The sequence below is a fragment of the Streptomyces sp. NPDC046977 genome, from assembly GCF_040644455.1.
In the GTDB taxonomy this organism is placed as follows: Bacteria; Actinomycetota; Actinomycetes; order Streptomycetales; family Streptomycetaceae; genus Actinacidiphila.
Genome location: NZ_JBEYWO010000007.1, coordinates 173,015 through 230,685 on the forward strand (window position 1 = coordinate 173,015; position 57,671 = coordinate 230,685).

Consider the following 57,671-nt stretch of genomic DNA (forward strand, 5'->3'; position numbering starts at 1 on the left):
TTCCAGAGGCATCTCCACTCACAGGCACGGGCACCGGGCCGGCTTGAGTCCGAAACCCGACACCTCGGCAACCGCAATTCGGAGGCCAAAGCCGCGAAGTACCGGAAGTGCCTCGCCAACTGATAGCTGGTAGACGCCACCCCCCCTGTGACGAATCGGGTTGAGTCCCTGGAAGTGGTGTAGCGGGTTGGACCTGATCCGAGGGTTGTTCCGGCGTCTGGGTTGGTGCCCGGATAGACAAACGGCCACCGACTGATCTTCGAAGTGCCGAAGCCTCGACGGAGACTCTGCCGGGACCTGTGCTGCTCGGGTGGGGCGGCCAGCGCGGTGTGGTGATCACCTCGCCGTCAATAAGGACGATGGACACCAGAGTTGCTTGACCAGCGCCCCGCGTTGCGTATGGAACTTGGCGACGATGTTCACTTCAAGGTAGTGGAGTCGGCGCGAACTCTCTTGGTAACGGAGATCATCTTCGCTAAGGTTTCCCTCGGCTCCGGCACCGAGCTGTCGACAACACGGGGCTCGGCTGCAAGATGTCAATCAGAACGTTCCGGTCGACCCCAGGGAAACGGCTGGCATCGTGAACCCTGCTACCGGACGCGTCCGATCAAGTATCGAGCGCAGGACATTATCCTGCTGCGGGGTAGAAGAAGGCGATGCGCCCGGCGTGGCTCCACAGCACGCTCTCGCCACACCACCGGCGTCGTGGGGCTCCTCGCCGTCCGGGCGCCGGGCACCGCCTGGGCGACGGCGGCTACTACTGCGACGCCCCCAGAACCCCGCTCTATGCCGCACTCGCCGAAACCGAACAACTGGACAAAAGCCTGTTCACCGGCCCGGACATCCCCATCCTCAGTGGCATGGACGTACAGTACGAGCTCAGCTGGCGCAAAGCGAACCGCACCCCCATCGTCGCCATCACCGACGGAGCGGCCATCGACGAGATCAGCCCAGAACTCATGGATGCCGCCGCACGTCCCCGCGCGGCCGAGATCGGCCTGCAGGACCGCCAAGCCGCAGCTGCAGAAGTGCGCGCGCCACGTCACCCCCCTGCCCGCCTGCGGGTGACAACCCTTCAGCAGCCGAAAAGACTGAGGTCCGGGCACGGCCGCAGCTGCATCGGCCGGCGCAACGAGGCGGACCGTTGGGAGAAGGACATGGCAGTCAGGACGCACCTCCGGTTTCGCCTCACAGGAACCGTGGCGATCGTCGCCCTGGGCCTGATCGCCTGCCAGGCCGCGGAGCACGGGACAGCGGACCCGATGCACGCCCACACCGCCCGCAAGGGCGCGGCCGCGCCGTTCACCCGGGAGATGGACGCGGGCATGCAGGTCATGATGAAGGCGATGGCGGGCTCGGCCAGGACCGGTGACCCCGACCACGACTTCGCGGCGATGATGGTGGCGCACCACCAAGGGGCCATCGCCATGGCCAAGGCGGTCCTGGAGCACGGCAAGGACCCTGTTCTCCGGCGGCTGGCGCAGGAGATCATCGTCACGCAGCAGCAGGAGATCGGCGTGATGAAGAGCCGGTTGTCGGCCAAGCCCGCGGCACAGCGGAACGCCTCGCCCTCCATCGCGCAGCCAGGCAAGGAGGAACCTCGGCCGCGGTCGGATGCCGCGGGTCCGCTGCTGCCGATATCGAGCCAGGACCGCGTCTACACCTCCGATCAGACGTCCAACACCGTCTCGGTGATCGACCCCGTCGCCAATCGTCTGCTCGGGGTGATCCGTCTGGGTGATCCGGTGCCTGGTTCGCTCAGCCCGTTGTACAAGAAGCAACTGCTCGTGCACGGGGGCGGCTTCTCTCCCGACCACCGCACTTTGGCCACGGTGTCCATCGGGTCCAACTCGGTCACGTTGATCGACACCGCGACGAACAAGGTGAAGGGCGTGGTGTACGTCGGCCGCTCGCCGCACGAGGCGTTCTTCACCCCCGACGGCAAGGAGCTGTGGGCCACGGTGCGTGGCGAGAACTACGTGTCGGTGATCGACCCGGTGCGGATGCGGGAGAAACGCCGTGTCACGACGGCCAGCGGGCCGGGCATGGTGCTGTTCCGGCCGGACGGCAAGTACGCCTTCGTGCCCTCCAGCTTCACCCCGGAAGTCGATGTCATCGACACCCGCACGTACCGGGTGGTGGCCCGGGTGCCGCAGGCCAGCCCGTTCTCCCCGAACCTGGCGGTGAGCCGGGACGGCACCGAGGTGTGGTTCACCCTCAAGGACAGCGGAAAGACACAGGTGATGAGCGCGCGGCCGCCGTTCCGCATCCTGGCCACGATCGACAGCGGGCCCATCAGCAACCACGTCACCCTCGTCGACAACAGTGCCGGCAAGTTCGCCTACGTCACCGTGGGCGGCGAGAACGTCATCAAGGTCTACCGTCGCGGAACCAGACCGGCCCTGGTCACCACTATCCCCACCGGGGACCTGCCGCACGGAATCTGGGTCTCCGGCGACGGCACACGCGTCTACGTGGGGTTGGAGAACCAGGACGCGGTCGTGGCCGTCGACACGCTCGAGAACAGGGTGATCGCGACGATCCCCGTGGGTCAGCAGCCCCAGCAGTTGCTCTACGTGCCGCGTGCCGTCCCGCACGGCAAGGGGACAGCCAACCTGCAGCCGTTGGGGGTCGCGGGCAAGGCGGGCCACCTCACACTGTCCGCTCCGAAGGGCATGGGCGGGCACGCGCACGCGACCGTCTCGGTCAACGCGCTGGGCGCCCTGGACCTCTTGCAGGTCGCGGCGACAGGCCTGAAGCCCGGAAAGAACTACATGCTGTGGCTCACCGAGCACCGCACCGCGCCCTTCGGTCGCAAGCAGGCGCTCACCATGTTCACCACCAACGCCGCCGGTGCACAGATCGGCCAGGCTATCGGGCTCCTTCGCGAGGTGCTGACGCCACCGAAGTCCGCAGCTTCCGCACCCTCCCGGCGCTACCTGATCATTACCCCGGCAGACAGCGACTCTCCCGTCGCCGTTCAGGACCACTACCAGCCCATGCCCCCTGCGAAGGGACCGTCACCGGAACCCGCCCCCGCCGCGGGAGGCTCATGACCTGGGCCTCCCCTCGGGACCGCGCGGGCCGCTCACCGCGCAGGCGCTGAAACGTCCCGCCTGGGCTCGGTCTCACATTAGGTGGAGACGGGTCGTGAAGGTCGTTGATCTTGGTTCTGTCGACGATCTTGTGATTCGGACGCTTGAGCGGGTCGTGTCAGCTGTTCGCGATCATGCACGGTGTGCTCTTGTGACGTGCTCTTGGAGCTTTTCCGCACCTGTCCGCATTGCTGATCGAAGGGGTCCAGCGACGGCCGGACAAGGTGGTGCTGAGGACGCGGGCACGATCGACGACCGCCGTTTGCCGGTGCGGCCAAGGATCGACACGCGTGCACGGCCGGTATGTGCGCGAGTTGCGCGATGTCGCCGTGGGCGGGCTCGGCGTCGTGATCCAGTTATCCATACGCCGATTCCGTTGTGAGAATGCCGCCTGTTCGGTGGTGACGTTCGCGGAGCAGATTGCGGGACTGACCACCCCGCACAGTCGCCATACTCCGCTGCTGCGCGAGCTGTTGACGCAGATCGGCCTGGCCCTGGCCGGCCGGGCGGGAACCCGACCGGCGGCTGCGGTCGGCATCCGCGTGGGCAGAGATACGCTATTGCGGCTGGTCAGGGCCTTGCCTGAGCCCGATCTCGGCGAGGTGGAAGTGCTGGGCGTGGACGACTTCGCCTTCCGCAAGGGACGCCATTACGGCACGGTCCTGATCGACATGGCCACCCACCGTCCGCTTCACCTTTTCGATGGCCGCGAGGGCGGTCGTGTCCCCCGTCGTGGTGTAGCCGATCATGGTCTGTCTCCTCCGCTTCGTAGCCGCCCGGCACCTGCCCCTGCGGGCCGTGGTGCGATCACCGCTGGTCCCGGCTCGGTGAGCCCCAACAGGGCCTCCGGGGAGGATGATTCGGGCTACGACCTGGGGATTCCGCCAGCATGATCGGCTACACCACGAGAAGGGACGCCATCGCGAGGGCGAGGACTTGGCCGCCTGGCTGCGCGATCACCCCGAAGCGAAAGATCTGCCGCGATCGCTCAGCAGGATACGGGGAGGGGGCACGGATGGGGGCGCCACAGGCCGAGCAGGTCGCCGACCGCTATCACCTGTGGGCCAACCTCGGTCAGGCAGTCGAGAAGACGGTGAACGCCCATCGCGCCCGCTTGGTCGAAACGCCGCCTAAAGTTGCCGGCACCCCCGACGAGTTGGACGTGGAGCCGCAGGTGGTCCAGCCACCGCCAAAGGAGCTGAAGATCGTGACTCGGCTGCGTGAACAGCATGCAGCCGTCCACGAACTGCGGGAACAGGGACAGCAGCTGCTCCCAGCAGCCGAGGCGCTGCGCCTCGACCGCGCGCCCAGGTACTCGACCTGCATGCTGACCTCGCCGGGTGTGGTCGGCACTGGCTGGCCGTTCTCCGTGAGCCTGCGGCACAGCCGGTAGGAGCCCTGCCACACCACGGGCCAGGACGAGCACCAGGACGGGTCGATCGCCTCCAGCGCATCCCGCCGCTCCTCCGTCAACGCCCCGGCCGTGAAGCCGATAGACATGCCGGCCTCACGGCGCTGCCCGATGCCATCCGCGAGCCGGTCCGCTGGTTCTTCATCCAGACGGCGACCGGATAGCCGTTCCAGACCGCTGTGGCAGGCGGTGGCAGATGCCCGCACTGGCAGTCCTTCCCGCCAGGCGGCATCCCAGTGCGACCACAGCATTCCCAGATCACCCCACTCGGCAGCCCGCTTCGGCCCCGGGTCTTCAGTGGAATTGGTTGATCTGACCTGAGCTTGGGATTTATCCTCGCCGTGCCTGGTATTCCTTGATCGGATCGGCGCGTTTGACCGTCTTTCCGACGTCGTGACGTGTGGCCCGGTGTTTGTTTTTCGAGCCGGGAGGCTGTTCCGGGCCCGGTTTTGAACGGTTTCGGTGCCGCCGCCGGGTGAGCGGGAGGCCGTCGCACGACTTCCCCCGCTCGGGAGCCGAGGTGAAGATCCGCCGGTGGCAGTAACCCTCCAGCGAGCCCGGCGGTCTCGACAACCCCGGGCTGTGCAGGCCCTACCGTCATGCGCCCCGACGCAAAGATCACCCAACCGGGGAGCCATACTCGAACCCACGCCGACCATGACCGGTGGATCATCGTCCACTTACCGTGCAGCCCCCTGGGCTGGATCCTGCTCATTCCACGAGGAGACCGGTTGCGCATCGTACTCAGCATTGCGTGCCTTACGGCGCGAACGTACAGCCGCGAGCGCCTGACGCAGCAGTACCAACAAGGCGTCGCGGACGGAGAACTTGTCACGGGCGTCGAATGCGACGACAGGCACCCCTGAATGGATCGCCAGTGCCCAGCGAACGGCGTCGAGGTCGTGATGGAGAGAGCCATTGAAAAGGTTGACAGCGACCACAAATGGCATATTGAGACGCTCGAAGTAGTCGACCGCCGGATACCCGTCCTGAAGGCGCCTGCTGTCCACGACGATCAAGGCGCCCAGAGCGCCGCGCGCGATGTCGTTCCACATGAAGCCGAAACGGTCTTGTCCCGGCGTACCGAAGAGATACAGCTTCATTGCATTGTCGACGGTAAGGCATCCAAAATCGAGGGCCACGGTGGTGGTGGTCTTGTCAGGCGTATCAGCGGTGTCGTCGACCTTCACCGAGGCCGTCGTCATCAGCGCTTCCGTGGTGAGCGGTGTGATCTCCGAGATGCTGGCTACGGCAGTGGTCTTGCCGACCCCGAATCCGCCGGCTATCACCAGCTTCACCGGCGTCGGTGCTTTTGGTGGCAGAGTGTGGACACGACCTGCGGCTTGCGGGGGCAGTACCCTAGCGAATGGCTTCGAGTGCACGAATGATCCTTCGGAGCGTGTCCTCGCTGCTCGACGCGTCATGATCCAGGGCGTTGACAGTGAGGTAGCCGCCCTGCTGCAGGTCCCCGACCAGTACGCGTACCACATTGAGGTGGAGTGAGAGTTTCGCCGAAACCTCGGCGATCGACTGGGGTACCGCGCACAGCAGAACGATGTCGCGGTGCTCGAATCCCAGAGCGTGGCAGGCCATGAGCCCCTCGCGGGTGCTCACGATCTGCGATTCCAGATTGTGGGCACCCAAAGCGGAAACGACACGCCCGCCCGTGAGCAGAAAAGGGCGCAGCGGCCTCTCCTGGTCAGCGGCAAGCCGGGGGAGGTCCAGACGGGAGAGCGGCTCGTCTTTCGGTAGGTAAGGACGGACGAAGAATACGTCCTCCTCGGGGTCCACAGTGGTCATTGTTGTGACGAGTTCTTGAGTTCGTTGATGAGGCGCGGCGTGAGTGTCTCGCCTGCACGATTGGCAAAGAGGGTGATCTCATAAGCCAAGTTGCTCAGACTCGCGCCCTTCTCCGCCACGACGCCCAGAACGCATCCGGCGGCGATCGACGCAACCAGCAGGTACCCACCGGAATAGTCCACGATCACCTTGTCGAGCGTTCCGAGGTTGCGGGTGGTTGACGCACCGAACGCCAGGCTGGTGATACCGGAGATCACCGCGGCAAGTCGGTCCGCCGTCGCGCGGTCTCCAGCTCGGGAGGCAGCGATGAGCAGACCGTCAGAGGAAACGGCGACAGCGTCAGTGACGCCGGATGTCTGAGCAGAGAAGGCCTGCAGGAGCCAGTTGAAATTGTTCGCCTCGGAGCTGAGGCCCAGGGGCCCGGAAGGCTCATAGCCCAAACTCATCGTGTTTCTCCTGCTCAGAACGTGGTGGGTCGTTGGAGATGCGCGGCATGCGCTCGGGCAACGCCGTACTGGATGTCGTCGATCAGGGCGCGCGATGCGTCTGGGTCGTGGCGCGGGTGAGCCTGCACGGCTCCCGAGGGCTGGAGGTCCGTAGCCAGATTTGCACCTGGCACCCGCCGCACAAGTCCTTCGCCGCCAGGCGGCGGACCTGCAGACTGCTCAGCGCCCGTGCGTGAGCCACGGGGTTGTGCCCGCGACCGAGTGCCATCAGCGCCTGCGTCGACGCTGCCGAATGCGGGCCAGGGACTGATCTCCCCGAGCTCGCTGAGGGCATCGTGCAGATCGCCAAGGAAGGCATGAAGCAGATCTGCTTGCGGTGACGTCGCAAAGAGGGCAGGCGAAGTCGTCGTGGCTGTGTCGAGTCCGGATTCAGTGTGCTGACCGGATACCTGACGCGTGTGCGGGCCAATCCCCTGCACCCGTGGGAGGGCCGCCTGCAATCCGCCCTGGCGCCCGCCAAGGACACCGGATGGCGCCTCCGCGACGTCCAGTGCATACGCCTGGACCTCCTTTGGAGAGCTCTCGTGAGCCGCGCGTGCATTCGAGCCCGAACCGCCTGGGGGTGGCACCAGGTGCCGCCTCGGTACTGTGATCCATGCCGTGACACCGCCGTCCTCTCCAGCGGACAGAGAAACGTCGGCATCCGTCTGCCGGGCCAGCCGGCCGACCACAAAGAGCCCAAGCGTGTCCGTGGGCGCCAGGTCGAGACGTTCACGGCTCCGGATACGGGCGTTCTCCTCAACGAGTCGCTGCTCGCTCATCCCGACGCCATTGTCCCTGATGGCGATCAAGCAACCACCCGAGACGTGCGCGGCAGACAGCTCGACGACCGTGTCGGGTGGTGAGAAGGAGAGGGCGTTCTCCAACAGCTCAGCCATGATCGAGATGAGCGGTTGCCCAACCTCGGACGCAAGGTGCAGGTCCACGACTGAGGTCAGCACAACCCGTTGGAAGTCCTCGACCTCAGCCAGCGCCGAGCGCATCGCATGCGCGACAGGTACTGGCTTACCGAAACCGAAACGTTCCGTAGTACCTGACAGCACCACGATGTTGGCCGCGGTGCGGCGCAGACGGTTCGTGAGGTGATCCAGTCGGTAGAGGTTCTCCAGCAACGCGCGGTCGGTCTCCTCTCGCTCCAGGTCGTCAATCATTGACAGCTGCCTGCTCACGAGGTTGTGGGAGCGCCGTCCGACGCTGGCGAACATCGCGGCCACGTTCCGCTGGCTCATCTGCTGCCGTCTGACCAGGTCCAAGGCTCCGGACTGCACTCGGTCCACCGCTTCCGACAGCTGGCCGATTTCGTCGGAACGCTTCATGGCTACCTTCAGGGGGCCGGCATCCAAGGGCTCCGCCATCACGTCGTCGTCGATTCGCTGCAACTCGCGCTCTGCCGCGTCGGCAGCGCGGGCAGCCGCTTCCGTCAGCGTTCGCAGCGGAAGCGAAACCGATCGGCCGACTGTGATACTCAGAAACAACAGCGCGACAAGGACCAAGACTAGAGCGCCACCGTAGGTGACCGTGTCGAGCATTGCCTCGTGAGCCTTGGCGTTTGCGGCCTGCTCGGCGTCGCGGGCGATCGTGTGCTGCACCAGGAGCCGCAGTTCTGCCTGAATCAGGAAGGTGTTGGCTGCTTCTTCGAGGAGGCGGGCCCGGGCTTCGGGGGACAGCGACGGGGCCATCACCTCGCGCCGCACCTGAGTGCTGTACTCAAGTGCGCGCATCGCGATGGAACCGCCTGAATTGACGCGCGCCAGCTGAGCGTAACCAGGTTCCGCGACATGCTGAAAACGCTGGGCCCACAAGGACTGCAGCGCCTGCTGCTGCGTGACGACCTCAGCTGCCTGCTTCTCTGGAGATCGGACCAAACTCGCCAACAGGGCAGCATCCGCACTGTTGCCGGAAATGTCACTGCGCAGCAACGCTTCCAGAGAAGTCTGCCGCTCGGCGTCCGTCCCGCTGTCCCCTCGCGGGTGCCACAACTCCAGGGAATCGAGCAGCGCAACGACGAAGCGGTCGTAGCCACGGCTCGCCTCTAGGGGGCCGACGGAATCGGCAAGTACCTCAGACCTCAGGTCTTGCAGCTGTTCCATGTTCGTCAGCGTTTCACGGGCTTTGGGTACGTCATCGACCAGTGAACGCACATGCTCGAGTGTTATGTCGACCGTGTTCATCCCGGCGAGCAGAGTCCCGCCCGACGCGGCTGGGGCCGCGAGATGTGCCACCGCAAGTAGTTGCTCCCGCTGGAGTTGCTCCACCAGAGCACCCATGGGCCCAGCCACGTGCATCAGAGACGCAGTCTGGCCGGCCTGACGTATGACTCTCAGGCGTTGCTCTGCCAGTGGGGCAGCCAGCACCGACGCCACCACCAGTGGCACGGCTACGATCACGACGAGCTTGTGCCGTACCGCAAACCTAGGGCGCCACATCGGCCGACTCCTGCATGCTGAGGTGCGTGGGCCAATCGCCCGCAGTGCCTGCGGCAGACCGTCTCTTGAGCCTGCGATGCGCTCGACCTCTGGGTCCGGAGCCGTCGCCGGTCGCCGATGAGGCACCGCGAGGTGCGACCAGCAGCTGAGAAACGAGTACGACCAAGAGGCCGCTGAGCGGCCCACTCACGCAGATGCCGACTGCGCTGGCGCGGCTGTGCCGTGCCTCGCCTCGGGCGTCCTCAGCCATCGCCCACAGCCCATCCAAGCCGGCTTCGCTCATGGCCACCACCGCGGAGGCCCCCCGCTTCCGGGTCGCGGAGAGTGCCTCAGCGTCGGGAAGCCCGCGTGGCCCCGGAGCAAGGTCCTGGATTGGCGTCATGGCGAGCACGCTTGCGGCCACGCGATCCATACTGGCGATCAGAGAACGGCCGAGCCTGCCGTCCTGGGTCAGGTAGAGACTCTGGTGGAGCAACGCTGCGACTTCGCCAGCGACCTGCCCGAGCACTGCCTGCGCGGTACTGGCCCGGACGCGTGCTTCGGCTGAGTTCGGAGTTGCGGCAGCCAGGAAGGTGAGATCATCCATGCGGCCCGCCGCAACCAACAGCAGTGGCAGTCGCCGTGTGATGACATCTGCCAGGTAGTATCGATCATTTGCGTCGGCCAGCAACAGACCGGAGTCCTCGCTCACCGCACTGAGTAGGAGAACGGACTGTTCGACGGCCTTCGACCACGCAGCATAGGCCGCGGCACCTCGAGCGGGAGAATCACCCAGGTCGCCGATGCCTTCACGCAATGCGCTCCAACTTCGAGCCAAAGGCAGATCCGCGCTGGCCAGGCCCGTCGCCTCAACGGCACCGACAGCGTGATTGAGAGTGGAAACGTCAGGCGCCGCCCCCCGGATAACGGTGGACTCCGTAGAGGTCAGGGTGTACAGCAGCCCGGACAGGGCGCCGGCATAGGCGATGCCATGTTGTTGGCGCCGGGCCAGGTCGATGTCGTCCTCCGCCTGCGCCCAGATGCGCAGGGAGAGCAGCACCGACGGAACAAGAAAAAAAGAAACAGCGACTGCCACGGCGACGCGTCGCGCGCCCGCACGGAGCCTGAGATGTGTGAATGCCTGTGTAGGTCTCATCGACTCTGGATTTGGTGAAGAGGGGACAATACGGAATGACGGGCGACCGCTGCAGGTCACCTTTGAGACAGGCAGACTTAACTGGGCACTCCGCGGAGGCCCTGCCGTGGAACCTTCTGTCGGAGTCTCTCGACGCAGAACACTGCGAGCCTCCAATCAATTTCGAGTCTAGGAAGACAGCCGGATCTGCCGAGCGACTTCCGTCGGCAACAGCCGATACTTAAGTAGCAGACAAAGAGCTACTTTAGTCTGTAGGCGGGGTGCCAGCCGCTCGCGATCCTGTTTGCTGTAAGCATTATCGACCGATCATAGGGGAAATTTCGAGCGCAACCAATTGGTTGAACGCCGAAAGCCCGCGGAAGGCAAGCTCCTCCGCTCTTCCCCCGGCCGGCGCGTATCGCGAAATAACTCGAGTCACTACCGGACGTTTCCGTGATACTGCCCGGCCCGTCCCAGGAAATACACTTCCCCGTCTTTCTTCACGAGAGAAGAATTTTGTGCGCGCGAACGTCAGACGACTGACTTTTTCAGCCGTCGCTTTGGTGACTCTGGGTGCACTCCCAGGGTGTGGAATCGATAGCACCGAAGAGCGCATAACGATGGGCATCACGGATAAATTCACCTCCGTTGACCCTGCCGCCGGCTACGACGTCGCTTCCTGGATAGTATTCAATAACGTATTCCAATCACTACTGAGATTCCCCAAAAATAGCACCACCCCCGAGCCCGATGTTGCGAAAAGCTGCAAGTTCACTGATTCCCTAAGTCGCACCTTTGAATGCACCGTACGTCAGGGCCTACGATTCAGCAATGGAGACCTTCTCACCGCAAAAGACGTCGCTTTTTCCTTCGAACGAACGCTGAAGATCAATGACGTGAACGGCCCGGCCGTCCTTCTTGAATCCATTAACAGGATCGAAGCTCCCTCATCCGACCGAGTCGTCTTCCACCTCAAGTACTCAGACGCAACATTCCCGATGAAGATCGCATCGGGTGCAGGTTCGATCGTCAACCATCGTGAATACCCGGCGGACAGGTTGCGTACCGACGGGCGGTCGGTGGGCTCCGGCCCCTATCGCCTGGATTCATATTCCGAAGGACACGAGGCCACATTCTCCGTCAATGGACAATACCGGGGAAGTGCCGCGGTGCAGAACTCCGGGATGACCGTACGCTTCTACCACGACGAGTCGACACTCTTGAGCGCCCTACAAAACAGGGAAGTCGACCTCGCTTACCGCGGGCTTTCTCCCGCTGATGTTGCCACACTCCGCACCAGGTACAACACCGGCGATGCAGGCGTGCAGGTTGAAGAAGGCGCTGGGCCTGAAATCCAACACCTAGTATTCAACGTCTCCGACTCGACTGTCGCCAGTAGTGCCGTCCGTCAAGCGGTGGCCTATTTGATCGATCGGGACGAGATCACCGCCGGCATATATCACCACACCACGAGCGCGCTTTACTCATTGGTGCCGAAGGGCATCATCGCGCACGACAATGCGTACTTCAACCGCTACGGCCAGGGCGGCGACAAAATGAAGGCCGCGGCGGTGCTCTCCGATGCGGGTATCACCGAAAAGGTCAGCTTCACTCTTTGGGCCACACCCGTGCGTTTCGGCTCGGGAACAGTTACTGAGGCCCAGGCCATCGCGCAACAGCTCAACACCAGCGGACTCTTCGACATCGATGTCAAAATCGCCGACGCGGAAGAATACGCCGACGGCATCACCGCAGGTGATTACGCGGCCTACATCCGCGGCTGGGTCCCCGACTACCCCGATCCAGATAACTTCACTCAACCGCTGTTCGGCGCAGGGAACATACTGGGCAACAACTACAAAGACGGGAAGGTTTCGGTGCTGATCCAGCGGTCTGCTGCCCAACGCAACCGGGTCGACGCTTCTGAAGACTTCCGAAAGCTGCAGGAAATTGTCGCCGAAGATGTTCCGGTAATCCCGCTGTGGCAGAGTAACCAATGCATCGTGGCTCAACGTGACATCCAAGGCCTTGGCTCCAGTCTCGACATTTCCACCGTCTTCCGATTTTGGGAGATCCGCAAAATGGACAGGGGTTCGTGGTGGTGAAAGAATCGAATATCTGTGCACGAATCTAACCTGCCGCCGCCGTCCAGGATCCCGTTCTTCACAAAGGTGATGTCGAGCCATCAGGCCGCAATCCTCGATTACACAAAAAGCCTGGTGGGCGATCACTGCACGGCCGAAGACTAGTGCAAAAGACTTTTCTGCGAGCCTGGATGCATCTCGACCGGCTTTACATGTCATCAGGGTCCGTCATGAGCTGGCTGCGAACTGTCGCGCGAAACCTGGCAATCGACCAGAGCCGCAGGGCTGCCGTTCGCAACGAATACGTGGAAAACACTCGCGCCTATGCGGAGCGTCAGCAGGACCGGTTCGAGTGCGTATTCGAGGCGATAGAAGCCGTCAGCCTCATGCAAAACCTCTCTCGTGAGCATTGCGCCGTTCTGTTCCATACGCAACTGAACGGCAGGACAATGCGTGAGACGGCTGCGATTTTGAGGATACCGGTAGGAACTGTCAAATCGCGCAGCTCTCACGCGCTTAGCAACCTCAGAAGGCTTGCCATGGAATAGCTGGGCGGCGTCACCCTGACGAGGCCTTGAACCCCTGGGGTACAGGCAGACCTCTGGTGCGGTGCACACTTCGGACTTCGCCGCACCAGAGGCCTTCGTGTCAGCCGGCCGAGTCGACGTTCCCCGCCCCGTTACTCAGCGCCCTCAAGACCCAAACCATTGACTATTGCCGCGGCTTCTGTCCGGCTTTTCACCCGCAGCTTGGCCAGAATTCGTGACACATGTGCGCTCACAGTTTTCGTCGAGACATACAACGCTGCCGCGATCCGACCGTTGCTGTATCCGCGGGCGACAAGCTCCAGCACTTCCGTTTCGCGAGCGGTCAATCTCTGGAGCAGAGCACTCAAGGCCGGATGGCCGGCCGAAGAAGCCTCGACAGGCATGACGGGTTCGTCATGTACGTCGCCGGCAGCGAGGACGATACCGGTCCGGCGAGCAAGCAGCGCGATGTCGTCACGGAGGAGTCGGGCACCCAGCGACCGTGCTGTCTGCCATGCCTGGCTCAGGATGGGTTCCACATCCTGCGGGGGCGTGTGCACGGCCAGGGCCCGGGCTGCCCATCGACTACGAGCGATAGCCAACTCGAATGGACGCTCAAGGCCAATCAATGCCTGCATGGCCTCCTCCCAGGCTTCAGAGCCGGGTTCTCCCGTCACCAAGGCAAGTTCCGCCTCGATCATGAGCCGGTATGCCTGCCACACCTGGACTCGCGGGGGGATCGCGATCGTGTGTTCACGAATCACGCTCACGGCATGTTCGCGTTCCGGGCCGGCACCTGCCGCCGGGACGTTCGCCTCCGCCTGAGCCCCAGCAAATAGCAGCCCGAGGGAATAGCGCTCGGTGCCGGGTGGCAGGCCGCGCGACAGGGCGCCGGCAAGCTCGGATCGGGCTTCAGCCATCCGGCCCGCCTGTGCCGCGAGGTGAACGGCCACACCGGCAAGGGGAATCATCAGCTGGGGCTGAGGGTAATGATCTCCGAACGTGAGCCGTGCCGCGGACAGTTGCCGCGCCGATTCGTCAAGATCCCCGATCGCGGATGCCATGCCCGCTCTCAGCGCTGCCACCACTCCGAGAGCCTTGGGAGAACGCCCCAGCCGCTCGGCCTCACTCACGGCGTAGACGGATTCCCTCCAGAGCCCCAGGGAGAAGAGCGACACCGCCCGGTTGCAGTGCACCCGCGCTTCGGCATTGGCCAGACCAAGACTTCGGCACAACCTTGCTCCCTCCTCAGCTGCTGCTACGGCCTCCCGAGATCGCCCCATTCCCTCCAATACCGATGGAAGCATGATGCACGCACGGCCGACGACCGCGATAAATCCAGCTTCCTGCGCTCGCTGCAGGACATCCTGCAGCTCGACAACACTGTCCGTGAAACGCTCCGTCCCGGCGAGCAGCCACGCGCGAGTCACCCGGCCGTCCAGTTCCCGCGGGTAATCGCCTACATCTCGCGCGTATGCAATGGCTCGCTCGACATCGTCCCTGCTACCCGGGCCCGGCTGATGGCGTGCACCCCAAGCGGCGGTGCGGGCCAGAATCTCAGCCTGCACAGGCGACGGTGACTGTGCATGCACGACTTCCTCGGCCCGTTCAAGCTCGCGCCGACCGTCCCCGGTACCGAGCTCGTGGGCCACTTGGCTTCGTTCCACCCAGAACCAGGCACGCCGCAAAGGATCGATGTGATCTTCCGGAAGGGCAATCGCCTCTTTGCAGAGAGCCATGGCACGCTCCCGTTCGCCGCTGAGTCGTGCAGCTGCCGCCGCATCGGCCAGCAGGTCGGCGTACACAAACCCGTCCGCTCCCGTCGGGAGGGGAGTCCGGTCTGTCAAGGGGTCTCGTGGCAGGCGCAATGACCTACGCGTGTCGGACGGGATCTGATGCCACTGCTCGATCGCGTGCCCGAGAAGCCGTAGTTGCTCCACATGGGCATACCTGCTCCGGGCGCACGCGGCGGCGGCAACGTAAGCATGGAACGCTCGGGCCGGGACCTGCGCCCCGGACCAGTAGCCGGCAAGACGAGCCCTGTACTCCTCCGGCTGCACCAATGTAGGTTCGTTCTCCAGGGCCTCGGCGCAACGTCGGCTCCACAGAATGCGTTCACCGGGCAGAACCTCCGCGTGAGCCGCCTCCCTTACCAAGCTGTGCCGAAACTCGTAGCCCGCACCGTCCGGAGTAGGTTGCAGAAGCTGGCAGTCGACGGTCAGACGCACCGCCGCGAGGAGTTCCTGATCGGCCAGTTGAGCGACTTTGCGGAGAAGGTTGTGCGACATGTCTCCGCCGCTGACGGCGGCAATCCGCACAACCTCCTGTGCTGCATCCGGCAGGACGTGGAGGCGGGCCAGAAGCAGTTGACTCAGAGAGTCGCGAAGCTTGCCCTGAAGTCCGTTGCGGCAGGCGTGAACCAGTTCCTCAACGAAGAAGGCGTTGCCCTCAGACCGCTCAAAGACCCTGTCCACCTCCGCAGGGTGCGGCTTGGCGCCGAGAATGGCCGCCATTTGTGCGCTCACGTCCTCCCGCTTCAGGGGGAGCAGCTGGACCGGGATCAGATCCCGCAGCCTCGTCGCCTCGGCCAAGAAGGGGCTCAAGGGGTGGCGTCCGTGCAAGTCGTCGGAGCGGTAGGTCCCGACGATCATCAGGTGACCGGTGTCCAGTGATTTGAACAGATGCAGGAGCAATTGCCTGGTTGACGCATCGGCCCACTGCAGATCCTCCAGCACCAAGAGCAAGGGACGTTCAACAGAGACGCGATGAATCGACTGAACTGTCAGCTCGAACAGACGCGCCGCGCCATCGCTGCCCCCGGATGCTCCTTCAGCGCCCGGCGGCAGCAAGGCTCGTCCGGCTAGCGCGGTCCCGGACAACTCCCTTGCCACGTCGACCAAGGCCGCTCCGCCCTCCGGCTCCGATGCCCCGGAGGTACTGCGAAGGACCCATCGCAGTGCCTCGAGTGGTGCCGCGAAGGGGATCTCCTCCCCGCCGGTCTCCACGCAGCGACCCACAGCGACCAGGGCGCCGTAGGACCGGGCCACGCTCGCCAGTTCCTGAACCGTGCGCGACTTTCCTACGCCGGCCTCGCCGTCAACGAGCACCATTCGCGGTCTTCCCGCGACCGCATCTTCAAGAGCTTGCCTCAGTGTCGCCATCTCATCGGCGCGCCCGACGAAAAGCGGACTAACAAGTACCTGTGTCATGTGGAGCTCACATACTGGCTTCGGTGGGCATCGTTGTTGGATTCCGCAATGCTGGCCGGTTCGACAGTCGAGCGCGATGAGAAGCCACTCGCCACCTGCCACTCACTTCGCGCCGCAAGTAGACATAGCGCCTGGCTGTCGCAGAACCAACGATGCGCGACATCATCTGCGCACGTCGACCGGCGATGTCCTGCCGCGACACGTGTGGATTTCCGCCGCATCGCGGCAATGCTTCCGCTCTACGGATACTTCCTTCCAATCTGCGACATCCGTCACTCCAAGTCAAGGCGAAATTTCCCTTTCGTTGATCTTGTTCGACCTCGGCGCTGCAACTGCGCCGAGGACCCCGCAGTAGCGAGCAGCCCACCAGAGGCGGTATCCGACCCGCCTTGCCCTGCACAGGAGCAGTGCGCGTGTGACCGCCGCCGTCGGGATTGAAGCTCGGCTCGTGATGTCACCCGGGCCAGCTCCCGTCCGGGCGTGTTCGCAGCGGCGGACCGCGTGGCCGATGGCACGGTCCACGTGGCCAGGCAGGCAGAGCCTCATCGGGTCGGCATCTGGGAGAGGGCCGCATGTTCAGCAGGTGCACAGCCCGAACCCCCCCAATAATGGGCGCGAGCCGGACACAGCCACGGCAGAGCCCTCACTCGGGTCGGAGGGGAATCACACACAACAAGGCTCCTGGCTCCGCAGTCGATCAGCGCTGACCGTTCTCCGGCGTTGTGCGTTCGCGCAGGGCCTTCTCGACGGCGCTCTGCACCCGGGCCTCCTCGCGGACCTTGCGGCGCGAGCGGGCGCGGCGTACGAGGAGGAACCAGCCGACGAGGCCCGCGATCACGACGACCACGAGCACGAGCAGCGTCCACGGTACGGCCCAGCCGTGGGCCGTGGCCTGGACTTCCTTGAGGGGGGTCGTGGTGCCGGAGGCGTCGGTGAGGAGCGGGGAGAGGGTCGCCTCCGCCGTCAGGCTCACGGCCGGCGCGACGCCGTGGACGGGAACCTTCACCTTCCAGCTCTCGCCGGGGAGCAGTTCCGGCGTGGCGGCGATACCGCCGGCCCGGGCGCGCAGCCATCCGAACGGGCCCGTGACGGACACCGCCTGGCGCGCCGACAAGGTGGCGTTGCCGGTGTTGTGCACGGTGCAGGTGACGGTGGCGTCGCCCTTGCCGAACGGGTTGGCCGTGCCCGCGTAGTCGACGTGCAGGTTCTCGACCGCCAGCTGCGGCTTGAGCGCGCCGCTGACCCGCAGCTTGACCCGGATGCCCAGGCGCCGGTCCACGTTGATGCCCGCGGCGTCGTCGGACTGCTTCAGGGAGGTGAGGATGCCGCCGACGTGGTCGCCGGGCGTCGCGTTGGCGGGAACGCTGACGGTGAAGGGGATCTGCGCGGTCTTGCCGGGCTTGATCTCGACGCTGTCGCGGTCGGCGTGGACCCAGGCCCCGATGCCGACGGACTTCTTGTCCTTGGTGAGCAGGTCGAGCGGTGGTGTAGCCGTCCGCGGCGTAGAGCGCCAGGCGGAGCGGGGTCTTGCTGTGGTTGGCCACGACCATGGCGTCCTTGACCTGGCCGCCGGGGTTCACGTCGTAGCTGTAGCTGGACCGGTCGTCGCCGTACCCGTTCGCGGCCGTCCTGACCGTCCAGGTGACGTCGCCGTCGGCCGCCCGCGCGGGGCCGCCGCTCAGGCCGGTGAACGCACAGGCCAGGAGCAGGGCCAGGGCGGCGGTGCGGACGCGCGCGAGGGTCGCGGTCGTCCGGTGCGTAACGGGTGCGTACATCTCGGGAATCTCCTGCAACGGGGAGGCGGGGCGGGCACCGGACGGTGCCCACCCCGCCAGGTGGAACGGGTCCGATCAGCTGCTCAGCGCGGTGATCGTCATCGCGGGGTTCTTGCAGCCGAGGTACGCCGAGCTGCCGCTGCAGATCACGGCCGTGCACGAGCAGTCCCGCGGCTCTACGGGGCCCCGCGCGTCCACGCCGTTCTCCAGAGTGAGGGTGTCGGTTGCGGACGCCGCAGGGTGGCCCGGCTCATGTCCCTGGCCGGACTGGCCGGCCGCACCGCAGCACCATCCCCGACCCGCACGCTGCCACCCGCCCCGACCGACCTGGTCCTGCGCAACTTCCAGCCAGATCCAGCCGCAGTCGACACCCGCTCGTGCGGCGAGGCACCTACATCGCCACCGAGGAGGGCTGGCTCTCCTGGCCACCCTCATCGACATCGCCTCCCGCCGGGTCGTCGGCTGGGCCACTGCCGACCACCTGCGAACCGAACTGGTCGCCGACGCCCTACGGGCCGCCTACCGCACCCGCCGCCCGGCCGGTCCGGCTGATCTTCCACCTGGACCGCGGCTGCCGGGGCAGTCGTGCAGCGCTCCATCTGCGCGTGCGACCGTGACCACGGTCCACTCGTCAACGCCCCAGATGCGCGGCCGCAAAGGTGTCGTAGGCGGTAGCGCCGGGATAGGCAAGTACATTCTGGAACCGGCACCCCGCCACAAGCTGCGATCGTCTTTTGTGAGGGTGTCAAACAATTACGGGATGTCGAGCCAGAACGGCGATCACTCGCTGATCGACGGCGGATGCCGTATTCGAATAGCGGCGTGGACATGCCACTCGACATTCGGCTCGGCTCGCACGCACCCCTCCCTCGGTCTCGTTCAACTCCTCCCCGATGAGACGCGATTGGATGCGAAATTGCGCCCGCCACTTAGGACCCGTCCGGGCTGCCTGCATTCACTTGACGTTACGAATCATTGGCCGCATAGTTGAACCGGATACCGAAAAGTGTATTCCGCGATACGGAAAGTCGGAGGACGGCGGAGCCGTGATCCAAGCAGAGCCGTACATACGCCGAGGCTTCGCGCCTGTGCGGTGTCTTGCCTGGGCTCGCTGTCTCTCCAGGACACAGGAGGCGCGCGGAACTGCGGGTCCGCGAGCGGTAGTCAGTGGTGGCTGGACTCCTGGCGTTCTTCCTTGATTCCCAGATCGGACGATCACAGGCTTGACCGGCTGTCCGCCGGACCGTAGGACGCCGTTTGGTCGGGAATCGTTTGCTAGGCCCCGCTGCATTCGGCGGACGCATCGAGTTCCTCGCTCGCCCTCGCGGGTGATGACGGCCAAAGCCACGCCCCATCGATAACACAAACCGGCCTATCCATGAAAGTCGGACCCTAACGATTCGCTATGCATCTCTTCTCGCTCATACCCGTCACAAAACATGCCCCGGGTCGTGGGTCCCGCCTGCTCTTGGGGTCCGGTCTCGACCGTCGCGAGTGGCCGAGAGCAGGCAGCGTAAGTACCCGATCTCTGAGTACCGGGGTGGTGCCCCCGCTCCTGTTGATCGCGACGATCACCTTGGGTGCATCGTTCGCCCCATTGGCAGTCCACCTGTCTCCGCTGCTCGTCGCAGCCCCCACCTGTACGGGAGCCTATGCGCGAACCCGATTCACGGCCGGCGTCGCACTGATTGCGTCCGCGGCAGTTGTGGTCGTCGACCGAAATGATGGCCTGCTCCATTCACCACTGATGCCCATTCACATCGGCGCAGTACTGGCGGTCTCTGCCTTCGTTCTCGTCTCCAGGGCCGTACACGACCGCGACTTGAGAGAGCTCGCCCAGGTGCGTGCTGTCGCTGAGGCGGCACAGCGGGTCCTGCTCCGCCCGGTCCCAGGGGAGTTGGGCCCTCTTCGCGTCGCCTCGATGTACCGCGCCGCAACGGCACACGCTCTGGTCGGCGGCGATTTGTACGCCGCTTCCCGAACCGGTGATGCCACCCGCATTCTCATCGGCGATGTCCGCGGCAAGGGCCTGCCCGCCATCGACGACGCCTCAGCGGTCCTCAGTGCCTTCCGTGAAGCCGCTCACCGGCGATGCACCCTGCCGGAGTTGGCGGCCTCGCTGGAACGCAGCGTCCGCCGGCACCTGGGCGAACTGGCCGACCGCGACCCGCACAGCGCAGAGCGATTCACCACGGCACTGCTGATCGAACTCGCCGACGACGAAGACGAAGTCAAGACCGTCAGTTGCGGGCATCCGCCACCTCTGTTGCACCACGACGGACAGGTGAACCCACTGCCCATGGCGCAGCCAGCCCCGCCACTGGGGCTCGCCGGAGACACTCCCGACGCCTTCCACCTCGACGTTGCCGCGTTCGGTTGTGGTGACACCCTCCTGCTCTACACCGACGGCCTTGCCGAAGCCCGGAACAGCACCGGGGACTTCTTTCCCGTCCTCGACCGCGCCGCGACATGGGACTGGGGCTACCCCAGCCGCCTCTTGCACCAGGTCAGTTGCGACATAGACAGCTATGCGGGCCGGCACCTCAAGGACGACCTGGCCCTACTAGCCGTCCATCGCCCACCACGTCCGGATCGCTTCGGAGACGCACCATGACCATCCCAAACCCTGACCACCGGCCTTGCCAGCCAAGGCCTCGGTCGGCACGTCGCACACGACACGCACGGTGTTGAAGGTGCTGAGCGTCACAACCTGAAAGGACGGTGACGAGCATGACCACAGCCACGCTTTCCCCGCTCTGGCGGCCGAGCGCGATCCTGGCCCTCTACCTGGGGGTGACCTGTGCGGTACAACTAGAGGCCTCCGCTGTCGGGCTGGTGCGCTGGTCGGACTATTCCGTGCTGGCACCTCTCATAGCGGCTGCCCTCCTGCCGGTCCGCCACACCCTCGTCATCGGGGCTTCGACACTGGCGACCAGCGTGGCCATCTATGGCTTCGCCATCTCAGGAGTGTCGGACGGGGGCAGGACGGTCGTGATCTGCGCGACGGCTCTTTCCCTTGGTGCGAGCCTTGTGATCTGCCGCATCCGATGGCGCCTGAAAGCTGGGACGACCGCTTCCACCACACCTGCCGAGTGCGCTGACGAGACGTCTCGGGCTCTGGTCGGCGGCCGCCTCACGGGCAATCTGCCACAGTCCGCTGCCGTGGAACTCTCCCATTGCGACAGCAATATCGACGGCGGGCCCCAGGCCCACTGGCTCGACGCGATCCCCCTGCCCGGGGCCCGGGTGGCGCTGGTCGCCGGCAGCGTGACCGAAGACGGGGCGCCTGCCCCCGCCATGGTCGCCGAACTACGGGCCGTGGTGAGAACTCTGGCCGACATCGACGTGCAGCCGGAGGAGGTGCTGACGCATCTGCAGGACGTCCTCATTCGGTTGCGAGCCGGCAGTCGGTGCAACACGTGCGCTCCGGGTGTTGCCGCAAGTTGCCTGTACGCGGTCTACGATCCCGTCAGCGCAGACTGCGCCCTGGCATGTGCCGGGCATCCCGCGCCCGCGATCGTCACCCCCGACGGCGTGGTCACGACCGTGGACCTGCCCATCGGCGAGCCTCTGGGTACAGATCGGCCGCACGTCCAGACCGCCGAGATCCGCCTTACACCAGGCAGCGTGCTCCTTCTGCACGCCCACTCCGCCGCGACAGCCGGCAACTCCGGGGCAGAGACCGGTGAAGCCGGACTGCCTGAGCGGTTGGTGATGCACCAGTCCTCGCTCGTCGACACCTGTCATTCGGCGGTGGAAGCCCTTCTGACAGTCTGCGGTCACCGCCAGCTCGGGGTGATGGCCGCCCGCACCCGCACACTCGATGCCAGCACCGTGGCGCAGTGGGACCTCCCCGCCGACCCGGCTGCCGTCTCCGTTGCGCGACGCCATGTCACGGGCAAGCTGAGTGTGTGGGGCCTCGACGAGGCCGCCACCACCATGGCACTGATCGTCAGCGAACTGGTCACCAACGCCATCCGCCACGCACAACCGCCGGTATGTCTCCGACTGATCCGCTGCTACGCGGGGCTGACGTGCGAGGTTACCGACGGCAGCACCACCTCCCCGCACCTTCGGCGGGCTCGAACTCTCGACGAGGGTGGGCGGGGGCTGTTCATCGTCGCGCAGTTGACCCAGCGCTGGGGAACTCGCCATCACCCGCGAGGCAAGACCATCTGGGCCGAGCAGACCCATGCGGTCGGCGAATCCCCACACGAGGGTCAGTGGGTCTGTCCAACGAACGGCCCTGTCTCACATTCGGTGGTGACGGAGAGTTGCGAGGGTCGCTGATTTTCATGTGATGAATGTCAACGAGCTTGTACGGATGGTGTTTTCGGGCCTGGCTCCGCTGGTCATGGAGGATGTGACCGACGAGGGTGAGCGGATTGTGGCGCGGGCCCGGACTCCGTTGGACACTGCGCTCTGCCACGTGTGCGGGGCCTCGTCGGGACGGGTGCACGGCTATCACTGGCGGACGGTGGCCGACGTTCCGGTCGACGGGCGCCGGGTGGTGGTCCGTGTGCGGGTTCGGCGTCTGGTGTGCCCCACGCGAGGCTGCCGCCACACCTTCCGCGAACAGGTGCCCGGGGTGCTGGAGCGATACCAGCGACGCACCGCCCGCCTGACCAGGCAGGTCAAGGCCGTGGTCAAAGAGTTAGCGGGCCGAGCAGGATCACGTTTGCTGGCGATACTCGCGGTGGGCCTGTCCCGTCACACGGCCCTGCGCACCCTGCTGCGCACCCCGTTGCCCACTGGACGGACGCCTCGTGTGATCGGCGTCGACGATTTCGCCCTGCGCCGGCGGCACCGCTATGCCACCGTGGTGATCGACGCCGAGACCCATGAGCGCATCGACGTGCTGCCGGACCGCACGGCCGACACTCTGGAAGCCTGGCTGCGCGAACACCCGGGCGTCGAGGTCGTTTGCCGCGACGGCTCCACGACGTATGCCGAGGCCATCCGCCGCGCCCTACCCCACGCAGTGCAGGTCGCCGACAGGTGGCAGTGCGCCATGAGGCGCCTTGTCGTATCCCCGACTTAATCGGGAAGGATTCGGAGGGAGATTCTTGGGTCTAATGGCTTACCTAATCCGGAAACGGTGAGGGGACCGCAGCATGCCAGAAAATCGACGGCCGGGCTCAGGCATTAGAGACGGGGCGTCGGGAGACCCGCGTGACACGGTGAAAGCTGGATTGCCTGAATCCCAATCCCCAGAAGACTGAAGGTCGAGTCCGCCGGAAAATGCCTGACACCGACGCTGCGCCCTACGACGGCTTTGTGCCATGGCCGTCGCAACCTCCGGAGCGCAGAGCGATGCCCAGCGAGGGTATTCAAGGGGATGAGTGGGGCACCTAAATCACGCTAGGACGTACGACAAGGACGAACATGGGATCGCCTAAGGGAAGAGATATTCCTATGGCGACGGAGGCCCCGTAGTAGTCGCCGGAGTCACGACCGGCCAAGGAGGACGGGAAAGCCGTCCACATCGGGCGAAGGGGGCCAGGTGATCGGACACCACAGAGTCGGGAGGTATGCGTAATGCAGAGCGCCGAAACGGTGATGGGTGTCCTCCGTGAGCGCGGCAGGCGTGGCCTGCCGTGCGATGAACTGTATCGGCAGTTGTTCAATCCGCAGTTGTATCTGCTGGCCTACGGGCGTCTGTATTCCAACAAGGGAGCAATGACGCCCGGGGTCACTGGGGAGACCGTGGACGGCATGTCGCTGGGCAAGATCGAGCACGTCATCGACGCGCTGCGCCATGAGCGGTACCGGTGGAGCCCAGCCCGCAGGGTCTACATCCAGAAGGGGCGGGACAGCACGAAACTGCGCCCGCTCGGCCTGCCGCCCTGGAGCGACAAGCTCGTCGGCGAGGTGATCCGCCTGCTACTTGAGGCGTACTACGAGCCGACGTTCTCCAACTCCTCCCACGGTTTCCGTCCCCGCCGCGGCTGTCACACCGCACTACGTGATGTCGTCAACACCTGGACGGGGACCGCCTGGTTTATCGAGGGCGACATCGCCCAGTGCTTCGACAAGCTTGACCATGCGGTCATGCTCCGAATCCTGGGCGAGAAAATCCGCGACAACCGGTTCCTGCGGCTGGTGCGTAACAGGCTCAAGGCCGGCTACATGGAGGACTGGATCTGGAACGCCACGCACAGCGGAAGCCCGCAAGGCGGGGTTGTTTCACCGATCCTATCCAACATCTACCTGCACAAGATGGACGACTACATCGAGAAGGTTCTCATCCCGGAATACACCCGTGGAGGGGTCAGGAAGCCGAGCCGCGCCTTTTATCGGGTGTGGGCGGCGATGGGTCGCGCCCGCAAGCGTGGTGACCGCACCGAGGTGCGGGAACTGCGCAAGCAACTTCGCAGCATGCCCAGCATGGACACTCAAGATGCTGGTTACAGGCGGCTGAGGTATGTGCGCTATGCCGACGACACCCTGCTCGGGTTCGCCGGACCGAAGGCAGAAGCTGAGGAAATCAAGAAGAGCCTGGCACAATTCCTGCGTGACGAACTCAAACTGGAACTGTCGCCAGAAAAGACGCTCATCACACACGCCCGCACCGAGGCGGCAAGGTTCCTCGGCTACAACATCACCGTGCATCACAACGACCGCAAGGTCACCGGTGGTCGGCGCTCCGTCAATGGGGTCGTCAGACTACAGGTCCCTCGTTCGGTGGTATCTGCCAAGCAGGCCCAGTACATGAAGCGCGGCAAACCCGCGCGACGGCCCGAACTGCTGAATCAGGACGACCACGTCATTCTCAGCACCTACGGGTCCGAGTACCGCGGCATCGTCCGGTACTACCTGATGGCCGGCGACGTCTTCCGACTCGCCCGGCTGCAATGGGTCATGGAGACCTCGATGCTGATGACGCTCGCCAACAAGCACCGCTCGTCGGTGTCGAAGATGGCCCGCAAGTACGCGACCACCATCGAGACGCCGCACGGGCCACGCAAGTGCTTCGAGGCCCGCGTCGAACGCACCGGCAGGAAACCGCTGGTCGGACGGTTCGGCGGCATTCCGCTGCGACGGAACAAGAAGACGGTCATCACCGACCGTCGGTTGGCCCCCGTCAACACCAAACGCAAGGAGCTGATCACCCGGCTCCTCACCGGACGGTGTGAGTCATGCGGACACGTCGATGAGGTGGAAGTTCACCACGTCGCCAAGCTCGCGGACCTCGGAAAAACGGGAACCCGGCCGCCGTGGGCAGATCTCATGGCCGCGCGACACCGCAAAACCCCCGTGGTCTGCGCAAGTTGTCACGCGGGCATCCACGGCAAGAAGCCCGTCCCAGCACTCACGGAGTAGTCACTGGAGAGCGACGTGCGGTGAAAGTCGCATGCGTCGTTCGGGCTGGGGGCCGTGGGAAAAGGACCTGCTCAGCAAGCACCTCGCCGACGGCCCACCAGTACTCTGTGGCACAACCTGTGCGAAGCCGCCCTCAGCGAGGTGAAGGCACACAGCAACTGCTGGGCCACCGTACTGGGCGCACCCATCTACGACGGGCCACGCGCCCGAACCACCCTGGAACGGGGGCCTGGACCGAGACCGGGACGCAGTGATCGCCGCGCTCACGCTTCCATACAGCAACGGCCCCACCGAGGGCATCAACACCAAAACCAAGCGGATCGCGCGCCAGATGCACGGACGGGCAGGCTTCACCCTACTTCGCCACCGCATCCTCCTCGGATAGCAGCACGCTCCGTCACCACCGAATGTGAGACAGGGCCGTTCTTTTTACAGTCCCCTTCCACGCGGTGACGGCCTGCTCGTCGCGCTCGGCGACCCTGCGCGCGGGGACCTGCGGACTGAAGCCGAGCCGATGCATCAGCCGCGGCGCGCCAGAGACGCTGTAGGAGAGGTGGAACTTCCTGCCGATCAGCGTGGCCACCCTCGACGCGGTCCACACCTGGTCCTCCACCCAGCCGTGGGCAGCCGGGCCCTCATCGAGGTACGCGGACGGTTTCTCCAGACAGCGCGGGAACAGCCGGCAACGGGATCCGCTCGGGCCTCGGGAAGCCAGAGCCTCACGACCACCGTCCCGCCACAACTGGTGCCATTGGTAGGCCGACTTCACGCTCACCCGCAGGCGCCGGGCGACCTCCGGCGGCCTGATCTCCTGCTCGAAAAGCTCGGCCGCCTGCATCCGCACCGACTCACGGCGCAGCCGACCCGCAGCGGTCAGCCCGCCCCCATCCGCATATCTCACACACCACGGAATACAGTCACCGCCCACCGAGTCCATCAGGCACATCGTGGAAGTTCACCCCGACGAGCCGAAGTCAGTAGGCAGGCCGGTGCGGACCGCCGCGCGATAGGTGGCCGACATGTCGATGGCGACGTGACGGATACCCTTTCGCCAGGTCAGCGGTGTGGTGGCAAGCCAGGCCAGGACGTCGGCGGCGGTGCGGCCCTCGACCTGGCCAAGCAGCCCGCCAGCGCCGAGGGCGTCAACGAAGCCGGTGTGCCACCAGTCCCGCACCAGCTGCCACGTGCCGCTGTCGGGATCCTGCTCTCACTTTGTCTTGCCCCGCCGGGTCTCGTCGATGCCGAGCACGTCTACCTCGGGCAGTGGGGCGCCCGTGACCTCGCGCGCTGATGTGCGGAAGGCGTCCATCACCGTCGGCCAGGACAGATGCAGGTCGCGAGCGGCCTGGACGACCGTTGAGCCGGCGTCACGCATCCGGGGCCCAGCCGCCTGGCGCAGCCGGGTGGTGCCCCGCGCACCGGCCGGTATCTGGGCGACGCTCTCGGTGAACGACTTCCTCGAGCACTTCGGCTCGCGGCACCACCAGCGGCGCTTGCGCCGGAAGAACTCCCACTTCCGCTCCCCATAGGGCAGGTCACGCGGCCAGGTCACCGCCGGCCCCTTCACCTGGGAGCCGACGACCTCGCAGGACGGACAGGCCCGCGCCGCCTCGTCCGCCGTGATCAGGTGCACCCGACGCGTCCCGTCGGCCAATGACTCGACCCGCACGACGGACACCCCGTCGAGACCGAGCAACAACGTCGTATCGTTGCCCAAGCCCGTGGCTCCCCAATGATCCTTCTGCGTAGAGAACAGAAATGATCAACCAGGATCACGGGCGTCCTGCATCCAGGGGCCAGTCCCGCCATGCGCATCACACACCGTCACGAACAGCCAGTACGCCTAACAAGATGCACCGCTCAAGTTCGAAGACCCCCCAACGCCCGCCCGCGACGAACTCCGCCAGCAGTACCACACAGTTTTCGCTCGCCTGCCCGGGCCGCTCCTGACCATGTAGGCAACCCGGGGAGGTAGTGGTGGCGACCGTAAGGCCGAACCTGGCTCGCTCACGCGTCACCGACGCCTCCGGTCTTCGTCGAGAACCGGTGGCGGGTTTTCACGCCGCGCGATCCACCACCTGAGCTTCCAGCCATGCCTCCACTTCCGGCCAGCGGTAGCGCAAATAGCGGCCGACCTTGTGTGCTCGCGGACCCTGACGTCGGTGATTCCATACGTAGACCGTGTTCAGCGGCACACCGAGGAAGTCGGCCAGTTCCTCAGCGCTCATGAGCGGGCGGCGGTTCCCCGCGTGACTGGCGGCTTCTGCCGCACGGGCAGCGGTTCGACGCATGGGTACTCCAGAACGGCTCGGAAACGGGCAGGAAAGAACCACGTGAGCGGTTGCCCACTGGTGGTGCACGGAACAGTGACATGAGATTCCGGCCGCGCCAAGTAGCGGAACTCGCGAAAGACGCCAGCGAACCCTCGGCGAGGGCTCGTCGAATCCTCACCGACACCTCGGTGAGGATTCAGCTAGGGCGAGACCCTTCTCAACCACTCTGGACCCCAGTGCCGCAACGGCCCAGAGAATACCTTTGACATTTCCGCTTCCCTGGATCAACATTCCATTCACTCAAGCCGCGACGAACGGCCACGCGACTTCACCGTCGATGACGACCCTGATGTGGAGGACCCCACCAACAGCATCAGGGCCACCCGCCAATTAGGAGTTAAGTCCATGCCGTACGACCGATGGCACAAGTCACGCCCGAAATCCGGAGAGTCGGCCTGCAGGGAACACAGCAAGGTTCCGACGATGGATCACGGGGTCGGGAAGCGCTGGCAGGCCCGTTGGCGTAACCGGGAAGGTATCCAGCAGACGGAGTTGTTCCGCACCGAGGCCGAAGCCCGCAGGCACGAGACCAAGATGCGGTCCGGAGTGGACGACGGGTCATACATCAACCCTCGCGCCGGAGAGATCAGGGTCGGTGAACTCGCCCTCACGTGGCTCAAGGGGCACGAGCACAAGAATCCGCGTACATACCGACGCCACAGGGAACGGGTTCACCTACACATCGTTCCTACCGCAGTTGGAAAGATGCGCGTAAAGGACGTGAACGCGTCGTCTTTGCTGGACTGGCTGCACGACCGTCGTCGGCTGCTCGAAAGTTCCACGCTGCGCCTGGTCTTCGACAATCTTCGGGCTGTCTTTGACCTGGCCGTGGATGACAGCCTGATACCCAAAAATCCATGCCTCGCCAAGTCGGTGCAGGACGCCAAGCCGAAACGAGGGGATGGCGGCCGGGCAGAGCTGACCCTGACGTGGGAGGACACCGAGAAGATCCGCGCCGAACTTCCCGACCGCTACAAGGCACTCGTCGACTGCGGTCGCGGCCTGGGCCTTCGTCAAGGAGAAATATTCGGCCTGTCACCAGAAGACATCGACTGGGCACACCCGGACGGCCCGATGGTGCACGTGCAACGGCAAGTAGTCCACGACGGCTCGTTCCTGGTGTACGCCCTCCCCAAGGGCGGAGACGATGGGGATCCGAAGGACCGGTGGGTCGAACTGACCGACGACGTGGCCATCCCCCTGCGCGAGCACATGCAGAAGTACCCGCCCGTCGAGGTGACCCGACCGTGGGGCCGCAAAGGCGGCGCCCCGGTCGCGGTGCAGCTGATCTTCTACACTCGGGAGAAGACCGCCATTCAGTCGAATTGGTTCAACTCCTACCGCTGGAAGCCTGCTCTGGCGGCGGCCGGCCTCATCAAGCCCCTTGACCCCAACGTGAAGGGACGGCGCTGGGAGAAGTCCCGAGACATGATGATGCACGCCCTCCGACACCTGTACGCGTCGATGATGATCAACGGCGGGGTAGACGTGTACACACTCGCGGATCGACTCGGACACGCCGACCCTGCGTTTACTCTGCGTAAGTACGTACACCGGATCGTGGGAGCCGGTTCCAAGATCCGCATCGCGGTCCGGAGCGCCTACACATGGGTCGCGTGACTCCTGCACTGTTCGGCCTGTGCAGCGCTCGTGCAAGATGATCTTCGAACGGTTCGTTTGCGCAGTTCAGGTGCGCTGTATAGGAGTTCCGCGACATCTGACGGGCCCATATCGCCGCCCCCAGTCCGACCTGCCATGAGCGGGGCGTGCCGGGGGCGGCGGCATGTCCCCTGCCTGCCGCTCCGCGGCTTCGCCGGCTTCGCGGTAGGGGCCCCGCGCCGGAAGGGCCGGAACCCCTTGGCCCTCTGTCCGGCCGTCGTGATAGGCATGCTGCGGTCACCGGATCATGGCCCAGGGGGAAAGGCCAGGCCAGGAGGGGGTTCTTCATGAGATCGGTCCGTCAGCAACCCGCCACCGGAACGGCGGAGGGGATTCCGGAACGCACGTCCGCGTTCTCGTTGAAGCGGTGGGGGCCGCGCCCGCAGGCCCGGCTGGACCCGGCCCACGGGAACCCGGGGCTCGGGAGGCTGCTCGCGTCCGCCGCCGCGGCCGACTGGCCCGCGATGCGGGAGCAGTTGTCGGCCGTCACGGACGACTGGGAGCGCAGCTGGCTGCTGCGGGCGGCGAGCGACGTCGCCGGCTACGAGCAGTGGATGCCGAAGGTCGTCGAGGCCGAGGGGGACTCGGGACCGGCCCTGCTGGTGGCGGGGGCCCGCGCCGTGCAGTGGGCCTGGGACGCCCGCTCGGGGGCGAGCGCCTCGCACGTCTCCCGCGAGCAGTTCCGGATCTTCCACGAACGCCTGGAGACCGCGGAGGACCTGCTCTACCGGGCGGCCGAACGCGAACCCGGCTGGGCCTCGCCCTGGTACTTCCTCCAGATGTGCGGGCGGGGGCTGGAGGTCGGCCAGGACATCGCACGGCGGCGCTTCGAGGCCTCCGTACGCCGGCACCCCGGCCATCTGGGGGCGCACCAGCAGCAGTTGCAGCAGGTGTGCGCCAAGTGGGGCGGCTCGCACGAGGAGATGCACGCCTTCGCCCGGCAGTCCATGGAGGACGGTCCGGAGGGCGGTCCCCTCGGCATGCTCGTGGCCGTCGCGCACTTGGAGCACTGGGTGCATCTCGACAGCGGTCCCGACGGCACGTACATCACCCAGGAGCGCGTGCGCCAGGAGCTCCACGAGGCCGCCGACCGGTCGGTCCGCCACCCCGGTTTCGCCGGCCGGATCGAGGCGCCCGAGTGCTGGAACGCCTTCGCCATGGCCTTCGCCCTGAACGGGGACAAGCAGGCGGCCGCCGCGGCCTTCGCCGCGACGGGCGGCCTCGTCACCCGCTTCCCGTGGCAGTACCTCAACGGGGCAGACCCGCGGGCGCCCTACCGCGCCCTGCGCTCCGGCGCCGGACGCCGCTGATCCCCGCCCCCGCACTCCGCCCACCGCGCCGTGCCGGGCGGCAGCCGTCGTCCGCGCGCCGATCCAGAAGGCCATCCAGGTGTCCCAGTCCCACGTTCCGTCCCAGACGGCCCACACGTTCCAGGTCGACCTTCGCGGCCTGGTCGACCTGCTGTCCCACCACCTCTACTCCAGCCCCCGCGTCTACCTGCGCGAACTGCTGCAGAACGCCGTCGACGCGATCACCGCGCGGCAGGCGCTCCAGCCCGGCGCCCCGGCCCGGATCACCGTGCGGACGGGCGACTCGCTCACCGTCACCGACACCGGTGTCGGCCTGAGCGAGACCGACGTGCACACCTTCCTCGCCACGATCGGGCGCAGCTCCAAGCGCGCCGCCGACGGCGAACTGGAGGCCGCACGCGGCGACTTCATCGGGCAGTTCGGCATCGGCCTGCTCGCCTGCTTCGTCGTGGCCGACGAGATCACCGTGCTCAGCCGCCACGCCGCCACCCCCGGCGCCCCGGCCGTCGAATGGCGCGGGCGCTCCGACGGCAGCTACACCATCCGCACCCTGCCGGCCGACGCGATGCCCGAGCCCGGCACCCGCGTGACGCTGACGCCCCGCGCGGACGGCACCGAGTGGACGCAGCCGGACCGGGTGACCTCGCTCGCCCGGCACTACGGCAGCATGCTCCGGCACGAGGTCACCGTGGTCGACCCGCGCGGGGAGACCACCCGGGTCAACGACACCCCGCCCTGGGAGCGCCGCCACGGCTCGCCGCTGGCCCGCACCGAGGCACTGGCCGAGCACTGCCGCACCACCTTCGGCTTCACCCCGCTGGACACCATCGACCTCGACCTGCCCGTCGCCGGGCTGCGCGGTGTCGCGTACGTCCTGCCCACCGCCGTCAACCCGTCGGAGCGCGCCGGGCACCGGGTGCACCTCAAGGGCATGCTCCTGTCGGACCAGGCGTCCGAACTCCTCCCGGAGTGGGCCTTCTTCGTCCGCTGCGTCGTGGACGTCACCAGCCTGCGCCCGACGGCGTCCCGCGAGTCCCTGTACGAGGACGAGACGCTGGCCGCGGTCCGCGACGCGCTGGGCTCGCGCATCCGCGACTGGCTGACCGGGCTCGCCGCCAGCGACCCGGCGCTGCTCGCCCGCTTCATCGACAGCCACCACCTCGCGGTCAAGGCGCTCGCCCGCTACGACGACGACCTGCTGCGGATGCTGCTGCCCTGGCTGCCCTTCGAGACGACCGACGGCAACGTCACGCTGGAGGAGTTCGCGCGCACCCACCCGACGGTGCTGGTCACCCGCAGCGTCGACGAGTTCCGGCAGGTCGCGCCCATCGCGGCGGCGGCCGGCCTCGGCGTGGTCAACGGCGGCTACACCTACGACCGGGACCTGGTGCACCGGCTGCCGGAGATCCGTCCCGGCACCACCGTCACCGACCTGGACCCCGCGACGGTGACCGCCCATCTCGACCCCGTCGACTCCGCGGCCGAACTCGCCGCCGCGGCCTTCCTCGCGGTCGCCCGCGAGGTCGTCGGGACGTACGACTGCGACGTGGTGCTGCGGGCCTTCCAGCCCGTCACCGCGCCCGCGCTGCTCCTGGACAACCGCGAGGCCCGCCACGAACGCACCCGGGCCGGCCTCGCCGAGGGCACCGACGGGCTGTGGGCGGACATCCTGGGCTCGCTCAGGACCGAGGCGCCCCGGGCGCAGCTCGTGCTCAACCACCTCAACCCGCTGGTGCGCCGGGCCGCCACCGTCACCGAACGCGGGCTGGCCGTCACCACGGCCGAGGCCCTGTACGGGCAGGCGCTGCTGCTCACCCGCCGTCCGCTGAAGGCGTCCGAGAGCGCCCTGCTCAACCGGGCGTTCATCGGCCTGCTCACCCACGCCATGCACGACCAGGACACCCCCGCGCCGGGCCCGGACGCAAAGGAGCTGTGATGCTGGAAACCCCCGAGGCCGTGTTCGAGGCCCTGCGCGAGAACAACGAGCGGCCCTACGGACTCCCCCGCACCGTGACGGCCGAGGAACTGGTCGAGGCCGCCGAGCAGTTCGACGACAAGGGCGCCCTCGTCACGGCACTGCTGGAGCTGATGTCGGCGTACGAGTACGCCGCCGAGCACCGCAAGTCGCCGGTCGTCTTCGCCCGGGTGCTGAAGCTGTGGGACGACGAGCCCGGCTCCTTCAGCGAATGGGAGGCCCGCCAGGTCCTGTGGCGCCACAAGTGGGTGGCCACCTCCCTGCTCCAGGTGCCCGAGGTGCCGCTGTCCACGGTCACCGGCTGGATCGACCGGATGCGCGACCGCTACCGCGACGCGGAGCAGGGACTGCAGCCCGTCGCCGCCATGCGCCACCGGGTCGCCGCCCACACCGGGGCGGACCGCGAGAACGTCTTCGACCTGTGGGCCACCCGGCGGCGCGAGTCCCTGAGCGACTGCGAGGCGTGCGAGACCCGGCACCGTGCCCTGCACCACCTCGGCTCGGGCGACGACGTCCGGGCGCTGGAGACCTGGCAGCCCGTGCTCGACGGCGGCCAGAGCTGCCAGGAGGAGCCCTGGGTCAGCCAGGCGCACGCCCTGCTGCCGCTGCTGCGCCTCGGACGCACCGACGAGGCCCGCTCGTACCACCTGTCGGGCTACCGGCGGGCGAGGGGCCGGATCGGCATGGCGGAGGAGGTGGGACTGCACCTGGAGTTCTGCGCGCTGTCGGGCAACGAGGGCCGCGCGCTGGAGATCCTCGCCGAGAACCGCCCGCTGTTCGAGACCACCGGCGCGCCCCTGTCGCTGCTCGGCTTCCTCACCGGGGTGCAGGTCCTGCTGCGGCGGCTGACCGAGGACGGCCACTCCGCCGTCCCGGTGTCCGGGCCGCTCGGCCGCACCTGGACGGCGCAGACACTGCTCGCCCACGTCGGGACCGAGGCGGACGCGCTGACCGCGGCCTTCGACGACCGCAACGGCACCACCGCGGTGGGCGACCGGCGGCGGGCCCGGCTCGCCGTGCGGCCGCTGCTCGCCGAGCCGCTGGAGCTGGGACTGCGCACCGCCGCGGTGCCGTCCGCGACGGACGCTCCCGCCCTCCCGCCGCGGCCGGCGGCGGCACCCGTGGAGGAGATCCCCGAGGACTTCGTGGAACTCGTCGAGCGGGCCCGCGCGCACGCCGCGCAGGCGCGTCCCGGCGACGAACGGCTCTGGCGGGCGATCGCCGAGCGCGTCGAGGCCGCGGACCACGCGCACGACCCGCGGCTCGGCCCGGAGGAGGTGCTGCGGGGCGAACTGGCCGAGCAGCGCGCGTTCTCGGCCTCGGACCTGGCCGAGGGGCCGGACCGGCCCGTGATCCGCGAGGCGCTGACCGAGGCCGTGGAGCTGTTCGGCCGCGCCGGGGCCGAATGGCGGGCCCTGGCCGCCCGGGCGCGGCGCGCCTCGGTCGGGGTCACGCCCGGCGAGGAGAGCGCCGAGGGCTGGACGGAGCTGGACGCCGTCCTGGCGCGGGCCCGCGAACTGCCGCAGGACGGCTCCGAGGACGACCGGCGGTCCTACTGCGTTGTGCTGCAGTGCCGGGCCTTCCTGGCGTACACCGAGGCCACCGCGGCACTGCCGGACGTCCCCGCGGAGACGGAGTCCCGCTTCCGGGCCGCCGCGCGGGAGGCCGTCGCGGAGGCGGAACGGCTCGGGGTGCCGCAGCGTGCCATCAACGTACGGCTGTACGTGGGCGACTTCACGGCGCGGTCCGGGGACTTCGAGGGCGCGGAGCGGGAGTTGCGCGCCGCGCTGGAGGCCATCGAGAGCGCCGAGGCACCCTGGCGCGCACAGCGCCCGCACGGGCTGCTCGGCCAGATCCTGATGCAGCGGCACCGCCCCCACGAGGCCGTGGAGCAGCTGCGCAGGGCGCTCGCCTCGGCGGCCGCGCACGGCGACACCGCGTTCCCGGTGGCACGCACCCACGCGATGCTCGGTCACGCCCTCGCGCACGCCGGCGACCTGGCGGGGGCGGTACGCCATCTGTCCGAGGGCGCCTCCCGGCTGGACCGCGAGGACGACGCCGCCGGTGCCGTCGAGGTGCGGGTGGAGCTCGCCGACATCCTCGCCCGCGCCGGCCGGCAGGCGGACGCGGTGGCCGTGCTGGAGTCCCTGGTCACCGGCGACGTGCCGGCCGACGCCGACGAGCGCGTGCTCGCCCAGGCCCGGCTGAGCCTGGGCCGCGGGCTGCGGGAGCTGGAGGAACACCGCTCCGCCGCCGAGCAGTTCCTGCTGCTGGCCGACCTGGTCACGCCGTGGGAGGAGCAGTTCACGCACACCCTCGCCGCCGCCGAGGCCGCGGTCGCGCTGCTGGACGCCGGCCGTCCGGACGCGGCCCGGACCGCGTACGACCGGGCCGTCGCCTCGCACGGCAAGGCGCCCCACCCGCCGATGGTCGCCGACATGATGCGGCAGTTCGCCGCGCACACCATGGCGGCCGAGGGTCCGGACGGGATCGACACGGCGCTCGGCTTCCTGCGCGAGGCCGACGAGCTGCTGGCGGCCGTGGACGAGGACAGCGAGGACGTCGCCCTCTGGTACGAGAGGGGCGCCACGCACTACCAGCGGGGCCGCGCCCTCGCCGCCGCCGAGCGCTTCCCCGAGGCACTCGCCGAGATGGAGCGGGCCATCACCGCCCATGAGGCGGGCGGGCCCGCGGGCGAGCCGCCGCAGGCCGAGGCGGTCCGCGTCGCGGCGCTCATCGAGGCCAACGGCCTGAAGTCGCCCGCCGCGGCCCTCGCCCGGCTCGACACCGCCATCGCCCGCTGCGAGGCCGCCGGTCTCGCCCAGGCGGCGCAGGTCCTGTCCAGGCTCCGCGGCGAGGTGTCCGCCCCGCGGCGCTGACGCGCCGCACCCCCGATGCTCCGCCGGTCCCCCGTTCGGCCGACCGGCGGGGAATCGGCGCGCCCGGGACCGGGGAGGAGGGGAGCGCGGGCCGCGGCGGCGCCCCGCGCGGAAAACGTCCGACGGCGGGTGTCGATCCGGGCCGGGCCCGTTCGTACAGAAGGTGGGACGCCGGCACGAGGCCGGCGGCCTGCCGTCCCGATCACGCCGACCCGAGGGGAAGCAGCCATGAAGCAGTACCTGCTCAGCGTCTACCAGCCGGAGGGCACCCCTCCCCCGCCGGAGGTCCTGGAAGGGATCATGCGCGACCTCGACGCCCTCAACGCCCGCATGCGCGCCGCCGGCGCCTGGGTCTTCTCCGGCGGCCTGAACGCGCCCGGCACGGCGACCGTCGTGCGGATGGAGGAGGGCGAGGTGCTGACCACCGACGGGCCCTTCCTGGAGGGCAAGGAGTACCTCGGCGGCTTCACGATCGTCAACGCGCCCGATCTGGACGCCGCGCTGGCCTGGGGCCGCGATCTCGCCCGCGCGACCACGCTGCCGATCGAGGTGCGGCCGTTCGCCGGAACCCCCGACGGGTCCGGGGACTGACGAGCGGCATGCCGGCGCCCGCCGACGAGGTCGAGCGTGTCTTCCGCGCGGAGTACGGGCGCGCGGTGGCCGTCCTGGTCCGCCGCTTCGGCGACATCGACATCGCCGAGGAGGCGGTCCAGGACGCGTTCGCGACGGCATTGCGGCACTGGCCGTCCACGGGGGTGCCGCCCAGCCCGGCGGGATGGATCATCACCACCGCGCGCAACCGCGCCGTCGACCGGCTGCGCCGTGAGGCGACCCGGGAGGACCGGCACGCGGCGGCCGCACTGCTGCACGACCGCGACGAGCCGGCCGAGGAGGGCCCCGTGCGCGACGACCGGCTCCGCCTGGTCTTCACCTGCTGCCACCCCGCCCTCGCCCCCGCCGCGCAGGTCGCCCTCACCCTGCGGCTGCTGGGCGGGCTCACCACCGCGGAGATCGCCCGGGCCTTCCTCGTCCCCGAACCGACCATGGCGCAGCGCCTGGTACGGGCCAAGGGCAAGATCCGCGACGCCCGCATCCCGTACCGGGTCCCCTTCGACGCCGACCTCCCCGAACGGCTCCGGCCGGTGCTCGCCGTGGTCTACCTGATCTTCAACGAGGGCTACCGGGCGAGCTCCGGCGACGACCTGACGCGCGCGGACCTGTGCGGGGAGGCACTGCGGCTGGGGCGGCTGCTCGCCGGGCTCATGCCCGACGAGCCGGAGGTGCTGGGACTGCTGGCGCTGATGCTGCTCACCGAGGCGCGCCGGCCCGCCCGCACCGATGCCGACGGGCGCCTGGTCCCCCTCGGCGAGCAGGACCGCGCCCGCTGGAACCGCATGCTGGTCGCCGAGGGCCAGGCCCTCGTCCGCCAGTGCCTGCGCCGCGGACAGCCGGGCCCGTACCAGATCCAGGCCGCGATCAACGCCGTGCACAGCGACGCCCCGACAGCCGCGGCGACCGACTGGGCCCAGGTCCTGGCCCTGTACGACCAGCTCATGGCGGTCGCCCCCGGCCCGGTCGTCGCGCTCAACCGCGCCGTCGCCGTGGCCGAGGTGGAGGGCCCGGCGGCGGCGCTGGCCCTCGTCGACGACCTCGCGCTCGACGGGTACTCCGTGCTGCACGCCGTCCGCGCCGACCTGCTCCGGCGCCTCGGCCGCGATGCGGAGGCCGCGCATGCCTACGAGGCAGCAATCGCGCGCACCGGGAACGCCGCCGAGCGGGACTTCCTGCGGCGCAGGCGCGCGGAGATCGTCTTGCCGTGAGGCTGTGGACAGCGCCCGGCCGGACCGGCTCCTGGCGTTGTCGGACGGGGTCTGCGCCATCGCCACGACCCCGCCGGCGCGGGACCTCACGCTCCCTCACGGGCTCGGTGATGCCGGCTGCCACAAGGCACTGAGCCTGGCCTAGGTGCTGGGTTTCGCGGTCATCACGCCGTCCGGCAGGGGCACCGCCGGATCTTCCTGGGGTACGGGAGGTCGACGGCACGGTGCTCGCGCGTCAGCCTGCTCGGACCGGCACTGGGCGCCCTGATGCCGTTCCCCACGACGCTCCCGGCCGCGTACGCCGACCGACAGGAGCCGGTCCCGATCCACTTCGGCGCGGTCGCGGCGGCCGCGGGGGCGCAACGCGTCCTCATGGCGGCGGTGCGCGGGCGGCCGTGGCTCGGCGGGCCGCCCGCGCCACCGGGCACGGGGCCCGCACCGACGTCGTCCGCGGTGCCGGTCCTCGGCCTCGCCGTGCCGCAGGCGTTCCTCCCACCGCCCGGGGCGACGGGGTGGTGGGCGGTCCTGGTGCCGGGGCAGCCGCTGCGGAACTCCGCCGCCCCACGGGCTCCGGACCGCCCCTGGCTAGGCCAGCATCGCGAGGCCGTCGAGTTCGACCATGGCCTCCTCGTCCCACAGCCGGGTGATGCCGATGACGGCCATGGCGGGGTACTCCCGGCCCGCCAGGTCCCGCCAGAGGCAGCCGAGTTCGGGCGCGTGCGCCCGGTACGCGGCGACGTCGGTGGTGTGGACGGTGAGGCGGGCGAGGTCGGCGGGTGTGCCGCCGGCCGCGCGCAGCGCGGTGAGGAGATTGGCCAGGGCCCGCTCGAACTGTTCCGGGAGGGTGTCCCCGACGATCTTCCCGGAGGGGTCGAGCGCGGTCTGCCCCGCGAGGAGCACCAGGGTGCGGCCGGTGGCGGTGACGGCGTGGCTGAAGCCGGTGGGCGGCGAGAGTTCGGGCGGGTTGACGCGCTGCAGGGTCATGCGAAGAGCTCCTTGGCGATGATCGACCGCTGGACTTCGGTGGCACCTTCGTAGATCCGCGGTGCGCGGACCTCTCGGTAGAGGTGTTCGAGCAGATGGCCGCGCTCCAGCGCGACGGCGCCGTGGATCTGGACGGCGGTGTCCACGGCGAACTGGGCGGTCTCGGTGGCGAACAGCTTGGCCATGGCGGAGCTGCGCGCCGTGCCGGGCGAGCCCGTGTCGTACGCCTCGGCGGCCGCGTACACCAGCAGGCGGGCGGCCTCGGTGCGGGTGGCCATCTCGGCGAGGCCGTGGGAGACGGCCTGGAGGTCCTTCAACGGGCCGCCGAAGGCCGTACGGGACGCGGCGTGGGCGGTGGCCGCGTCCAGGGCGGCCTGCGCCATGCCCACGGCGAAGGCCCCCACGCTCGGCCGGAAGCGGTTGAGGGTGGTCATGGCGACGCGGAAGCCGCGGTCCACCTCTCCGATCACGTCCGCCTCTCCGACCGGGACGGCGTCGAAGGACACCCGGCCGATCGGGTGCGGGGAGAGCATGTCGAGCCGTTCCCCGCCGAGTCCGGGGCGGTCGGCGGGCACGGCGAAGGCGGTGACACCACGGGCGCCCGCCCCGCGGGTCGTCCGGGCGAAGACGGTGTACAGGTCGGCGTCGGGGGCGTTGGAGATCCAGCACTTCTCGCCGGTGAGCCGCCAACCGCCGCCTGAGGGGGCGGGTTCCGCGGCGAGTTCCAGGGCGGCGGCGTCGGAGCCGGCACCGGGTTCGGTGAGGGCGAACGCGGCGACCGCCTCCCCGGAGACGACGCGCGGGATCCAGCGGCCGGCCAGGTCCGGGGACCCCAACAGGGCGTGCGCGCCCAGGCCCTGCAGCGCGAGCGTGGTCTCGGCCTCGGTGCACTCGCGGGCCATGGACTCCCGCAGCAGGCAGAGGTCGAGTGCGGTACCGGAGAACAGGCGGTCGAGCAGGCCGAGTTCACCGAGTGCGGTGAGCAGCGGCCGGTTGACGCGGCCCGGTTCACCCGCCTCCGCGAGCGGCCGCAGCCGTTCCGCGGCCCATTCGCGCACCTGCGCACACCACTTGAGCTGTTCCGGGTCGAGCGCGAACGATGCCACGGGGCACCTCCCGTATCGCGTACCGTTGACTGCCGTCACAAACACGTTACGCTGAATCCGTCCGCAACCAGGTGCCAACGAGGGGCGAACCCGCCATGGACCTGCTGCCATCCGCACACGTGGACACTTATCCGCGGGAGCACCTCCCGCCGCGTGACCAGTGGCCCGTCCTCTCCTGCGACCTCCCCTCCCTGGCGTACCCGGACCGGCTCAACTGCGGCGCCGAACTGCTCGCCGGGGGCGCCCCCGAGACCCCGTGCCTGCGCATGCCGGGCGGCGAGGTGTGGTCGTACGACGACCTGCGCGCCGCCGCCGACCGCATCGCGCACGTGCTCGTCGACGACCTCGGTGTGGTGCCCGGCAACCGCGTGCTGCTGCGCGGACCGACCACGCCGTGGCTGGTGGCGTGCTGGTTCGCGGTGATGAACGCCGGGGCCGTCGCGGTCACCGTGCTGGCGGCGCACCGGTCCCAGGAGCTGGCCACGATCTGCGGCATCGCCGCCGTGGGGCACGCGCTGTGCGACATCCGGTCGGTGGACGACCTCGCCAAGGCCGAGGTGCCGGGACTGCGGATCGCGACGTACGGCGGGGAGGCGTCCGACGACCTGCTGCGGCTGTCCGCGGCCAAGCCGGACCGCTTCGAGGCCGTGGCCACGTCCGCGGACGACGTCGCGCTCATCGCGTTCACCTCGGGCACCACCGGCCGGCCCAAGGGCTGCATGCACTTCCACCGGGACGTCCTCGCCATCGCCGACACCTTCTCCGCGCACGTCCTGCGACCGCGCGCCGACGACGTGTTCGCGGGCAGCCCGCCGCTCGGCTTCACCTTCGGGCTCGGCGGGCTCGTCGTCTTCCCGCTGCGCGCCGGGGCGTCGACACTGCTGCTGGAGCAGGCCGGACCCGAGCAGCTGGCGCGGGCCGTCGCCGCCCACCGGGTCAGCGTGCTCTTCACGGCGCCCACCGCGTACCGGTCGATGCTGCAACTCCCCGGCGAACACGACCTGTCCTCCCTGCGGCGCTGCGTCTCCGCGGGCGAGAACCTGCCGGCGGCGACCTGGCAGGCCTGGCACGAGGCGACCGGACTGCGCATCATCAACGGCATCGGCGCCACCGAGATGCTGCACATCTTCATCTCCGCCGCCGACGACGCCGTCCGCCCCGGCACCACCGGCGTCGCCGTGCCGGGCTACGAGGCCCGCGTGGTCGACCCCCTGACGATCACCGAACTGCCGGACGGCGAGCCGGGACTGCTCGCCGTGCGCGGCCCGACCGGCTGCCGCTACCTGGCGGACGACCGGCAGCGCGACTACGTGCGCGACGGCTGGAACCTGACCGGCGACACCTACGTGCGCGAACCGGACGGCTACTTCCGCTACGTGGCCCGCGCCGACGACATGATCATCTCGGCCGGGTACAACATCGCGGGCCCCGAGGTCGAGGAGGCCCTCCTGCGCCACCCCGACGTCCGCGAGGCCGCGGTGATCGGCGTCCCCGACGAGAGCCGCGGGCAGGTCGTGCGGGCCTTCGTCGTCCTGCGCGACGGGCTGCCGCAGGACGGACGCACCGGAACGGCCGAGGCGCTGCGCGCCTTCGTCAAGGAGGAGATCGCGGGCTACAAGTGCCCGCGCGAGATACGGTTCCTCCCGGGCCTGCCGCGCACACCCACGGGGAAGCTGCAACGCTTCCGGCTGCGCGACCTACAGTGATCGCGTGACCGAGCACACTCCCAGTTCGCTGATCGTGACCTACTTCGGTGCCTACGGGCGGACCGGGGAGTGGGACGGCCGCATCCCGGTCGCCGAACTGATCCGGCTCATGGGCGCACTCGACGTCGACCCGCAGTCGGTCCGCTCCGCGGTCTCCCGGCTCAAGCGGCGCGGCCTGCTCGCCCCCGACCGCGTCGACGGGGCCGCCGGGTACGCCCTCTCCGACGACGCGCGGCAACTGCTCGCCGACGGCGACCGGCGCATCTACGGGCGCCCGGACGACGCGGCGGCCGACCAGAGTTGGGTGCTCGCGGTCTTCTCGGTCCCGGAGAGCGAGCGCCACAAGCGCCATCTGCTGCGCTCCCGGCTGGCCCGCCTGGGCTTCGGCACCGCCGCGCCCGGCGTGTGGATCGCCCCCGCCCGCCTGTACGACGAGGCCGGGCACACCCTGCGCCGCCTCGGCCTGGACACGTACGTGGACCTCTTCACGGGCACCCACCTGGGCTTCGAGCCGACCGCTTCGGCGGTGCGCCGCTGGTGGGACCTGGACGGCATCGCCAAGCTCCACCTCGCCTTCCTCGACGCCCACGAGCCCGTCCTGCGCCGCTGGGCCCCCCGCCGCACCACCCCCGCCCAGGACGCCTTCGCCGACTACCTCCGCGCCCTCGACTCATGGCGCCGGCTGCCCTACGCCGACCCCGGCCTGCCCGCCGCCCTGCTGCCCGGCGACTGGCCCGGCGGCAGGAGCGCCGCGGTCTTCCACGACCTGCACGAACGGCTCCGGGACGCGGGAGCGGCGTTCCTGGCGGTCCGCTGATCGCATGACGTGACCGACGCCGCGGGTGATCGTTGGAACAGATGCACCGCCTGCCCTCATCGGGCGGCATAACCTGACCACACCGGAGCGGAACCATGACGATCGAGGAGGTACGCGAAATGGCACTGCCCGCGACCGAACGCTCGGACTCCGGCGGTGACGCCGTTCTCGGCGCCTTCCTCGACCTCACGGTGCCCGAGGGTTACCGCGCCGAGCTCATCGAGGGGGAGATCGTCGTGACCCCGCCGCCCGACGGAGACCACGAGGACATCCTGGGACGCTTCGTCCGCCAGATGATCCGCAAGTCCCCCGCCGACTTCTACGCGTCCGGGACGAGAGGGCTCATCACTCCGGCAGGCCGCTTCATCCCGGATCTGACGGTGGGTCCCGAGGGACTGTTCGCCGGCAAGGAGTCATGGGCCGTCCCCGAGGGCGTCGTGATGACCGTCGAGGTCACGTCGACCCGTCCGGACAAGGACCGCGGCCCGAAAAGGCGCGGCTATGCGGCGGCCGGGATCCCCTTCTACCTCCTGGTCGACCGCACCGAGGGCACCGTCGCCCTCTACAGCGAGCCGGACGCCGGGGACTACCGCCAGGACATCCGCGTCCTGTTCGGCAAGGCACTCGACCTGCCCGAGCCGTTCGCGTTCTCCCTGGACACCTCCGTCTTCGCCTGACGCCCCTCACCCGTCCAGCGTCAGGCGGGGCCTCGGCGCGTCCGTACGTCCCGTGGGCGGCTTGCGGCTGCCCGCCTGGTACGGCAGCGGCCACGGTGCGCCCGGGCCGGTGTAGCCCTGGTCGGCGGCGGCGTGCAGGGTCCAGTGCGGGTCGTACAGATGCGGGCGGGCCAGTGCGCACAGGTCCGCGCGACCCGCGAGGAGCAGGGAGTTGACGTCGTCCCACGAGGAGATGGCGCCGACGGCGATGACGGGGACGCCGAGTTCGTTGCGGATGCGGTCGGCGAACGGGGTCTGGTAGGAGCGGCCGAAGTCCGGCCGTTCGTCGGGGACGACCTGGCCGGTGGAGACGTCGATGGCGTCGGCTCCGTGATCGGCGAAGGCCCGCGCGATCTCCACGGCGTCCTCGGCGGTGGTGCCGCCCTCGGCCCAGTCGGTGGCGGAGATGCGCACCGTCATGGGCCGGTCGGCCGGCCAGACCTCGCGGACGGCGTCGAAGACCTCCAGCGGAAAGCGCAACCGCCCGGCCAGGCCCCGGCCGTAGGCGTCGGTCCGGCGGTTGGTGAGCGGGGAGAGGAAGCCGGAGAGCAGATAGCCGTGGGCGCAGTGGAGTTCCAGCAGGTCGAAGCCGGCCCGGGCGCCGCGCCGCGCGGACTCGGTGAACTCCTGCCGGATGCGGGCGAGTCCGCCGGCGTCCAGGGCGTGCGGGATCTGGCTGGTGCCGGGGCGGTACGGCAGCGGGGAGGGCGCGGCCAGTGCCCAGTTGCCGTCCGGGAGCGGCTGGTCGATGCCCTCCCACATCAGGCGTGTGGATCCCTTGCGGCCGCTGTGGCCGAGCTGGAGGCCGACCGCGGCCCCGGGCTGGGTGTGGACGAAGTCGGTGACGCGGCCCCAGGCCGCCTCCTGCTCGTCGTTCCACAGGCCCGCGCAGCCGGGGGTGATGCGGCCCTCGGGGCTGACGCAGACCATCTCGGTCATGACCAGGCCCGCGCCGCCCAGGGCGCGGGCGCCCAGGTGGACGAGGTGGAAGTCGCCGGGGACGCCGTCGGCGGCGGAGTACATGTCCATCGGGGAGACGACGACGCGATTGCGCAGGGTCAGCCCGCGCAGGGTGAACGGGGTGAACATCGGCGGGGTGTCCGGGTCCGTGCCGAAGTCCCGCTCGACGGCGGCGGCGAAGTCCGTGTCACGCAGCCGCAGATTGTCGTGGGTGACGCGGCGGCTGCGGGTGAGCAGGTTGAACGCGAACTGCCGCGGCGGCTGGGCCGCGTACTGCTCCAGGTGCTCGAACCACTCGAGGCTCGCCCGGGCCGCCCGCTGGGTGCTGGCGACGACGGGCCGCCGCTCGGCCTCGTACGCGGCCAGGGCCCGGGGGATGTCCGGCTGTTCGCGCAGTGACGCGGCGAGCGCGAGGGCGTCCTCCATGGCGAGCTTGGTGCCGGAGCCGATGGAGAAGTGCGCGGTGTGCGCGGCGTCGCCCAGCAGCACGATGTTCTCGTGGTGCCAGCGCTCGTTGACGACGGTGGTGAAGGCGCCCCAGCGGGAGCGGTTGCCGCGCAGGGAGTGGCCGCGGAGCGCGTCGGCGAAGATCTTCTCGCAGCGGGCGATGGACTCCGTCTCGTCCGCGCGGTCCAGGCCCGCGCGACGCCACACGTCCTCGCGCATCTCGACGATGAACGTGGCGGCGTCCGGCCGGTACGGGTAGCCGTGGGCCTGTATGATCCCGTGCTCGGTCTCCACGATCTCGAAGCGGAAGGCGTCGAGCGCGAGGTCGGTGGCGAGCCAGATGTAGCGGCAGCCGTGGCCGGTCAGGGCCGGGCGGAAGGTCGCGGCGTGGGCGCCTCGGGTGGCGCTGTTGGCGCCGTCGGCGGCGACGACGAGGTCGTGGGTGCCGGCGAGTTCCGCGGCGGCGGGGGCGAGTTCGCGGCTGCGGACCGTCACGCCGAGGGCACGGCAGCGGTCGTGCAGGATCGTGAGCAGCCGGCGCCGGTCCACGGCCGCGAAGCCGTGGCCGCCGGAGGTCACGACGCGGCCGCGGTGGTGGACGTCGATGTTGTCCCAGCGGGTGAACTCACCCTCCAGGGCGCGGAAGACGACCGGGTCGGCGTGCTCGATGCCGCCGAGCGTCTCGTCGGACAGCACGACCCCGAAACCGAAGGTGTCCTGCGGCGCGCCGCGTTCCCAGACGGTGATATCCCGCTCGGGGTCGAGGCGTTTGAGCAGCGCGGCCGCGTACAGACCGCCGGGGCCGCCGCCGATGATGGCCACGCGCACGGCTAACGGCCCTTCCAGTTGGGGCTGCGCTTCTCGGTGAACGCCGCGTGGAACTCGGCGTAGTCGGCGCTGGTCATCAGCAGCGCCTGGGTGGCGGCGTCCATCTCCACGGCGGCGGCCAGCGGCATGTCGAGTTCGGCGGTGAGCAGCGCCTTGGTCTGCTGGTACGCCAGCGCGGGCCCGGCGGCCAGGCGCTTGGCGAGGGCGGCGGCGCTCGCGTCGGCCTGCCCGTCGTCGACGAGTTCGCTGACCAGGCCGATGCGGTCGGCCTCGGCGGCGCCGACGGTGTCGCCGAGCATGAGCAGCCGTGTGGCGTGACCGAGGCCCACCATGCGGGGCAGCAGATAGGCGGCGCCCATGTCGGCGCCGGCCAGGCCCACCTTGGTGAAGAGGAAGGCGAAGCGGGCGGAGCGCTCGACCACCCGGAAGTCCGAGGCGAGGGCGATGACGGACCCGGCGCCCGCCGCGACGCCGTGCACGGCCGCGATCACCGGGAAGGGTGCCTCGCGGATGGCCCGGACGACCTGCCCGGTCATGCGGGTGAAGTCCAGCAACTGGCCCGCGCCCATGGCGAGGGTCGCGCCGATGATCTCGTCCACGTCACCGCCGGAGCAGAAGCCGCGCCCGGCGCCGGCGAGCACCAGGACGCGGGTGTCGCCGTCGTGCGGCAGTTCGGTGAGCAGGTCGCGCAGATCGGCGTAGGCGCCAAAGGTGAGCGCGTTGAGCCGGTCGGGACGGTCGAGGGTGACGGTGACGATGCCGTCGGCCCGGTCCACCCGCAGGTGCCGCCATTCCTCGGTGCGGCCTGCGGAGCCTCGGTAGGGGCTCATGGGCACGTCCTCCTTCGCGGGGGAGGCAGACTGCCTTCACTGCGAAGTTATCACTCCTTCGTGACTGCCGTCACGACTACGCGATAGACGTGGCGCCCCCGAGGGTGGCGACGAGGACCGCCTTGATGGTGTGCATCCGGTTCTCCGCCTGGTCGAAGACGACCGACTGCGGGGACTCGAAGACCTCGTCGGTGACCTCCAGGGAGGTGAGCCCGTGCCGCTCGTGGATCTCCCGGCCCACCTTCGTGCCGAGGTCGTGGAAGGCCGGAAGGCAGTGCATGAACCTCACGTCCGCACGGCCCGTCGCGCGCAGGACGTCCGCGGTCACCGCATAGGGGGCGAGCAGCGCGATGCGCTCGTCCCAGACCTCCTTGGGCTCGCCCATCGAGACCCAGACGTCGGTGTGGACGAACTCCGCGCCGGCCACGCCCTCGGCGACGTCCTCGGTGAGCGTCACCCGTGCGCTGGTGGCGGCGGCCAGACGGTGCGCCTCGGCGACCACCGACGGGTCCGGCCACAGACCCTTCGGGGCCGCGATGCGCACGTCCATGCCCAGCAGGGCGCCGGTGACCAGCAGGGAGTTGCCCATGTTGGAGCGGGCGTCGCCGAGGTAGGCGTACGCGATGCCGGCCGCGTCGCCGGCCCGGCGGCCGGAGTGCTCGGTCATGGTGAGGACGTCGGCGAGCATCTGGGTCGGGTGCCACTGGTCGGTGAGCCCGTTCCACACCGGGACCCCGGCGTGCGCGGCGAGTTCCTCGACGACCTCCTGGCCGGTGCCGCGGTACTCGATGCCGTCGAACATGCGGCCCAGCACACGGGCGGTGTCCTTGACCGACTCCTTGTGGCCGAGCTGGGAACCGGCGGGATCCAGATAGGTCGTGGCGGCGCCCTGGTCCGCGGCGGCGACCTCGAAGGCGCAACGGGTGCGGGTCGAGGTCTTCTCGAAGATCAGCGCGATGTTCCGGCCCGCCAGCCGCCGCACCTCGGCGCCCGCCTTCTTGGCCGCCTTCAGCTCGCCGGCCAGCTCCACCAGGGCGCGGAACTCCTCGGGGGCGAAGTCCAGCTCCTTGAGGAAGGGGCGACCGGTGAGGTCGATGGCCATGGGGGCTCCTAGGTCGTCGTCGGCCGGGTGCCGAACACGCGTACATCGATGACATGGAAGTCTATACGTAAATTCGCATGTTTATACAGAGTCTCGCGATGAAGAGTGGGTGACGCCGCCGTGACCCGGCGTGCCCACTCTCGTGTCGGCACGGCATCGGCCGCACCGAACGGCACGCCGGGTCACAGCCTCCTCGCCGCGGGACCACCCGGATGCACCGCCGCGGCCCGGGCCGTCACTCCGGCCGGAGGCCCAGGACGAGGTCGCGCGGCAGGCCGTGGGTGTCGTGGAGGTAGCGGAAGTCCTCCTCGTCCAGCGGGCCACGGAACCGGGGGCGGGCCAGCACCTGCCGGCCGCGCTCCAGGAGCCGGCCGAAGCGCTGCTCCTCCTCCAGCAGCACCCGGCGCACGGTGTCCCCGTCCATGTCCTGCCGGAAGTGGTCCAGCGTGTGCCGCACCGGCTCGTCCGGCAGGTCGCCCAGGCTGCGCGACGGATCGTCCCGCCGCAGCACGGTGAGCACCCGCCGGATCAGCCGGCGCAGCACATAGCCGCGACCGGTGTTGCCCGGGACCGTCCCGTCGCCGATCACCACCACGGCCGAGCGCAGATGGTCGTAGGCCAGCCGCAGCGACGGTTCGTCCAGCGGCCACAGGACCGGGACGACGCGGCGCCAGGGATCGAAGACGTCGCACTCGAACACCGACGACCGCCCCTGCAGCAACGAGGCCAGCCGTTCCAGGCCGAGGCCGGTGTCGACATTGCGCTGAGGGAGCGGCACGAGCGAACCGTCGGCGAGCCGCCGGTGCCGCATCATCACGTGGTTCCACACCTCCACCCAGCGGTCGTCCCCGGTCGGTGTGGACCGCGGCGGGGTGTCGCCGGTCCACAGGAAGATCTCCGAGTCGGGGCCGCACGGCCCGGTCGGTCCGTTGGACCACCAGTTGTCCTCGACGGTGAGCTCCACCGGCACCCCGTGCCTCTGCCACACCTCCAGGGAGCCGGTGTCCGGGCCGGTCCGTTCGTCTCCGGCGAAAACCGTGGCATGGAGCAGGCCCGGATCGATGCCGAACCCCTCGGTGAGCAGTCCGTAGCCCCACTCGAGGCTGGACGGGCCCTCGTAGTCGCCCAGCGACCAGGTGCCGAGCATCTCGAAGACGGTCAGATGCGTGCTGTCGCCGACCTCGTCGAGGTCCGTGGTGCGCAGGCAGCGCTGCAGGTTGACCAGTCGCCTGCCGAGCGGGTGCGGGCGCCCCTCGAGGTACGGGGTGAGCGGATGCATGCCCGATGTGGTGAACAGCACCGGGTCCCCGGGCGGCGGCAGCAGGGTCGAGCCGGTGATCCGGCGGTGGCCGCGCTCCTGGTAGTACTCGAGGAACGTGCGGACGATCTGATCGGTGCTCATGATCCGGTCGGTGTGCATGGGATGACTCCTTCGCGTGTGCAGCGGGGAGGCACCGGACAACAGTCCGCACGATCGTCGGAACCGGGGCGGGGAAGCCATGGAGCCAGCGGCGGACCGTTTCCGGTCGCCGGTGGAAGCAGGACGTACGTCAGGCGGCGGCAACCGGCGAGCTGGTCGCTCGCGCGGTCGCGGTGGTGCTTCGGCCCATGACGTTCATGGGGCGAGGGTAACCCCACCGGTGTCCACGGGGCACATGATTTACCGGCCGGAGCTCCCGGTCACCGCCGCGTCGTCACCGAGGCGTCACACGGCGTCGCGCTCGACGGGGCAGCTCATGCAGCGCGGACCGCCACGCCCCCGGCCCAGCTCGCTCCCGGGGATCTCGATCACCTCGATGCCGCGCTTGCGCAGGAAGGTGTTGGTGGTGCTGTTGCGCTCGTACGCCAGGACCACCCCGGGCTCCACCGCCAGCACATTGCACCCGTCGTCCCACTGCTCGCGCTCCGCGGAGTGCACGTCCTGGGTGGCGGTCAGGACCCGGATGTCGTCCAGGCCCAGGGCCGCGGCGATCGCGCGGTGCATGTGCTCCGGCGGGTGGTCGGTGACCTTCAGGTCGCGCTCCCCCACGCCCGGCTCGATGGTGTACGAACGCAGCATGCCGAGCCCCGCGTACTTGGTGAAGGTGTCGCCGTCCACCATGGTCATCACGGTGTCCAGGTGCATGAAGGCCCGCCGCTTGGGCATGTCGAGCGCCACGATGCTGGTCGCCGAACCGGCGTCGAACAGCCGCTGCGCCAGCATCTCCACGGCCTGCGGAGTGGTGCGCTCGCTCATGCCGATCAGCGCGGCACCGTTGCCGATCACCAGCACGTCGCCGCCCTCGATGGTGGAGGGGTAGGCCGCCTGGCCCTCCGACCACACATGGAAGCCCGTGCCGGCGAAGAGCGGGTGGTGCCGGTAGACCGCCTCGTAGTGGACGGTCTCGTGCCAGCGGGCGGGCCAGCGCATCGCGTTGATGCTCACACCGTCGTAGACCCAGGCGGAGGTGTCCCGGGTGAAGATGTGGTTCGGCAGCGGATTGAGCAGGAAGTCGTCCAGCTCCATGACGTGGAAGCGCACCGAGGTCGGCTCGGCGAACCGGGCCAGGAACTCCCGCTTGGTCATGCCGCCGACCAGCGCCTCGGTCAGCTCGGCGGCGGTCAGCTCCTCGAAGGCGGCACGCAGATGGTCGGTGACGACCGGCCCGTACTCCTTCTCGTCGAAGACCCGGTCGAGGACCAGGCGCCGGGCCTCGGGGAGGGCCAGCGACTCGCACAGCAGGTCCCCGAAGAGGTGGACCGTCACCCCCCGGTCGCGCAGCACGTCGGCGAAGCCGTCGTGCTCGGCGCGCGCCCGGCGCACCCACAGGACGTCGTCGAAGAGCAGGGCGTCCTTGTTCGACGGCGTGAGCCTCTTCAGCTCCAGGCCGGGGCGGTGGAGGATGACGCTGCGCAGCCGCCCGGCCTCGGAGTCCACATGGAATGCCATGGGGCTAGACATTCCCACTTGGCCGGGGTTTACCGCCCGGGAGGGGCGGGCACTCGCGTGCCCGCCCCTGATCCCTCACAGCCGGGGGTCCACCGGCTCCGACTCCAGCGCCAGGACGGCGAACACCGCCTCGTGCACCCGCCACAGCGGCTCACCCGCCGCGGTCCGGTCCAGGGCCTCCAGGCCGAGGGCGTACTCGCGCAGCGCGAGCGAGCGCTTGTGGCCGAGCGCCCGGGAGCGCAGACGCGCCAGCTGGTCGGGCCGGGTGTACTCGGGACCGTAGATGATCCGCAGGTACTCCCTGCCCCGGCACTTGATGCCGGGCTGCACCAGCCGGTTGCCGTCCTCGGTGCGCAGCAGCGCCCGCAGCGGCTTGACGACCATGCCCTCTCCGCCGGCCTCCGTCATCTCCAGCCACCAGCGGGTGCCCGCGGCCACCGACTCCTCGTCACCGGTGTCCACCAGCATCCGCCGGGTCTCCCGCAGCAGGCCCGTCGGGTCGCCCGCGACCAGCCGGTCGATCAGCGCGAGCTGTTCGTCGTGCGGCAGCGCGGCCAGGCTGCGGCCCTCGGCGGCCAGGATCTGGAACGGCGCGAGACGCACCCCGTCCAGCCCCTCGGTCGTCCAGCAGTAGCGCCGGTACGCCTCCGTGAAGGCCGCGGCGTCCACGGCGCGCTCGCGCTGCCGGTCCAGCAGCCCGGTCACGTCGCTGCCGCGCGCCGCTGCTGCCTCCAGCGCGGCGAGTGCCTCCGGGAAGGCGGCGCCGGAGGCGGCGCCCACGGCGGCGTACTGCTTGCGCAGCAGGCCCGAGGCCTTCAGCGACCAGGGCAGCAGCTCGGCGTCGAGCAGCAGCCAGTCGGTGCCGAGCTCGTCCCACAGGCCGGCGGCGGTGACGGCGGTCCGCAGCCGGTCGAGCACCGCCTCCGTGACGACCGGGTCGTCGAAGAACGGCCGTCCGGTGCGGGTGTGCAGGGTGCCGGTGACGCCGTCGGCCACCCCGAAGCGGGCACGGGCCGCCTCGGCGTCGCGGCAGACCAGGGCCACCGCGCGGGAGCCCATGTGCTTCTCCTCGCACAGCACCTCGCGCACGCCGTCCTCGCGGTAGGCGGCGAACGCCTCGTGCGGGTGCTCCAGGTACCCCTCGACCTGCGAGGTCGCGCACGGCGACATCGTCGGCGGCAGGTACGCCAGCAGGCGCGGGTCGACGGCGAACCGGCTCATGACCTCCAGCGCGGCCGCCGCGTTCTCCTCGCGGACGGCGACCCGGCCGTGGTGCGCGGTCTCCACGATGCGGCGGCCGGTGACGTCCGCGAGCGCCAGCGGGCGCCCGTCGTGACCGCCGGGGGCCTCGGCGGCCAGCGGCTTGGCCGGCTCGTACCAGACCCGCTCCGCGGGCACGTCGACGATCTCCCGCTCGGGCCAGCGCATGGCGGTCATCCGGCCACCGAACACCGCGCCGGTGTCCAGGCAGATCGTGTTGTTGATCCACGAGGTGTCCGGCACCGGCGTGTGGCCGTAGACGACGGTGGCACGGCCGCGGTAGTCCTCGGCCCACGGATAGCGCACGGGCAGGCCGAACTCGTCGGTCTCGCCGGTGGTGTCGCCGTAGAGGGCGTGCGAGCGCACCCGGCCGGAGGTGCGGCCGTGGTACTTCTCGGGCAGGCCGGCGTGGCAGACCACCAGCTTGCCGCCGTCGAGAACGTAGTGGCTGACCAGTCCGTCGATGAACTCCCGGACCTGCTCCCGGAAGGCGGGGTCCTTCGCGTCCTCCTTCTCCAGCTGCTCGATCGTCTCCGCGAGTCCGTGGGTGTGCTGGACCTTCTTGCCCTTGAGATAGCGGCCGAGCTTGTTCTCGTGGTTGCCCGGCACGCACAGGGCGCTGCCGGAGGCGACCATGCCCATGACGCGGCGCAGCACGCCCGGGCTGTCGGGTCCCCGGTCGACGAGGTCGCCCACGAAGACCGCGGTACGGCCCTCGGGGTGCACGCCGTCGGCGTAGCCCAGCTTGCCGAGCAGGGTCTCCAGCTCGGAGCTGCAGCCGTGGACGTCGCCGATGATGTCGAACGGGCCGGTGAGCTCGCGCTTGTCGTTGAAGCGGCGCTCCAGGACGACCTCGGCCGCGTCGACCTCCTCGACGCCGCGCAGGATGTGCACCTTGCGGAAGCCCTCGCGCTCCAGTTGCCGCAGGGAGCGCCGCAGTTCGCGCTGCTGCCGCTGCACGACGTGCCGCGGCAGGTGGGCGCGGTCGGGTCGCGTGGCGTTGCGCTCGATGCAGACCTGCTCGGGGACGTCCAGGACGATCGCGATGGGCAGGACGTCGTACTCGCGGGCGAGCCGGACCAGTTGGCGGCGGCTCTCCTGCTGGACGCTCGTGGCGTCGACGACGGTGAGCCGGCCGGCGGCCAGCCGCTTGCCCGCGATGTAGTGCAGGACGTCGAAGGCGTCGCCGGTGGCGCTCTGGTCGTTCTCGTCGTCGCTGACCAGGCCGCGGCAGAAGTCGGAGGAGATCACCTCCGTGGGCTTGAAGTGGCGCCGGGCGAAGGTGGACTTGCCCGAGCCGGTGGTGCCGATCAGGACCACAAGGGACAGGTCGGTCACGGGCAGGGTGCGCTTGCCGGTCATGCCACCGCCTCCTTCGCGGTCGTGGTCACGGTCGTGGTCGTGGTCGTGGCCGTGGTGAAAACTGCCATCTGGGTGGGCGGGCCGACCTCGGGGTCGTCCGGCCCGACGGGGACATGGCGGACCTCGTACCCGTGCCGCCGCGCCACCTCGCCGGCCCAGGTGCGGAACTCCTCGCGGGTCCACTCGAAGCGGTGGTCGGCGTGCCGGACGTGTCCGGCCGGCAGCGTCTCCCAGCGCACGTTGTACTCGACGTTCGGCGTGGTCACGACCACCGTCGTGGGCCGTGCCGCGCCGAAGACCGCGTACTCCAGGGCCGGCAGCCGCGGCAGGTCCAAGTGCTCGACGACCTCGCTGAGGACCGCGGCGTCGTACCCCTTGAGCCGGGTGTCGGTGTAGGCGAGCGAGCCCTGCATCAGGCGCACGCGCGCGGCCCGGCGGTCGCCCATGCGGTCCAGGCGCAGCCGCCGAGTCGCCTCGCCGAGCGCCCGCATCGAGACGTCGACACCGACGATCTCGGTGAAGCGCGCGTCCTTCAGCAGCTCGCCGACCAGTTGCCCCTGCCCGCAGCCGAGGTCCAGGACACGGGCGGCGCCTGCGGCACGCAGCGCCGTCAGGATCGCCTCGCGCCGCTGCACGGCCAGCGGAACCGGCTTCTCCTCGGTGTCCACCTCCTCGTCCACGGCGTTGTCCAGTGCCTCGGGCTCGCTGTCGTCGGCCTCGGCCAGCCGGGCCAGCTCCAGCCGGTCCATGGCCTGCCGGGTCAGCGACCAACGCCGGGCGAGGTAGCGGCTGGTGATCAGCCGCTGCTCGGGGTGGCCGGCGAGCCAGCCCTCCCCCATGCGCAGCAGCTTGTCGACCTCGTCGGGCGACACCCAGTAGTGCTTGGCGTCGTCCAGCACCGGCAGCAGCACATACAGATGACGCAGTGCCTCGGCGAGCCGCAGTTCGCCCTCCAGCACCAGCCGTACGTACCGCGAGTCGCCCCAGGCGGGGAACTGCGCGTCCAGCACGACCGGTTCGGCCTCGACCGTCCAGCCCAGCGGCTCGAACAGCCGCCGCACCAGGGCGGCGCCACCGCGCGCCGGAACGGCCGGGATGCCGATCCTCAGCGGCAGCGGGTTCGCCGCGCGCTCGGGACGCGCGTCGCACACGCCCCGGAGCGCGCTGGCGAAGACGGTGCGCAAGGCCACCGCGAGCAGTGACGACGCCGCGTACGGGCGGTCGTTGACGTACTGCGCGAGCGCGGAGTCGGGTGCGCCGCCACGGCCCTTGCCCTTGCCGCGCCGCACCAGCGCCACGGGATCGACTTCCAGAAGCAGTGCCGCCGTGCAGCGTTGCTCGGACGCCTCGGGGTAGAACACATGGGCGTCGCCGTAGGAGGTCGAGAAGACCTGGGTCTTCTCCGGGTGCTTGTGCAGCAGGAAGCCGAGGTCCGTCGCGGGCGCGGCACTGCTGCCGGTGGTCGATATCGTCAGGAACACCGCCCGAGTATCGCTGTGCCACGCCCGCCTCGACCAGCGGTTTTCCGGGGGTCAGCGGCCGAGGGAGGCCGCCAGGGCGGATATCGCGCCGGGACCGACCCGGCAGCACCCGCCGATGAGCCGGGCCCCGGCCTTCTCCCAGTCGCGTATCCGCTCCGGGTCGAAGGACGAACCGCCGCGCCAGGCGCGGTCCGTCGCGTCCCATGCCTCACCGCTGTTGGGGTACACCACGACCGGTGTCCCCGACGCGGCCGCCGTCCCCACCGCCCGGTCCACGTCCGCCGGGGAGCAGCAGTTGACGCCGACACCCATCACGGCCTCGCTGCCGGCGGCGATCCCGAAGGCCTCCTCCAGCGGCTGGCCGGCGCGGGTCGCGTCCCCCTCGACGGTGTAGGTGAGCCACACGGGCACCCCGAGCCCGCCGGCGGCGCGCAGCATCGCCTCGGCCTCGTCGGTGTCCGGCACGGTCTCCAGCGCCAGCACATCGGGCCCGGCCTCGGCCAGGGTCTCGATCCGCGGACGGTGGAATCGCTCCAGTTCCGCGACGCTCATGCCGTAGCGCCCGCGGTACTCACTGCCGTCCGCCAGCATCGCTCCGTACGGGCCGACCGACGCCGCCACCCACACCTCCTCCTCCACCCGGTCCGCCGCGGTCCTGGCGAGTTCGACGCTGCGCCGCAGCAGACCGGTCGCTTCGTCCCGGCCCGTGCCGTGCCGTGCGAAGCCCTCGTAGGTCGCCTGGTAGCTGGAGGTGATGAGCACCCGCGCGCCCGCCCGGACGTAGGCCGTGTGCGCCGCCTCGATCTGCGCCGGGTCGTCGGCGAGCAGCCGGGCGGACCAGAGTTCGCCGGACAGGTCGCAGCCCTGTGCGGCGAGCTGGTTGGACAGGCCGCCGTCGAGGACCACGGCCCCCTCGGCGAGTGCCTGCGCCAAGGGCCTGGTCGGCAGGGACATCGCGGGTGCTCCTTCCTGCTGGTGCGGTGTGCCGGGGCGGTGCCCGGTCAGTCCAGCTGCGACTGGACGCCCGAGGCGATCAGTTCCAGGTGGTCGAGGTCGGACAGGTCGAGAATCTGGAGGTAGAAGCGGCTCGCGCCGAGTTCCGCGTAGCGGTGGATCCTTTCGACGACCTCGGCGGGCGTACCGGCCAGGCCGTTGGCCTTGAGCTCGTCGACCTCGCGGCCGATTGCGGCGGCACGCCGTGCCACCTCGGCATCGTCCTTGCCGACGCACGCCACCAGGGCGTTGGAGTAGACGATGTCGTCCTTGCCTCGGCCGTGCTCCTCGGCCGCCTTCCGCACCCGGGTGAACTGCCGGGCCGTGTCCTCCAGCGATCCGAAGGGCAGATTGAACTCGTCGGCGTAGCGGGCGGCGAGCTGCGGCGTCCGCTCGGCGCCGTGCCCGCCGATGAGGACGGGCACCTTGGTCTGGGCCGGCTTGGGCAGCGCGGGCGAGTCCTTGACCGTGTAGTGCTTGCCGTCGAAGTCGAAGGTCTCCCCGACGGGCGTGGACCACAGGCCGGTGATGACGGCGAGCTGCTCCTCCAGGCGCGCGAACTTCGCCTTCGGGAACGGAATGCCATACGCGGCGTGCTCCTCCGCGTACCACCCGGCCCCGATGCCCAGCTCGACGCGCCCTCCGGACATCTGGTCCACCTGCGCCACCTCGATGGCGAGCACGCCCGGCAGCCGGAAGGTCGCGGCCGTCATCAGCGTGCCGAGCCGGATGCGGGAGGTCTCGCGGGCGAGGCCGGCCAGGGTGATCCAGGCGTCGGTGGGTCCGGGAAGGCCGTCCACCCCGCCCATCTTCAGGTAGTGGTCGGAGCGGAAGAAGGCGTCGAAGCCGAGCTCCTCCGTGGCCTTGGCGACCGTGAGAAGGGTGTCGTAGGTGGCCCCCTGCTGGGGCTCCGTGAAGATTCGAAGATCCATGGTTCCATCCTGCACCCCGTGCCGCGAAAGTGATCGCCGACCGACGGCTCCGGGACCGCACCGGCGCCCCCTGCGAGGTGAATGTCCGCTGATTCCCCATAGGCGAAGGGGAGTTGACGATGTCTGTCGCCTACAACCAGGCATCCGGGTCGCACGTCGCCCCGGATCACGCGCTGTGCCGCCGCGATGACTCGACCGCGCGCAGCAGGGCGCCGACCCGGTCCTTGGACTCGTCGGCGGCGTCGACCGCCTCGATGCACTGCCAGTACTCGGTCTCGGACTCGGCCGTGCACGCGACCGACACCAGGGCCATGCAGAGTTCCGCCAGGAGGAGGCGCAGTTCGCGCAGCGCGTCCGCCGGCTCGCGGACCTCGGTGAGTATCGCGGCCCGCAGCGGACCGGTGCCCGCGCCGGGCGGCCCCGTCGAACCGCAGGCCCGGCCGCTCGCCTCGCACACCCAGAAACCGAGTGTGCGCAGCTCCGGGGGCCCGTGCAGAGCGAGGTGGCTGCCGATCGCCTGTGTCAGCGCCTGGGCCTGCCATGCCTCGGCCATCAGATCGCGCTCCGCCCCGCCGCTCCGCAGCGCGTCCCGCGTCGCCCGGATCAGTCGTACCGCGTCCATGTCGCACCTCCGCCTGAGACCCTGAGACTCCGATTCGTCACTCAGCGTGACGGATCGAGATCCTCGGCGAAAGGGCCCGGTGCGGAACTGTGGACAACATCGCGCCTGTGGAAAACTCGCTCACCCGATCGAGGAAATCCGGCGACCGTCCCCATCCCACGCGCGCCACCGATCGCGGGTGGACGACGGCGGGCGGACAGCGGGACGGCCCGGTCGCCTCAGCCCCCGAGCCCCTCCCCGTCCGGCGGCGGGCTCTCCGACTGCCCGGCGACCGCGGGCCGTTCCGGTTCCCGCGACGCGGCGGCCGGCAGCGGGAAGCGCCCTTCGTTCCTGTCGATCTTCGCCGAGAGCGCGGCCAGGAGATCGACGCCCAGCACCTCGCAGAACTGCAGCAGATACGCGAGAACGTCCGCGGCCTCGTCCCGTACCCGGTGCGCGCTCTCCGGGTCCTCCATCACCCGGGCCGCCTCCTCGGGCGTGAGCCACTGGAAGATCTCCAGCAGCTCGGACGCCTCGACGCTCAGCGCCACGGCCAGGTTCTTCGGCGTGTGGTAGCCCTCCCAGTGCCGGGCTGCCGCGAAGGCGGCGAGGCGGCGCTGCAGGGCGTGCAGATCCTCGGTCACACCGGCAAGGTCTACCGCATCGCGGCGCCGGTGCGCTCCGAGTCCGGCCCCGTTCCCTGGACCGGGACGCGTTCCCGGTCCTCCACCGGGGTCCCGAGGCGCAGCAGCGTGACGCCGTCCGCGCCCTCCGCCACCGTCTCGTCGTGGACCGTTCCCACCAGCCTGATGTGACCGCGCTCGGCCACCTGCCGCGCGAGGTCGAGCAGTTTCCGGGACTGCGCGCGGTCCAGGCCGGTGTCCAGGCCGTCGGCGAGGACGGTCAGCACCTGGACCGCGTCCGGCACCTCGCCGCTGGTGTCGACCTCCAGCACTCCCGGGCCGGTGAGCAGGACCAGGGCCAGGGCCAGGAAGCGCAGCTCCCCGTCACCGAGCCGGTCCACCGGCACCAGCCCGGCCGGCCCCCGGTCGATCGCCGCCAGCACGCTGTCGGTGCCCGGTTCCGGTCGCGTCCCCGGGACCACGGTCAGTCCCTCCACGGGCGGCCTGCACACCTCCCGGAGGGCACCCACCAGCGCGGCGTGCCGGGTGCGGCACTCGCCCTGCGTGCGGCGCAGCACCGCCGACAGGTTGTCGCAGCCGCCGCGCAGCATCCCGTCCGACACCGCGGCGGGAGTCCTCATGCCCTGGGGGCGCGGATCGACGGGGAAGACCCCGCGCAGCGCCAGCACGACCTGCTCCGCCGCCGCCAGAACCAGGCGCTGCCCCTCCGTCGTCCCCGCGACGCGCA

Annotated in this window: 43 protein-coding genes and 5 pseudogenes (1 of these 48 cut by a window edge); 21 read left to right on the plus strand and 27 right to left on the minus strand. The window is 69.2% G+C overall.

Annotated features, from left to right (window positions below):
• Positions 1-860 precede the first annotated feature (860 nt).
• The 3 genes from ABZ883_RS13350 (at position 861) to ABZ883_RS13360 (ending at position 4,488) form a co-directional block, all read left to right on the plus strand.
• On the plus strand, positions 861-3,056 hold the full coding sequence (locus ABZ883_RS13350; RefSeq protein WP_360905736.1) for a DUF305 domain-containing protein: 2,196 nt from the start codon (positions 861-863) through the stop codon (positions 3,054-3,056).
• Positions 3,057-3,322: 266 nt separating this feature from the next.
• On the plus strand, positions 3,323-3,988 hold the full coding sequence (locus ABZ883_RS13355; RefSeq protein WP_360905856.1) for a transposase family protein: 666 nt from the start codon (positions 3,323-3,325) through the stop codon (positions 3,986-3,988).
• Entirely contained in the window at positions 3,985-4,488 is a 504-nt protein-coding gene (locus tag ABZ883_RS13360) for a transposase (RefSeq protein ID WP_360905737.1), read from the plus strand. The genes ABZ883_RS13355 and ABZ883_RS13360 overlap by 4 nt, the downstream gene beginning before the upstream one ends.
• A 348-nt stretch (positions 4,489-4,836) precedes the next feature.
• Here the strand turns inward: ABZ883_RS13360 and ABZ883_RS13365 are convergent.
• The 6 genes and pseudogenes from ABZ883_RS13365 to ABZ883_RS13390 form a co-directional block, all read right to left on the minus strand.
• Positions 4,837-4,996, minus strand: a pseudogene (locus ABZ883_RS13365) (transposase); the annotation flags it as partial.
• Positions 4,997-5,186: 190 nt separating this feature from the next.
• On the minus strand, positions 5,187-5,804 hold the full coding sequence (locus ABZ883_RS13370) for an ATP/GTP-binding protein (RefSeq protein WP_360905738.1): 618 nt from the start codon (positions 5,802-5,804) through the stop codon (positions 5,187-5,189).
• Between the two features lie 61 nt (positions 5,805-5,865).
• On the minus strand, positions 5,866-6,297 hold the full coding sequence (locus tag ABZ883_RS13375) for a DUF742 domain-containing protein (protein ID WP_360905739.1): 432 nt from the start codon (positions 6,295-6,297) through the stop codon (positions 5,866-5,868).
• A gap of 5 nt (positions 6,298-6,302) precedes the next feature.
• The gene (locus ABZ883_RS13380) at positions 6,303-6,752 is read right to left on the minus strand and encodes a roadblock/LC7 domain-containing protein (RefSeq protein ID WP_360905740.1); all 450 of its coding nucleotides are present in this window, start codon (positions 6,750-6,752) and stop codon (positions 6,303-6,305) included.
• Between the two features lie 14 nt (positions 6,753-6,766).
• Entirely contained in the window at positions 6,767-9,199 is a 2,433-nt protein-coding gene (locus ABZ883_RS13385) for an ATP-binding protein (protein WP_360905741.1), read from the minus strand.
• Between the two features lie 25 nt (positions 9,200-9,224).
• The gene (locus tag ABZ883_RS13390) at positions 9,225-10,373 is read right to left on the minus strand and encodes a hypothetical protein (RefSeq protein WP_360905742.1); all 1,149 of its coding nucleotides are present in this window, start codon (positions 10,371-10,373) and stop codon (positions 9,225-9,227) included.
• 599 nt (positions 10,374-10,972) lie between these two features.
• On the opposite strand from ABZ883_RS13390, the gene ABZ883_RS13395 reads away from it, so the two are divergent.
• Both ABZ883_RS13395 and ABZ883_RS13400 read left to right on the plus strand, forming a co-directional pair.
• A complete protein-coding gene (locus ABZ883_RS13395; protein WP_360905743.1) occupies positions 10,973-12,457 on the plus strand; it encodes an ABC transporter substrate-binding protein in 1,485 nt (494 codons plus the stop codon).
• A gap of 143 nt (positions 12,458-12,600) precedes the next feature.
• Positions 12,601-12,984 (plus strand): sigma-70 family RNA polymerase sigma factor, encoded by a 384-nt coding sequence (locus ABZ883_RS13400; protein ID WP_360905744.1) that lies wholly within the window; start codon positions 12,601-12,603, stop codon positions 12,982-12,984.
• 131 nt (positions 12,985-13,115) lie between these two features.
• Here the strand turns inward: ABZ883_RS13400 and ABZ883_RS13405 are convergent, their stop codons facing one another.
• From ABZ883_RS13405 to ABZ883_RS13415, 3 genes are all read right to left on the minus strand, one after another.
• Complete coding sequence (locus ABZ883_RS13405; protein WP_360905745.1) at positions 13,116-16,172, minus strand: AAA family ATPase; 3,057 nt, start codon at positions 16,170-16,172, stop codon at positions 13,116-13,118.
• A gap of 697 nt (positions 16,173-16,869) precedes the next feature.
• Complete coding sequence (locus tag ABZ883_RS13410; RefSeq protein ID WP_360905746.1) at positions 16,870-17,451, minus strand: hypothetical protein; 582 nt, start codon at positions 17,449-17,451, stop codon at positions 16,870-16,872.
• Between the two features lie 571 nt (positions 17,452-18,022).
• Positions 18,023-18,145, minus strand: coding sequence for a hypothetical protein (locus tag ABZ883_RS13415; RefSeq protein ID WP_360905861.1), 123 nt, complete (start codon positions 18,143-18,145; stop codon positions 18,023-18,025).
• Here ABZ883_RS13415 and ABZ883_RS13420 point away from each other — a divergent pair.
• From ABZ883_RS13420 to ABZ883_RS13450, 7 genes and pseudogenes are all read left to right on the plus strand, one after another.
• Positions 18,125-18,217: pseudogene (locus ABZ883_RS13420) on the plus strand (IS3 family transposase); the annotation flags it as partial. The gene ABZ883_RS13415 and the pseudogene ABZ883_RS13420 sit on opposite strands and share 21 nt — an antisense overlap.
• 119 nt (positions 18,218-18,336) lie before the next feature.
• Positions 18,337-18,467: pseudogene (locus tag ABZ883_RS13425) on the plus strand (IS3 family transposase); the annotation flags it as partial.
• A gap of 1,038 nt (positions 18,468-19,505) precedes the next feature.
• A complete protein-coding gene (locus ABZ883_RS13430) occupies positions 19,506-20,561 on the plus strand; it encodes a PP2C family protein-serine/threonine phosphatase (RefSeq protein ID WP_360905747.1) in 1,056 nt (351 codons plus the stop codon).
• Between the two features lie 116 nt (positions 20,562-20,677).
• A complete protein-coding gene (locus ABZ883_RS13435; protein WP_360905748.1) occupies positions 20,678-22,237 on the plus strand; it encodes an ATP-binding SpoIIE family protein phosphatase in 1,560 nt (519 codons plus the stop codon).
• Positions 22,238-22,247: 10 nt separating this feature from the next.
• Positions 22,248-22,949: pseudogene (locus tag ABZ883_RS13440) on the plus strand (ISL3 family transposase); the annotation flags it as partial.
• 536 nt (positions 22,950-23,485) lie between these two features.
• Positions 23,486-25,270 (plus strand): reverse transcriptase domain-containing protein, encoded by a 1,785-nt coding sequence (locus ABZ883_RS13445; RefSeq protein WP_360905749.1) that lies wholly within the window; start codon positions 23,486-23,488, stop codon positions 25,268-25,270.
• A gap of 226 nt (positions 25,271-25,496) precedes the next feature.
• Positions 25,497-25,655: pseudogene (locus tag ABZ883_RS13450) on the plus strand (transposase); the annotation flags it as partial.
• A gap of 12 nt (positions 25,656-25,667) precedes the next feature.
• Here ABZ883_RS13450 and ABZ883_RS13455 read toward each other — a convergent pair.
• From ABZ883_RS13455 to ABZ883_RS13470, 4 genes are all read right to left on the minus strand, one after another.
• Entirely contained in the window at positions 25,668-26,207 is a 540-nt protein-coding gene (locus tag ABZ883_RS13455) for a winged helix-turn-helix domain-containing protein (RefSeq protein ID WP_360905750.1), read from the minus strand.
• A gap of 18 nt (positions 26,208-26,225) precedes the next feature.
• Positions 26,226-26,444: a transposase gene (locus tag ABZ883_RS13460; RefSeq protein ID WP_360905751.1), complete on the minus strand. Its 219-nt coding sequence runs from the start codon at positions 26,442-26,444 to the stop codon at positions 26,226-26,228.
• 33 nt (positions 26,445-26,477) lie between these two features.
• Complete coding sequence (locus ABZ883_RS13465; RefSeq protein WP_360905752.1) at positions 26,478-26,987, minus strand: helix-turn-helix domain-containing protein; 510 nt, start codon at positions 26,985-26,987, stop codon at positions 26,478-26,480.
• A 340-nt stretch (positions 26,988-27,327) separates the two neighbouring features.
• Positions 27,328-27,498: a helix-turn-helix domain-containing protein gene (locus ABZ883_RS13470; RefSeq protein WP_360905753.1), complete on the minus strand. Its 171-nt coding sequence runs from the start codon at positions 27,496-27,498 to the stop codon at positions 27,328-27,330.
• Between the two features lie 450 nt (positions 27,499-27,948).
• Between ABZ883_RS13470 and ABZ883_RS13475 the strand changes: the two genes are divergently transcribed.
• The 6 genes from ABZ883_RS13475 (at position 27,949) to ABZ883_RS13500 (ending at position 37,246) form a co-directional block, all read left to right on the plus strand.
• Positions 27,949-29,223, plus strand: a complete 1,275-nt coding sequence (locus ABZ883_RS13475) for a tyrosine-type recombinase/integrase (RefSeq protein WP_360905754.1) — start codon at positions 27,949-27,951, stop codon at positions 29,221-29,223.
• A gap of 326 nt (positions 29,224-29,549) precedes the next feature.
• Positions 29,550-30,572, plus strand: a complete 1,023-nt coding sequence (locus ABZ883_RS13480) for a hypothetical protein (protein ID WP_360905755.1) — start codon at positions 29,550-29,552, stop codon at positions 30,570-30,572.
• Positions 30,573-30,651: 79 nt separating this feature from the next.
• The gene (locus tag ABZ883_RS13485; RefSeq protein WP_360905756.1) at positions 30,652-32,508 is read left to right on the plus strand and encodes an HSP90 family protein; all 1,857 of its coding nucleotides are present in this window, start codon (positions 30,652-30,654) and stop codon (positions 32,506-32,508) included.
• Positions 32,508-35,426 carry a hypothetical protein gene (locus tag ABZ883_RS13490; RefSeq protein WP_360905757.1) on the plus strand — a complete coding sequence of 973 codons (2,919 nt, stop codon included), beginning with the start codon at positions 32,508-32,510 and terminating at the stop codon, positions 35,424-35,426. The genes ABZ883_RS13485 and ABZ883_RS13490 overlap by 1 nt, the downstream gene beginning before the upstream one ends.
• Positions 35,427-35,654: 228 nt before the next feature.
• Complete coding sequence (locus tag ABZ883_RS13495; protein WP_360905758.1) at positions 35,655-36,017, plus strand: YciI family protein; 363 nt, start codon at positions 35,655-35,657, stop codon at positions 36,015-36,017.
• Between the two features lie 8 nt (positions 36,018-36,025).
• Positions 36,026-37,246 (plus strand): sigma-70 family RNA polymerase sigma factor, encoded by a 1,221-nt coding sequence (locus tag ABZ883_RS13500; RefSeq protein ID WP_360905759.1) that lies wholly within the window; start codon positions 36,026-36,028, stop codon positions 37,244-37,246.
• 585 nt (positions 37,247-37,831) lie between these two features.
• Here ABZ883_RS13500 and ABZ883_RS13505 read toward each other — a convergent pair.
• Positions 37,832-38,230, minus strand: coding sequence for a RidA family protein (locus ABZ883_RS13505; protein ID WP_360905760.1), 399 nt, complete (start codon positions 38,228-38,230; stop codon positions 37,832-37,834).
• Positions 38,227-39,336 carry an acyl-CoA dehydrogenase family protein gene (locus ABZ883_RS13510; RefSeq protein WP_360905761.1) on the minus strand — a complete coding sequence of 370 codons (1,110 nt, stop codon included), beginning with the start codon at positions 39,334-39,336 and terminating at the stop codon, positions 38,227-38,229. Before ABZ883_RS13510 ends, ABZ883_RS13505 begins: the two co-directional genes overlap by 4 nt.
• 95 nt (positions 39,337-39,431) lie before the next feature.
• Here ABZ883_RS13510 and ABZ883_RS13515 point away from each other — a divergent pair, with 95 nt between their 5' ends.
• From ABZ883_RS13515 to ABZ883_RS13525, 3 genes are all read left to right on the plus strand, one after another.
• Positions 39,432-41,042 (plus strand): AMP-binding protein, encoded by a 1,611-nt coding sequence (locus tag ABZ883_RS13515; RefSeq protein ID WP_360905762.1) that lies wholly within the window; start codon positions 39,432-39,434, stop codon positions 41,040-41,042.
• Between the two features lie 4 nt (positions 41,043-41,046).
• Positions 41,047-41,859, plus strand: coding sequence for a PaaX family transcriptional regulator C-terminal domain-containing protein (locus ABZ883_RS13520; protein ID WP_360905763.1), 813 nt, complete (start codon positions 41,047-41,049; stop codon positions 41,857-41,859).
• 95 nt (positions 41,860-41,954) lie between these two features.
• The gene (locus ABZ883_RS13525; RefSeq protein ID WP_360905764.1) at positions 41,955-42,536 is read left to right on the plus strand and encodes a Uma2 family endonuclease; all 582 of its coding nucleotides are present in this window, start codon (positions 41,955-41,957) and stop codon (positions 42,534-42,536) included.
• 6 nt (positions 42,537-42,542) lie between these two features.
• Here ABZ883_RS13525 and ABZ883_RS13530 read toward each other — a convergent pair whose 3' ends face one another.
• The 12 genes from ABZ883_RS13530 to ABZ883_RS13585 form a co-directional block, all read right to left on the minus strand.
• Complete coding sequence (locus ABZ883_RS13530; protein WP_360905765.1) at positions 42,543-44,810, minus strand: bifunctional salicylyl-CoA 5-hydroxylase/oxidoreductase; 2,268 nt, start codon at positions 44,808-44,810, stop codon at positions 42,543-42,545.
• Between the two features lie 2 nt (positions 44,811-44,812).
• Complete coding sequence (locus tag ABZ883_RS13535) at positions 44,813-45,640, minus strand: enoyl-CoA hydratase family protein (protein WP_360905766.1); 828 nt, start codon at positions 45,638-45,640, stop codon at positions 44,813-44,815.
• A 76-nt stretch (positions 45,641-45,716) separates the two neighbouring features.
• Positions 45,717-46,742, minus strand: a complete 1,026-nt coding sequence (gene argF, locus ABZ883_RS13540; RefSeq protein ID WP_360905767.1) for an ornithine carbamoyltransferase — start codon at positions 46,740-46,742, stop codon at positions 45,717-45,719.
• A gap of 235 nt (positions 46,743-46,977) precedes the next feature.
• Positions 46,978-48,144: an alanine--tRNA ligase-related protein gene (locus ABZ883_RS13545; RefSeq protein WP_360905857.1), complete on the minus strand. Its 1,167-nt coding sequence runs from the start codon at positions 48,142-48,144 to the stop codon at positions 46,978-46,980.
• Between the two features lie 303 nt (positions 48,145-48,447).
• A complete protein-coding gene (locus tag ABZ883_RS13550; protein ID WP_360905768.1) occupies positions 48,448-49,671 on the minus strand; it encodes an arginine deiminase in 1,224 nt (407 codons plus the stop codon).
• Positions 49,672-49,746: 75 nt separating this feature from the next.
• The gene (locus ABZ883_RS13555) at positions 49,747-52,293 is read right to left on the minus strand and encodes a polynucleotide kinase-phosphatase (protein WP_360905769.1); all 2,547 of its coding nucleotides are present in this window, start codon (positions 52,291-52,293) and stop codon (positions 49,747-49,749) included.
• Positions 52,290-53,774, minus strand: a complete 1,485-nt coding sequence (locus tag ABZ883_RS13560) for a 3' terminal RNA ribose 2'-O-methyltransferase Hen1 (protein ID WP_360905770.1) — start codon at positions 53,772-53,774, stop codon at positions 52,290-52,292. The genes ABZ883_RS13555 and ABZ883_RS13560 overlap by 4 nt, the downstream gene beginning before the upstream one ends.
• Positions 53,775-53,825: 51 nt before the next feature.
• Positions 53,826-54,728, minus strand: coding sequence for a homocysteine S-methyltransferase (gene mmuM, locus ABZ883_RS13565; protein WP_360905771.1), 903 nt, complete (start codon positions 54,726-54,728; stop codon positions 53,826-53,828).
• A 47-nt stretch (positions 54,729-54,775) separates the two neighbouring features.
• Positions 54,776-55,699: an LLM class F420-dependent oxidoreductase gene (locus ABZ883_RS13570; RefSeq protein WP_360905772.1), complete on the minus strand. Its 924-nt coding sequence runs from the start codon at positions 55,697-55,699 to the stop codon at positions 54,776-54,778.
• Positions 55,700-55,865: 166 nt separating this feature from the next.
• Positions 55,866-56,321, minus strand: coding sequence for a DUF6099 family protein (locus ABZ883_RS13575; protein WP_360905773.1), 456 nt, complete (start codon positions 56,319-56,321; stop codon positions 55,866-55,868).
• A 218-nt stretch (positions 56,322-56,539) separates the two neighbouring features.
• On the minus strand, positions 56,540-56,944 hold the full coding sequence (locus ABZ883_RS13580) for a nucleotide pyrophosphohydrolase (protein ID WP_360905774.1): 405 nt from the start codon (positions 56,942-56,944) through the stop codon (positions 56,540-56,542).
• An 11-nt stretch (positions 56,945-56,955) separates the two neighbouring features.
• Positions 56,956-57,671, minus strand: the 3' portion of a protein-coding gene (locus tag ABZ883_RS13585) for an AAA family ATPase (RefSeq protein WP_360905775.1). It continues 511 nt past the right edge of the window; only the last 716 of its 1,227 coding nucleotides appear in the window; its start codon lies off the right edge, out of view — the gene reads right to left on this strand; the stop codon is at positions 56,956-56,958.

Coding starts and splice junctions, on each gene's coding strand:
- ABZ883_RS13350 (WP_360905736.1), top strand. CDS start 861: ATGGACGTACAGTACGAGCTCAGCTGGCGCAAAGCGAACCGCACCCCC.
- ABZ883_RS13360 (WP_360905737.1), top strand. CDS start 3,985: ATGATCGGCTACACCACGAGAAGGGACGCCATCGCGAGGGCGAGGACT.
- ABZ883_RS13380 (WP_360905740.1), bottom strand. CDS start 6,752: ATGAGTTTGGGCTATGAGCCTTCCGGGCCCCTGGGCCTCAGCTCCGAG.
- ABZ883_RS13390 (WP_360905742.1), bottom strand. CDS start 10,373: ATGAGACCTACACAGGCATTCACACATCTCAGGCTCCGTGCGGGCGCG.
- ABZ883_RS13395 (WP_360905743.1), top strand. CDS start 10,973: ATGGGCATCACGGATAAATTCACCTCCGTTGACCCTGCCGCCGGCTAC.
- ABZ883_RS13405 (WP_360905745.1), bottom strand. CDS start 16,172: ATGACACAGGTACTTGTTAGTCCGCTTTTCGTCGGGCGCGCCGATGAG.
- ABZ883_RS13435 (WP_360905748.1), top strand. CDS start 20,678: ATGACCACAGCCACGCTTTCCCCGCTCTGGCGGCCGAGCGCGATCCTG.
- ABZ883_RS13445 (WP_360905749.1), top strand. CDS start 23,486: ATGCAGAGCGCCGAAACGGTGATGGGTGTCCTCCGTGAGCGCGGCAGG.
- ABZ883_RS13455 (WP_360905750.1), bottom strand. CDS start 26,207: ATGGACTCGGTGGGCGGTGACTGTATTCCGTGGTGTGTGAGATATGCG.
- ABZ883_RS13470 (WP_360905753.1), bottom strand. CDS start 27,498: ATGAGCGCTGAGGAACTGGCCGACTTCCTCGGTGTGCCGCTGAACACG.
- ABZ883_RS13475 (WP_360905754.1), top strand. CDS start 27,949: ATGCCGTACGACCGATGGCACAAGTCACGCCCGAAATCCGGAGAGTCG.
- ABZ883_RS13480 (WP_360905755.1), top strand. CDS start 29,550: ATGAGATCGGTCCGTCAGCAACCCGCCACCGGAACGGCGGAGGGGATT.
- ABZ883_RS13490 (WP_360905757.1), top strand. CDS start 32,508: ATGCTGGAAACCCCCGAGGCCGTGTTCGAGGCCCTGCGCGAGAACAAC.
- ABZ883_RS13495 (WP_360905758.1), top strand. CDS start 35,655: ATGAAGCAGTACCTGCTCAGCGTCTACCAGCCGGAGGGCACCCCTCCC.
- ABZ883_RS13500 (WP_360905759.1), top strand. CDS start 36,026: ATGCCGGCGCCCGCCGACGAGGTCGAGCGTGTCTTCCGCGCGGAGTAC.
- ABZ883_RS13505 (WP_360905760.1), bottom strand. CDS start 38,230: ATGACCCTGCAGCGCGTCAACCCGCCCGAACTCTCGCCGCCCACCGGC.
- ABZ883_RS13515 (WP_360905762.1), top strand. CDS start 39,432: ATGGACCTGCTGCCATCCGCACACGTGGACACTTATCCGCGGGAGCAC.
- ABZ883_RS13525 (WP_360905764.1), top strand. CDS start 41,955: ATGACGATCGAGGAGGTACGCGAAATGGCACTGCCCGCGACCGAACGC.
- ABZ883_RS13535 (WP_360905766.1), bottom strand. CDS start 45,640: ATGAGCCCCTACCGAGGCTCCGCAGGCCGCACCGAGGAATGGCGGCAC.
- argF (WP_360905767.1), bottom strand. CDS start 46,742: ATGGCCATCGACCTCACCGGTCGCCCCTTCCTCAAGGAGCTGGACTTC.
- ABZ883_RS13545 (WP_360905857.1), bottom strand. CDS start 48,144: ATGAGCACCGATCAGATCGTCCGCACGTTCCTCGAGTACTACCAGGAG.
- ABZ883_RS13550 (WP_360905768.1), bottom strand. CDS start 49,671: ATGGCATTCCATGTGGACTCCGAGGCCGGGCGGCTGCGCAGCGTCATC.
- ABZ883_RS13555 (WP_360905769.1), bottom strand. CDS start 52,293: ATGACCGGCAAGCGCACCCTGCCCGTGACCGACCTGTCCCTTGTGGTC.
- mmuM (WP_360905771.1), bottom strand. CDS start 54,728: ATGTCCCTGCCGACCAGGCCCTTGGCGCAGGCACTCGCCGAGGGGGCC.
- ABZ883_RS13570 (WP_360905772.1), bottom strand. CDS start 55,699: ATGGATCTTCGAATCTTCACGGAGCCCCAGCAGGGGGCCACCTACGAC.
- ABZ883_RS13575 (WP_360905773.1), bottom strand. CDS start 56,321: ATGGACGCGGTACGACTGATCCGGGCGACGCGGGACGCGCTGCGGAGC.